Genomic DNA, 57,671 nt, shown 5'->3' with positions numbered 1-57,671 from the left:
GCAGAGCCGCTCTGCTGCCCTCAGGTAACTGGGCTACAGGTGTATACGCGAAAGAGGGCAATGAGAACAAAGAGATAAGAACGAACAGAGACCGTTTGAAAAGCTGCATAGCAAGGCGCCGTGAGATAGAAAAGACAGAAAACAGTATAACCAGTAAAAAAAGCGCCCGCTATAAGCTAGCCTATTACCGCCCAAAAGACACTGGGCTGAAAACCTAACAATCGTTTGATAAGCAGCTTTAAACGGGCTTTATTACCTTTATCTAGCTACTTAAGCTTGAGGGCCTGCAACAACTCCATTGATGGTGCAAAAAAGTACGCCCCAGTCACTGCTTTTGTAAAACGCAGCAGCTGATCAGTTTTGCCATCGGTCTCGCCATACATACTGTCTAGCATGACTTTAAAGTTGTGAAGCTTATTGCAATAAGCAATGAAGAGCAGACCATGCTCGCCCGACACGCTGCCGTAAGGTAAACTATGGCGCACAATCTTCAAGCCTTTACCTTCTTCTTTAATATCTACACGTCCAACATGGGAAGCGGCTGGTACATCGTCAAGTTCAATCGAGTCTGGCTTAGTTCGCCCAATGACCTTCTCTTGTGCAGATACATTGAGTCGGCTCCAAGAAGGTAAATCATGAACAAAGCGCTGCACCATCACATAACTGCCACCTGCTAGCGCACCATCAGGGATGATTGCCACTTGCTCACGCTGGGCCTCTTTCGGGTTTTCTGTGCCATCGACAAAATCTGTCAGATCGCGGGAATCTAGGTAGCGGTAGCCATAGGTTTCATCAACGATAGCGACATTGTCCGATGCTTGAGCCAAAAACTGGCGCAACAAATAAAAATGCAAATCATGGCGATTCGAATGGCAGTGAATCAACACATCCACCTCTGAGCTTGGGGCAACCGTCTTACCTGTTCCAAGTTGAGGAAACTCGATCAGCTCACTTGGCATTGCTGCATCACACCGTGACCAAAAAGATTGAGTGAAAGCGATAGACAATGTTAACCCCACCCCCGGCTGTTGTTGGTTAAGCTCGTCAGCCAGCAGTGGTAGTGCTTGGATCTGTTCTAAAACAGCCGCATGGTTTTGGATAACTTTAAACAAAGTATATTGAGCGAAAGGTCCCGACTCAGGAAGAATAGCAGTTTGAGGGGTGGTCATTTTGATGTCCTCACATTGACGTAGTTGCGCTGTGTATAGTGTTTTCTTTTAGGTGCATTGATAACATTCATCGTCAGATCAATTCGATGGTGGGAGGGAAAAGCAGTCACGTACGCTACGGCTTTTATAGACATACATCGCAAACCACAATAAGAGTAATAAGGTAGCAGCATTAGCCCAATGAAAAGCACCATGTTCAAGATAAACATGATACAGGGTCTGGACAAATTGGCCGCCAATCGCCAATAAGGTGATCCCCTTTCCCCATCCCACCAAATGGCTGACCCATTGCCGCTCAGGGCTACGCAAACTGATCATCCACATTAATAAAATGCTGGGCAGCCCCATCACTAAGCCTAAGTACAGCATCGAATGATCGGGGTAAACAATATTGAGTATTTTGGCGCCGCTTTCTCGGCTCGCACCCGCAACGATAAATACTATCCAAGCTTTAGCCAAAAACATCCAGCCCAGCCAGAGCCATTTAGGTGCGTTGAGAAAACCATGTTTATCATATTGCTCTAAAGCGTATCGCACAAACGAACCACTATGGTTAGAAAAATTACTCTCCACTTTATACCAATTAACGCATTTTTCTATTAGAGATTAACTTTGTGATGTAATGGCAAAAAGTACACACCCTTTAAGCGTTCTTTTGTATCCGCCTTATTGAACTGACCACAAACAGTAAAAGCAGTAATACAGGAGCCAACCAAAGCAGTGCATTAGCAACATTAAACTCAGGTTTGTACAAAACGAATTTACCGTATCGTTCTGTCATGAACGCTTTGACAGCTTGCTCACTCTCACCTTGGTTAATCTTTTTGAATACGATCAGGCGTAAATCCTTGGCAATAGGAGAGTTAGATTCAACTAAGTTTTGGTTTTGACACTGAGGGCAGCGCAGAGACTTGGCCAAACGTAATGCCTTATCCTGAAGCTCCGGTGAATGAAACTCAAACAGTTCCACCTGAGACACTTGCTCGTCTGGCACCCCAATAAAGATGTCTTGGCCCGAGGCTGGTACGTTCAAAGAAATCAGAATCAAAAGCAGCCCAAACAACATTCTCATTGCTGTGTCTCCGATTCAAAAAAATGCGCAAACTTTCTCTGCCAGCTACTCGTACTCAACAGCCCAGAGTGCTTATACACGATCTCACCGGCTCGATTGACCAGATATGTTTCCGGGGTACCGACAACGCCCAAATCAATAGAGAGCACCCCTTTAGGATCATAAATCACACTTCGATAGGGGTTACCTAACTGATGTAAGTACTGCTCTGCTGCGTTTTTCTGATCCCGATAGTTAAGCCCAATAATGGTAATACCCTGTTGGCTCAGTTGATTTAGAAATGCATGTTCTGAGCGACAAATGCTACACCACGAAGCCCAAACATTAACCAGCTGATACTCGGACTGAAACAAGGCTTTTGTTTCTGCTGGTTCACCACCCATCAACCTCTCCACCTTTTGCTCAGGGAACCCTCGAACCACAGCGTAGCTTTCTCGGTTGGAATCTTCGCTTAATGCCGAACCCAATAACGCCATAAAGCCCACCAGCAAGGTGAACAGAAGTAAGTATTTATGTTTTTTGGATAACATCGTACCGATTTTTACTCACCATCTGATTAACACATATCGAGAAAAAAGGGAGCAGTGCCGCAAATATCGCGAGTATGCCACCACCCCATATCCACCAGATATAAGCGTTATACTGAACTTTGACTGCGTAGTTTTCCTTATCCACTTTAGCGGCCAATGTTACATAATAGTCCCCTAGCAAGGTCGATTTAACCGAAGGCTCACTCATATTCATCACCCGGACAGGATAGTAGCGACGTTCAGGCTTGAACTCATACACCTCTCCCTGCGAGTCAGTAAAACGTAACACGGCTTGTTCTGCGGTATAGTTTTTGTCTACGCGCCAGTTCGTTTCTATATACTCTATCTTCCCGCCATGAAACTCAGCAAGCGTTCCTGGCCCTAGCTTGTGAGTCAGTTGAGAAGAATGCTCGGCATTCATCACACACCCTATCGCACTGATGGCTAACCCGATATGGGCAAGCACCATGAAAGCCTGCTTGCGCGAACGAACCAATAACCAGATATGACCAGAAATAACCCAGAGCGCCAACCCCCACACCAGCAAGGCTGGCACAGACAGCCGATCTACTTGGATGAAATACAGACAAGCGCCAAACAACAGAGAAGCAACCGCGAATGTAATAATACGCCGCCGTGAACTGGCTAATCCACACTGCCATTTTAAAAATGGCCCCCAACCCATCGCTGCTAGCGCTAATACTGTGAGCGGCAAGAACAGAGTATTAAAATAGGGAGCTCCAACCGATATTGAACCTCGTTGTATGAATTCATAAATCATCGGGTAGAAAGTACCTAGGAAAACGGTAAAAGTTGCAATCACCAGCAGGCCAATGGCTATCAATACCAGATAAGATCGACTGAGAATAGCTGTCAACTTTTCGCTCTGAATGGCATCGCTACGCTCAATCAGCAGAGACAAAGAGGCAAGCAATGTCACTGCCAACATCGCCAAAAGCGCGATTCCTTTTCTCGGGTCGACAGCAAAAGCATGGACAGACGTCAATACTCCTGAACGCACCACAAAGGTCCCTAAAATGCTAAGGCTAAAGGTCACTAAAGCCAGCGACAGTGTCCAAATAACTAACTGTTGATGACGTCTAGACGCAAGCATACTGTGCAGCAAAGCCGTGCCCGTTAACCATGGAAGCAATGACGCATTTTCAACCGGGTCCCAGAACCACCATCCTCCCCATCCTAACTCATTGTAAGCCCACCATGAGCCAAGCAATATCCCTAAGGTAAGAAAGATCCAAGCAGAAATCGCCCAAGGTTTACATAGTATGACCCATTGGTTGTCATACGGTTTTTTCATCAACGCTGCCAGCGCAAACGCCAGTACAGTGGAGTAACCAATGTAACCGAGGTACAACAATGGTGGATGAAAAATTAATCCGACATCTTGAAGCATTGGATTAAGATCCCTGCCCTGCTCCAATAAGGTATGCGCATAAGTAAAAGGGTTAGAAGTCAGTAATGTAAACCAAGAAAAAGCGGCAACGAATAGAGTCATCACCCACAGCACATGCTCGAAATATTTAACATTAGAATGTCGAATTAATGAAATTAAGCTGGCCCATAGATTAAGTGTAAACACCCAAAATAGCATTGAGCCTTGATGCCCTCCCCAAACAGCGGCCAACTTGAAAAAGGTGGGTAAAGCCGTGTTGGAGTGAGTGGCAACATACTCGAACTCGAATCGATCCGAGACAAATAATATCGCGAGGATCACGAGGCTTAACGAGGCCAATACCCCGTTAAGCCTGACCATTCCGATGAGAGAGAATGGCCGCTCTTGCCCTGAATAGCGACGCCAAGCCCAGCTTGACGCACAAATGGAGCTGGAAACCGCAATCCAGACCAGAGCAAAATGTCCAACCTCACCCAGCATAACTATACAACCGTCATCTGGCCGGCATAGAGAATGAAAGTCCGCAGCATCAGTACCCCAACCAAGCTCAGAGTGGTCACAATAAAGATGTAGCCACCATTATGGCGCACTTCTGTTGGGGTAACCGCATTCAGAGTCAGCGGTAATAGCATTCCTATCAACACCACACCAAACCAGAACCAGTTGGACCAAAAGCCTCCTCCTATCGCATTCCAAGCCGCCACTTCATTCTGACCACCGCTGAATATCAGCCCCGTGAAAAAGGTCACCAAAACAAACAGTTCGAATAACACAACCGGACGTTCAAATCCATGCACCCAACTGACACTCGGACTGTGCGGCGATTCTTTAAATACTAGAATGCCAAACAGTAAGCAAGCCGCAGCACCTGAAGAAAGGCTAGAGAAGAGAAAGAGGATTGGCAAAACCGGATTGTTTAGCATCGGGTATGTTTTAAGGGCTGAGAGTAAAAAACCGGTATAGGCCGCGAGTAATAAAGCAAGCACACCGAGGAACAACTCAACAGGGTTATTCATCTTACCGATTTTGATCAACACGCCATCAACCCAGTCCAATAGCCCACCCGGAAGCTTGCCTTCACAGAACTGTATGATCTGGTGGCGGAAAATCACACCAATCCAAACGAATAAGACCGCCATATAAACTTGGAAGAGAATCACCCCCATCGACATGACTGAAGATGGATTGAAGTAGATCATAATCTTCCAGAACGCCAGAGGTTTGGTGAGATGGAAAATCAATATGGTCAAGCCAACAATAATGCCAAAGGGAGCCAACCAAGCGACGGCTTTAAGAATGCCATTATTGGCGGGGTCGCCTTCTATTACGCGGCGTCTAAGATACAGGCCAATCATCACAGCCCCAGCAGACATACCCGCAAGAAACAAGTAAATGGCGATAATCCAGTCCCAGACCAATGAATCAAAATGGAAAGCTGTTTCAATACCGTTCATCATGAAACCTCCCCTTTGTTGTGTGGTATTTTGTACAACTTAGGTTTGGTGCCTAAGTGTGATTTATCTCGATAGACCACATGGTTACTTAATACTTGATTGATTTTACTTTCTGGATCGTTGAGGTCGCCAAACACTAATGCTTTGGTCGGACAGGATTCAACACAGGCAGGTAACTTGCCCTCGGCAAGATTGGTATCTCGACAGAAATTGCACTTGTCAGCCGAATGATCTTCGGGGTTAAAGAAGCGCACTTGGTATGGACAAGCCGCAAGGCAGTAACCACAACCAACACACTTTTCTTTATGCACATCAACAATGCCAGTTTGCTCATCTTTATATGCGGCCCCCGTAGGGCAAACGTACACACAAGGTGGGTTTTCACAATGCTGGCAGGACTTACGAGTGAAGCGATAATCTACATCAGGAAACTCTCCCTGCGGTTCACTACGAATGATTTCCAGTCTAGAGACCCCTTCTGGAACCTTGTTAACTTCCCGGCAAGCTTCTGTACACGCGGTACAACCTATACATGCAGTCTCGTCGTGCACCATGCCATAGAGTTTGTTATCTACCTGCTCGACATTTGCCAGTGTTTTTCGACTGCCAATCATTGCAGTCCCAGCGACGCCAGTGGTCATAATCAGAGCACTAACACCAGTTAAAAAGCTTCGTCTAGAACAACTCATTATTCTTGCTCCTCTTTCAACTGGTTAAAGTCTGAGTGACAATCAACGCACAACTTGATTATCTGCTTGCGATCCAAGCTAAGCACTTTCGCCTTGTTGGCATGAACATCATGACAGTTAGAACAAGTCAGATTTTTTGCATGCACATCATGCGTCCAGCTATCCTCTCGTAGGTACTTCGGCTTATGACAGTCAGTACACTGACTGCTTGCCTTCAAAATAGCATCAGGATCGAGATACACCTTCTCTGTACCCGGTTGAGATTGGGCTGATGAGAATTTAATCACTTGCGGTGCACCTTCGCGGTGATCAGGACCGATGTTACTGTGACAGTTCGTACAATTCACTTCTCGACCGAGAATCTCATGGGCATTTTCACCATGGGATTGCAGAAGTGATTCCTTGGAATCCTTATGACATTGAATACATTTGTAATCTTTATCACGGATAAGCGTAACTTCATGACGAGTTGAAGCTTCTTCAGCACCGGGGGCAGAAGAATCAGCAGCAATAGCATGAAGAGAATAACCATAGAGGTAGAATGCAAGAAGAGTTTTCAGCATTATGACTATGGCCAACTTTATATTGCCCATTTTATCCTTTCCTTATTCCAGAACAGATTTTAAGCCACACTTAAAATACACAGTCTGGTCAAAACTAATGCCCTTCAGTGGTATTTTTAAAAACCACTAAATGAGATCAATTCTTATTTTGGATAAGCCACAACGCTATCAGTAATAGTCTACTCTCCCTACTCTTTAGTAGTAGCTTTTTTACACTAAAACTCGATCTTTATCACCCTGCTCTAAGTGCGGTTAAGTAGCATAACCCATTGATGAAAATGAATTTCATTACCTAAAACTCAGCACCAAGCTACCCCTTTAGGTTATTAAAAATCAACTTTGACTCAGATCACTGCTCTAAATTGATCTAAGGCAATAAAAAGCGATTCGTGCGTTTTAGAAATATTTCCTTTTATTACAATTTATTTCAGTTCTCCGATTCTTAATTTGGAATTAGCCTGTTCACAACGCTGCTAATAAACAGAATTATGGAGATAACACTGTGAAGAAATTGCACTGGATACCAAAATCTGCTGCAGCAATAATGATATTGGCAGGAACCTTAGCCAGTACTCATGGTTTTGCTGCATCTGATGAAAAAGAACTGATCGATCCACGAAACCAGGCCTATGAGCAACATCACCCTGAGCAGTACCAATCTTGGAAAGAAACCTCTGAAAGCGATCATATTGAAGATGCTCTCGCAGAAGATCCTAATATGGTCATCATGTGGGCAGGCTACGGCTTCGCTAAAGACTACAATAAAGCTCGTGGTCACTTTTATGCCGTGGATGACGTCCGCCAAACTCTAAGAACGGGTGCGCCCAGTGATGAAAAATCTGGCCCAATGCCTATGGCTTGTTGGAGTTGTAAGAGCCCAGATGTCGGGCGGGTCATCGACGAGCGGGGGGAAGACGGCTATTTTGAAGGCAAGTGGGCACGACTTGGCGATCAGATCGTTAACCCAATTGGCTGTGCTGACTGCCATGATACCCGCAGTGAATCATTCAAAAATGGTCAACCTGCTTTGAAATTAACTAAGCCCTATGTTGAGCGCGCTTTCCAAGCTATCGACAAGCCCTTTGAAGAGCAATCTCGCCTCGACCAGCAAGCGTCGGTCTGCGCACAATGTCACGTCGAGTATTACTTCACTGGGCCGAAAAAGTCGGTCAAATTCCCGTGGGATAAAGGCACTAGCGTCACCGCGATGGAAGAATACTATGATGCATTAGGCTTTAAGGACTGGACACATAAAGTGTCGAAAGCTCCGATGCTGAAAGCGCAGCACCCTGGCTACGAAACTTGGCGAGCAGGTATTCATGGTAAGAACAAAGTCGCTTGTGTCGACTGCCACATGCCCAAAGTCACCAAGGAAGATGGTACTGTCTATACCGATCATAAAGTGGGTAACCCATTTGACCGCTTTGAAGACACCTGTGCCAACTGTCACACGCAAAGCAAAGATCAATTGAAGAACATCGTTTCATCTCGCAAAGCTCAGGTACTCAACATGAAGCTGACAGCAGAGAAGCAAATCGTTGCCGCCCATTTTGAAGCTGGTGAAGCATGGAAGACAGGTGCAACCGAAGAAGAGATGAAGGACATACTGCAAGATATTCGCCATGCGCAATGGCGCTGGGACTACGCGATTGCCTCCCATGGTGTTCACATGCATGCACCTGAAGTTGCACTGGAAGTACTAGGTACAGCCGTTGATCGCGCAGCTGATGCACGAACTAAACTGGCTCGTTTACTCGCCACCAAAGGCATCACTGAGCCTGTCGAGTTACCCGACATTTCCACCAAAGCCAAAGCTCAGCAAGCACTTGGTATGGACATGGAAAAAATGAACAGCGACAAACAGCACTTCCTAAAAACAGTCGTCCCTGAATGGGAAGAATCCGCAAAAAAACGTGAAGAGGCGACCTACTAAGATAGAAAAAACGAACAAAAAAACCTCCCGAATTGGGAGGTTTTTTTAATTGAAAGCCTGCCGAAGCAGCTACAACATCGATTTTGCTTGGTTCAACGAATAAATAATCGCCACTCGTTCTAAATCTTGACGCTGTGAATCGAGTAATTGTGTCCATGTGTCAATTGCCTCTTGGTAGCGAAAGCTAATAAAATGATCATTGGCGATCAAGGTCAAAGCCGTCACATTACGGGCATCCAACTCCAGCGCCTTTGCCAGTAAATGCTTCACCTCTTCAGTCATACGCTGGGAGCGTTCGAAGTAAAGCGCGGTCGCCTTTGCGGCAAATTGATTAGCACTACCTTCCGGGCTTAGGCGAATCGCATAATCGAAACAAGTGAGTGCCGAGGAAAAGTCCTGTTCATTCAGATAACCGTGTCCTAGTTGAAACCATAACTCAGCCTGATTGGGATCCTGCTTAAGCTGATTCTGGATATCTTGCATCCACGCATCATGAGTTTGAGTTGAAAGCACAGGTTGTTGAGCTATTGGCGCTTCACCCCGTAGCCATAAAAATACTGGGAGTGATAGAGCTAAGCTGCTCACCAAGATACGTTTCATTTATCCGCTCCCCTACAAAGGAATATCTTCGATGATAGACAGAATTATATCGTGTTAAGATAAGACTATCTTTGATCTCGCGGTAATAACCTTCATGAAAAACAAAGTCGTTCCTTCTCTGGAAACACAACAAGAAGCGATGAAAATCGCCAAAGCGACACAAAAGCCAGGCCAAACTAAAGAACAGACTAAATTGATTGCTCAGGGAATCGAAAAAGGCATCGCTCTGTACAAAAAGCAACACAAAGATAAAGCTCGCCAAGCGGATAAAGCCAAGAAAAAAGCACAAAAAGCCAAGCAAGCTCAACACTCTGAAATCGTCCAGCCAGAAGCCGAAACAGTGACAACAGTAGAAGCGCAACCAAAAACCAATATGCTACCATGGGCATTATTAGCCCTCAGTTGGATTGGTTTTATTATTTATGTCACTCAAGTTTAGCCAGCTGTGCTTCATCGCTCTGCCGATTACTTTACTCGCAGGCTGCACAACCCCAATCTCTCAACTCAATAAGGATGCCAGCAACGTCCAGATTAGAATGGACAGCAGTTTCGATCCAGCGAACTGTCAGTGGCAGGGCGATCTGACTGGCAGTGAAGGACACTGGTACACCTACCTGTTCTACCCTAATGATGTCATGGTTCAGGGAGCGGTTAATCAGATAAAAAATCGCGCCAGACAGTTGGGCGCGAATACCGTTTATGTCGTGTCACCACAGGACTTCACGACATCATTTACTTTACTGAGCAGCGCGTATGACTGCGCTGGCGAAGATTAAGCACTGAATCCTAGGCTGGCAGCAATATCAGCCTCTCTGTCTAATACCCATTGGCTGTCAAAAGGCCCCCAGTCCGATAATTGATAATAACCATCGTTGTGCCGACGACCATCTTGGATGAACATCAGTTCGATACCAATACCAGGCAATGCTTTGATGACATCTTGAATCGTCCGGCGAGGCCAGCCCGTTTTCTCGATCAGTTTGGGCACATTTGGTCGTTCGAGGTTTTGAACCAGTAATGCCAAATATAAGCGTCTTGCAAAAACAGGACTCAATTCCATTGATACCTCCTATAAATTTCTAGAGTCATTATTTCTGTTTTGCTATGCGGTGTGTTGCGTTTGATCAATAACTCATCGATCCTCAACTTTTGAAACACATTTTTTTGTTAGATGAAATATATCTGAGACACTTTTGTCTCTGATTACAGTTCCTGCTAGGATGCCAAAAAGCTTCTAATAACTTTATATAAGTCACTCTCAAAGGTTTAACTATGACAATCACCATGTACGGAATTCCGAACTGCGATACCATCAAAAAGGCTAAAAAATGGCTGGAAGCAGAAGGCGTGGAGTTCCAATTCCATGATTACCGTAAACAAGGCGTTGATAAGCAAATGGTTGAAACATTTTGCCAGCAACTAGGCTGGGAAAATGTGCTTAACAAACGCGGCACGACTTTTCGTCAGCTAACTCAGGAACAGAAAGACAGTCTGAACGAAACCAACGCCATTGATCTGCTGGTAGAGCAACCGGCAATGATCAAACGCCCAATTTTAGTCTCTGGTGATGACTACCATCTTGGCTTTAAAGCCGCTCAATACTCAGCCATTTTCTCTTAAGCAAAAGGAATTCAAGGATGACAGACAGCCCTACTTTGGCGCTTGCAAAAGACTTAATTAGCCGCCAATCGGTAACACCTGTGGATGCAGGTTGTCAGGATGTGATGATTGAACGCCTGAAAGCTTTAGGATTTGAAATTGCAGTGATGGTGTTTGAAGACACCACAAACTTCTGGGCACGTCGTGGCACAGAAGCACCGCTGTTTGCGTTTGCCGGCCACACTGATGTCGTGCCAGCGGGTAATGTCGAGCTATGGGATACGCCTCCATTCGAACCGACTATGGTTGACGGCTACCTACACGGTCGCGGAGCAGCTGATATGAAAGGCTCTCTCGCTAGCATGATCGTAGCTGTTGAGCAGTTCATCGCCGAAAACCCTGACCACAAAGGTTCAATTGGCTTTCTGATTACTTCAGACGAAGAAGGCCCGTTCATCAATGGCACAGTCCGTGTTGTCGAAACCCTAATGGCGCGCGGCGAAAACATCGACATGTGTATCGTCGGTGAGCCCTCCAGTACGGAAATAGTGGGTGATGTGGTCAAAAATGGTCGTCGTGGTTCCATCACCGGAGACTTAACCGTTAAAGGCATCCAAGGACACGTCGCTTACCCGCACTTGGCGAAAAACCCAGTGCATGAATCGCTCCTCGCCATTCATGAACTGACTTCCGCAGAATGGGATAAGGGCAATGACTACTTCCCACCAACCAGTTTCCAGATCCCGAATGTGCATGCAGGAACCGGTGCATCTAACGTGATCCCGGGTGAGTTCAATGTTCAGTTTAACCTGCGTTTCAGCACCGAACTTAACAACGACATGATCGTTAAGCGCGTCACTGACACTCTCGATAAGCACGACTTAGACTACGAGCTTAAATGGACCTTCAACGGCGACCCATTCCTGACAGATACAGGCGCACTTCTCGACGCTGTGGTTGACGCCGTTGATAGCGTCAATCAAACCAAACCTGCTCTACTCACCACTGGAGGTACCTCCGATGGCCGCTTTATCGCCCGTATGGGTGGTCAGGTAGTGGAGTTAGGCCCGGTTAACGCAACCATCCATAAAGTGAACGAGTGCGTGAAAGTGGACGACCTTGAAAAGCTGACCAAGATGTATCAGAAAACACTGGAGAATCTTCTGGCGTGAACATAACCCCTGAGCAGCTGACTGGCAAAGTTTCGACTCACCTGACTGACACTATGTTTGGTCATAAGGTTTTCGCCGTTCACCCTAATGTCGAAAGCGATTTACAGGCTTTGCGACAGGCAGCGGTTCAGGCAGGTTTCAATCTCAATATTGCCAGCGGTTTCCGCGATTTTGAGCGCCAGAAAGCCATCTGGAACAGAAAGATGGCTGGCCAAACAGCCATTCTTGATCAAAACGGCCAACCTCTAGATAGCCAGCAGCTTTCTGACTCAGAAAAGGTTATGGCTATCTTACGTTGGTCTGCACTACCGGGGGCCAGTCGCCATCATTGGGGATGTGACTTCGATGTATTTGATCGCAGCAGTCTACCTCAAGACATCCAGTTACAGCTTGAGCCATGGGAATACCTAACAGGCCATCAGGCAGAGTTTTACCGTTGGCTCAAAGAGTCGCTGACTGAATTTGGATTCTTCTTTCCATATGCAAGATATCAGGGCGGTGTCGCAGTAGAGCCATGGCACATTAGTCATGGCGCAACCGCATCGTCTTGTTTATCTCAGCTTAGTCTGGAGACACTTCAAAAAGAGCTGATAAACAGCGGAATACTGGGTGAGGAAGTGGTGTTGTCGAATCTCGAAACGATCTACAATCAATTTATCACCAATATCTCCAATGAGGTGGATTAATGGAACTACTCACCAACCCTTGGGTGATCATCTTTATCGTCTTGAGTGTCATCATAGGTAATATTGCCGCGCTGAAGTACACAGCCAAAATGAAGTTTGGACAAACGGACAAAAAAACTCGCTCGCAGGACGAAGAGTCCACTGAGCAAGAAGAAAAAAAAGACCCGCAATAATACGGGTCTTGTTTATTTAAGATGCGCTATTTGATGTGATCCCAAGAAATATTGGAGACAATTCGGCATTCATCGCACTTAAAGTGGAAAATGTCATGCAGTGGCTCATCCAATAACCACTCTCCGCCGCACTTAGGGCATTTACGCTGTTTTTCATCTTTCAGACTTTTGCCACCGACTCGGTACTGATAGTAATAGGTCGGAATATCCGTCACATATTCGATCCGACCACGTAAATCCCAGCCACGCTTGAAAAGGACACTGTCGGCATCACAAATCTCATGAAGTGCCGCATGCTCAGCTCGGCAAGCACCAGCCATCTGGATTTCATCGCACGCCTGCCACTCAGTCTGCCATTTGATGACCGCTTTATGGTCGCCATTGAGTGTCGGGCCATTACGATAAAGAGGGATTGGCAGCAAACTTTCCCCACTGCGCAAAGGGGAACAGGTATGCACATAAGTGGTATAGAGCACCTGCCATTCAGGAGTTGTTTCTTCTGCCGCTTGCTCTGAATTCAAATCTCGTCCAAGTAAACGAGCCTTAGGTGCCAGTAAGCACGCCTCTGCCAAACGTTCGATGCAGACGTTAACAAAATCCGAATGGTGTTTAGGGTGCAAGCTTTCCTGCTCAGGACATACTACCCGAACAAAAAATTCCCCTTCCCCCATCACGATAGGGAACTCACGCCCAAGTACCTGACCGTTATAACGCAACGCATCCATCAGGCCATTAATCGCTTTATCGACAGCAGAAATAGTGGTGTTATCAAAACACTCAAACTGTAATTCAACAACGTAAGCCATAAGTCTAATTCACTACATGACCAATTAGAAATAAACGTATTATAGAAGAAATTCTTACTCGCCTTTCCATAAATTCCATATTTGACACCTGTAACATTTACTACTAGTTATATACATATAGTGTAAAGTAGATAGGTTATTTAGTACATGTATAACGTCTTATTAATTGAAAAAACGAAGTGCCTCCTCTTCGATACAGACATCGTTCAACCGCCTCTGCTATCATTTCGTTTTTGCCTTGACCACTTACACAATAAATCACTTAACTACCAAAAATCTCAGCTGGCAAATTTAAAGTATTTTTATGAGTTTTGGCTAGAAAAGTGGGGATGTACTTTAGATTATTCTTTTCATAGACTTGACTACTCTTCGAGCGCTATCTCTGAGCTAACATCGCAGCTACCCGAATATTGGATATATCTAACTAATAATCGTATTTTGGCAGTAAACCTTTATAAGTTGCCATCAGAAATCACTCATTATGAAACTATCACTAAGATGCAAACCTGCGCGCAGCAATATAAAACAGCTTGTCGCTTTATCAAATTTCTCATTCATACTTATATTACCTATCACTACACAGGTAAGACGACCAGTGAACTTGAAAAAATTGAAAGGTTTTTACTTGGAAAGCTGGAAACAGAATCAAAAAAATATTCTCATTATACGGAGACTACAAGTGACAGTAATGACTTGAGAAGTTTAACTAACGAACAACTTGTAAGTTTCTCAGCACTTTTCAAACCTACGCCATTAGTAAACGATGAAATATTTACCAAGCAGAATTACATTGAGTATCGAAATTATATTTTATTTATTCTTATAAATCTGTACGGATTACGGATCGGTGAAGCCTTATTGTTAGAAGAAACCTCATTTAAATCCAATATACATAAAAATAAATTTTACATGTATATCTCAAATCTTGATAATCAGGAAGACCCACGAATACGCAGGCCGAGCATAAAAAACAATTACAGTATTCGAACATTGGAAATAAGTGAACAAGTTTTTTATCTAATTAAGCATTTTTATGAACGCGTAAAGGAACATAGTAACTACGGCTTTCTATTTACGTCATCACAAAAAAATGGAAAACCGCTCTCTTACGATGCTGTGAATAAAATTTTTAAAAAAAAAGCGGATATATTTAAAAAGCAGTACCCAGAGTATTTTGATCCGAAGAATGCGGACGTAATCACTCAGCTTTCTCCACATATATTTCGGCACACATGGGCATACCGAACACTAGGAATTTGTTTTAATTCCGAAGTTGCCTTTTTTACTAAGGCAGGAGCAGTTGACACCAAAGGCGTCATGGAATCAGCTAAGGATAAACTCAGAGCGTTAGGTGGCTGGTCGGCAAAATCCGAGATGCCTAATCATTATGCGAGACGTTTTATCGCAGAAAAAGCAAATACCGCTAACTTGGCACTTAATGATCAATATAGAGACGAGGTAGTAAACCTTCCATCACTCCATTAGAAAAATTTAGTTATAAGCCTAGCAATTTCTGTTCAAAGATAAAAGGAATAAATTAATGGTAGATAAACTCACGATTGAAGAAATTTCTTTATTCAAAATCACAAAGAAACAGAAAGATTTTAATTCTACACTAAAAATTCCTAGAAGACTTCAAGTCACGACAGATAATCCATTTGATGAAATTAATGTTGTTACATCTGAAAATTCATGGATATATCGTTACAGTGGTAAAAAAGTTAATTTGAATTTTACTAAATTCCCTTCTGAAATAACTAACCTACTAAAGTATTACGTTTTTGAAAGCGCACAAAATGGTTCTATTTTCTTTTCCGAAAATCTTTATCGCCTAAAAATAATCAATTCTCTTAAATTGTCTTTTTCATCATATAAAAATTGGCTTAAAGCTAACGTTGATATCGTCCACCCAATGCAATGGAACCAAGTAAGGGGGTTTACACAGTTTCTTTGCCGTATAGAACTGCCAGGCTTTAAAGATGAAGATAGAGAATCACTACTTGATATTCCTCCGCCAAATTCTAGCGGTAGATATCTGGTCTATCAAAATATAGAAAATGCATTTCCCCAATCAACCAAAACTTTAATAGTTAACGGTATAATGGATGCTAGCTCATTTATTAGCTCCCTCAAACCAGAACAATTATACAACCCATTAATTATTTCAGATGAAGAATTACAGGATTGGTGTATTTTTAGCATTTTGTATTTTACAGGACTACGCCCCGTACAATTGTCAAAAATATCGGTAGACGATATTCATCAAGACACCATAGATAGTAACACAGGACTAGTGCGTTATAGTTTATCGATGCCATATGCAAAAAAGCAAAAAGTCACAAAAAAACGTGCTTGTATTGCGCTTCCTACTGAATTTGGTATTTTTTTTGAATCTTACATTAAGCGCTACAAACTATGTACTGAGTCACCATTATTACCAATAAAATCATCAATACATAGATTAATCAAACTCATCATTAAGCGTACCCTATTTCGTATTCAACCCAAAAAAATTCAAAAAAAAATCACAAATGGCGAATTTTTACAGCCCTACCTTACCCCTATAGATTTTCGTCATAACATCGGTCATTCAATGGCTATGAGTGGAGCGAGCGCCGACGAAATAGCCTACATACTCGGACATGCAAAAACTAATGCGGCATCTTATTACATACTTGCTACTCCTCAATTGGCAATTATAAAGAATAATGCTCTCGGAACAAATAATGCATGGGAAAATATGATCAATCTCCTTATGACAGACTACATAATTGATATAAATAACTGGGATGGTAAAAAAGTTAGCGGTATAGTAAATGGAAAACTGCACTTACATATTGGAGGATGCCGGAAAAAATCAAACTGTCACCTGGCAAAAGTTCGCTCATGCTATGGATGTTTTTATTTTCATCCTTCTTCTGATTCAGAAAAACATATCAATGTTATTAAATCACTTGAAAGCGAGATATTGAACACTATCGAGATTTCAGAAAAATCTGGAAATAGCAGAAACCCTATATCTGAAAGCATGCTAAAAACAAGAATACAAATTCAGATTATAATTAATCGCATAAATGGGAGAAAACTGTAATGCAAGAGGCTATTAATAATCTGAAAATATTCATATATGATCAAAAATCTTATTTTAAGCTCACTATACAACCAATTGTTGAATTCAACTGGGATGGGCAAGGTTATAAAGACAAAAGATTAAACCAGAAATGGGTAGCTGAAAGTCAGTATTCCTCAGGGCTTTTTTCTTGTGATAATAGAGTATCCCTAAACTTCACCACTATCTCAACCAAAGCAAGAAAAGGAGTTTACCTTCCGGGTGAAAGCAAAGTCTTACCTAAAAAAATAAATATGAATCAAGAGTTTATTGATTTTTCCAAAGCATTATTGTTGAAGATAAACTATACCCAAAGAACATCAATCAAAACTCTAAAAGAAAGCACACTAGGGCTAATCAAGCTCATCTATATACGAATGTTTATTAACGGAGATAGCAATCCTAAGGTGATGAATATTAGTAGTGAAATAATTCAGCAGGCAATGGATGCTAAAGAATTAGGCGGAAAAGGGGCTGATACTGTCCAATCCTCTATGTGCTCTTTAATTAATCATATCAACCGCCTTGGCGTAACATTAACCCCTCTATTTTATACTCCTACGGTTAAAAAAAAGCACACAAATGAATACACAAAACTTTCTCAAATACACAACAACTCAAACTTTCACGACTGTGAGTTCGCTAATGAGCTAGATGAAGATGAAGATAGAAAACTTCTTACTATTCAGACTTTTTTGAATTTAGTAGCAGCTAGAAAATTAGTTAAAACTGATGGTGAGAAAATCCTGTTAAACCTCACAATGTTATTGCTGGTAACAGGCTTTCGCTTCGGTGAGGCAAGAGCTATACGCAAAGATTCCTTAAAACGTCTTGAGGTTGACGATGATAAGGTTGTTGAAATCCTTCAAGATAAAGGGCTAAGAACTTACTATCTGGGAATTGAGTACATTGGAGAAAAAAAAGCGGGACAACGCGTGCACTGGATTGAGCCCCTAGCTATTCCTCTAGTCGAGACAATTTTTAACGACACTCTAAAATTAACCCAAAACTTAAGACGAATTTATTCTGATTTCAGACGCACTGGAGTTAAAAACCTTTTACCTCTGTCACTTAAAGATAAAGAAAACATTGAGCTTGGTGATCTTATCAAACACGTTACCATCGGAGCTTCACCATATTGTAGACAGCGAGAAAATATACAGCGAAATTTCAGATCATTTGGACTACACCCCTTTCATAGGGGTTACGCTAAAGTCCTTTATCACACACCTGATGTCAATGCATATTTGCAAACGGTCGCGTCAAAATCACCGCACATTAACGCCAAGGACTTTTCCTTCAACTTTAATGACACATCAACAGGAGAAATAATAAACATTCCTTATGAAGAGCTCCTATTTATTGCACCGCTAGGTTCACTAACAACAGGGACAAAGCTTTACTATCCAACGATAGCGACCCCTATAAGCTTTCAAGCTATAAACAATTTTTTGGCTGGGAAAAACACACTGTTTAGAACCTACGGATTGATAGAAGAAAATGGTGAATTCTCACGAATGACAACTCATATACCTCGACACAATATAAATACTTTCCTTGCTATCGCAGGTATTAATGATCACTTGCAAGCAGCAATGATGGGACGCGTAGATATAAATCAAAATGATAAATATCAACATCTTGCAATAGAAGAAAGAGCAAAAGCTAATGATATTATTCCTTATGAGCAAAGAATAGATATTCGAAACGAAATAAATAATAAAACCCAAAATCTTAGCCCAATTGATAAAATAGAAGCGACTGGTGTTATTCACATTAACCCAAAGTTAAAAGCTCATAATGGGCTAAACCAAAACTTTCACACATTCACCACTCACAAAGATACAATTAATTTCTTCGAAGATATGATTAATTCAGATATTGACGACATTACTGCCGGTCTAACCAAAGCCTACAGATTAGAGCCTTCAAAATCCCAAAAAAAAGCATTATTACACTGCCATACCACTCTACATGCTCTCGATTTTGGTAGTTGTATGAGAAAAATAGAACTATGGTCATGTCCATATAATCACAAATGCCAGGATGGCAGGCCATGTCCGTATTTCACTCTTACCGGCCGGGCTGATGAGCCGGAAAAGTTAGAAGCAAAGATTCAGACAAATATGCGCACCATCAAAGAACTGCAGGAATTAGCTCTCCAGAGAGTGATCACTCCTTTGGAGTTAACCGAATTGACTGAAGACTTGAATTTGGTCACTCTAAATCTTGATCGTTTATCCAAGCTTTCGGCTAGTCTTGAATTCCCTAAACAACCGATTAATTTAATCGCCTTTGACGACCATAAGCAACCAAAGACCCTAGCTACAATTTTTGCCTACGAACACCGAAAACTGGAAAAACAAAAATCAAAAGGGGAAAATAAAAATGTCTAAATTAAAGGGGAAAGATCTCGATAAAGCGATCGAAGCAGAACTAAAAAAAATGCTTGAAGAAGGATTCGAACAATCCCCCATCAGTAATAAATATCTTTATGATAGATTGATAAACAAGAAGATTATTACTGGTGCTATTAGTACTCTTACAAATAGAAAACAGTTAATTGAAGAATACAAAACAATACAACAGGCTAACGTAGGTGGTGTATTTGGTGAAAGTTTACGCTCTGGTTCAACCAAGAGCCGTAACGAACTCATAAAAACAAATGCCAAACTTCGCGAAGATATTAAAAAAGCGGAAAAACAGCTAGCAGATAATACAAAGTCACTTATAGCAATGGCAAAACATATCAAATTTAATGGTTTTGCAAAGGATATTGAAAGGTCTATGTCACCATATTTGATTAGAGAGTTAAATAAGAGCAATGAACATATCTGATTCAAGGAAGCAACTGGACTGGCGTATTTTATAATTTTTAATGCGTGCTAAGGAAATTCTATATTGCTTCAAAATCACCGTTTACTGTCTCTATGATCAGAAGAATAAAGATTACCTAACAAGACTTAGCGTCATGTTGGCGTTTATTACAACTCAGCTACTTCAGTTGAGATTTATGAATGAATTATATGAGCTATCTAAGTGAGATATACAGGTGAAGCATTGATGCATAGCTAAAACTAGATAGAAAATGCCGCAGAAATAAACTCCCAATATATCATAACCTTACAGAAGTATTGATTAGGTGGATGGAAGAATACCCAACGAACAGGTCGGATTTCTCAAATGACATTGTGGCAAGGGTGGTTTAGGTTACAAACCAGACTAGCGATTGAGACACAGTCTAAATAGTACCCTTTTAGCACGCCGAAAAATGTCTTAACTTTACATTTTGGGACGTACTAAAGTGTACTCAGCCACCCAAATTTAAGAGATTAAATCCTATCCCGAGAATAAAAAGAATCGCAGATGAATAGGCAAAGGCAGAGCTTATTAGCATAGTCAGGTGCTCTTTACGAGAAGTTAGCTTATGCTCTCTCTTAAGACGCGGATACCTCATTGAATAGGAAATAAAACGAGAGCCTCGACCAAAGGATAGAGAGTCGGCCATTTTTGACTCTTCAAAGCCAAAGGCCCTGTCTAGCTTGGCTATATGCTTTGCATCACCAAGCCCCGAGCGAAGCATTAAGAACATGTACGGGAATACCCAAAGTAGCCACAACGCCACTAGCAAAAAGAATGGTACCCCAGCCAAAACGATGATCCATTTATCCACTAAAACTCCTCAACTAACTCTACTGCGGTCTCGTAAATAAACTCGCCGAATTCGTATACACCTTCAGCAGCTATCTTAGCAGCAGTTGAGTATGTTATACCTCCAACTGCAGCACCAATGCCGCCACCAACAATAACAGCGATGGCAATGACAGGAGCTGAAGCGGCTGCACCAACAATGGCAAGCGCAATAGTAACACCAGCGGCACCGCCTTTAATTCCACCTACATACCCGCCGTAAAGGCCTGCTACCTCTTTAACTGATGTTTTTCCACATTCACCGTTCTCTTGAAGCATACAGGCATCATGAATGTTGTTTACCGCACTAGCAGCACCAAGCCCAACACCAAGCCACCCAGCGGCTTTAGACCCCATTATTGCAAGGGAAACTCGAGCTATTCGTCTCCCAAGATGCGGAACTACTCCTTTGGCAATGATCTCGTCTGCATTATGGATAGTAGAACGAGTAGACAGGCCTAGGTTTTTCTTAATCTGCCTAAATGCCGGGATTTGAACACTTCTTTTGGTCAAGGACGTTAAGCCGTCGTCAAGCTTACTTAATAATTTAGCTCTTTCCGCGAGAAACACTCCGTTATTCATGTTACCCATTCTATTTGCCACTGCGACTTCTCTAATATAGAGATCGTTCATTTCGGCCAGAATAGAGTTGATGTAAGTGAGCCTTGATTCAACTGAAGCGGCAGCTGCACCGACCCCTAAACTAGCAATGGCATAATTGTCAGACAGTTTCGCGTTATCGATTATGTATTTGCTAGTTGGAGGGAATACCTCATCGATTAGGTAATCACCCGCTTGAGATACCTTATGATCTAGGAGTTCAAAGTAACGATATGCCGTAGCTACTTCTTCTTCAGTGAGCTTTATAAGGGCCTCACTTGCTGCTTGGGCATCCTCAATCAAGTAGGAAAGTTTAATCTTGTCTTCTTCCTCTGTAGGTTCCTCGGAAACAATGATTACTATCTCGCCTTGTCTAACAGGGTTATTCAGATGCGCGTTGTACTTACGAATTGCTTCTTTAGCGATTGCTGGTGTTTCGCTTGTGAATAACGAAGTAAAGACCTCTTCTTTCGGTTGGGAATATGTCACTTGACAAAAACCCATTTCGAACCCAGTTTCATTATCCGTTGAAACTCTTAAAACAGGAAGGTTGCCTTTAACGATGTTTTCATGATTGATAGCTCTGAGCTTGCTACTCGGCAGTAGTGTCTCCGTGAACTGATAAAACACATCCAATGGATGATTTACGTCTTTAGGTCCAACTGGAGGATACTCAGAAAACCTAATTGCTTCCGACTTGTTCTGAATAGACTCCTTAACAACGAGGCTGTCGCCCACCTTTAGTGACATTGGGTCGTTATCGTAAACGGGGTTTAACTCCAAGAGTCTCTTGGGTGTTAGATTGTGTTGGTTTGCTATCTCGACCCATGACTCTCTGCTATTGCCAACAGCTTCCACTGTGTGAGTTTCATTTCCACTCTCAATGTTGTCTGTCTCAAGCCTGATATCGTCGGATCTTGTTTCTGGTGCGCTTTTAATAGCGTCAATTAGCTTAACGGGGTCAACTTGAATTCCGTTGCTCTGAAGCCAATTGTGATCAACTGATTCCAATTGTTCTTTGGTTAACTGGGATTCTCTATGCACTATATATTGTTCTGTGACGATTGCGCCGTTCAACTTCCAGTAAACCAGTATTGCAGATTGAAGTTTATTGGCCGCTTGTGATTCATCAATTAAGCCGGCTCTCGTTCTAGTGGCAAAGAAGGCCCACTTACTATCACCCATTATCTTAAATTCTTGGATAATAGCGTTATTGTGGAAGTGGTAGAAATATCCTTCTGTAGGAAGTCCCAGTCTCGCACCAAACTCAATGGATGGAATCAGCGGAATGAATGACTCATTTGCCCTATTGGTACCTATCGGTTTCAGTGAAACCTTATCTTTTGGAGTAATCCCCATTTGGGTATCAGCAACTTTGGCTAATAAGGATTTAGGCTCATCAAATGCACTAAGTACTTTCAGCCGTACACCTTCGTTAGTGGGCTCTTCTATCCAATTTCCAAGACTTATTTCTTGTTTTGTCTTAGCTAATGAGAAGCTGTATCCAATCCTCTCTCTGTATGTTTCGAGCTTGCACGCAATCTCAATGCAATACTCATATTTAAGATCTGGTGCCTTCTCAGGTGAGTCTCTGACAATTGGCTCGGGGGTATAAACGGGTTCTATGACAGGACTATACCCCGCCGATACACTACTGTATCCAACTCCACTTGACCGAGAGTTAGCCATTTTTGCGCGAGCATTTAAGGATGATGCAGCTTGAGGGCTTAAGTTTAGGGATACGTGACTGGATACTACCCATTGTCTCGAATTGGAAGTGCCTTCCATAGAGAAAGCAGGAGTGGCTGGAGTGTCGACCAACAGAGCAATGTGGCCTTGTTCGAGTTGCTCAATAGTTCGATCAAAAGAAGTGCCCTTCCTTGCCGAATCTGGAAGCTTTGCAGGTGTGAGTTTGGATAAGTCTGTCTCAACCTGAGCAAACTCATGAGTCATCAGTTCGGAGGTTCGAACAATTCTGTATGTCGACATCTTGTCTACCATCTCATCAAAAAATAGAATGTTATTGGCTTTACAGAACAAAAACGATAGTGAAAACTAGCACATTGGGATGTTTGTGGCAGAAGCTCACACAAATGCCTCACCTAATTTTTACATCTATTTGTATCTCTATTGCCATTTTACCTGTGACTTACAAACGTAACTTACTTCGGCAAATTTTTGACAACTTAATGAATCTGGCTCATTAAAGCTACGATAAATAGTATCAATTGCTCCAGTAGCTGAATCAAAATAGCGGGCTTTGGCCAAATCCATGCTTAGATCTTGTAAATCTATGTGGGATTGCAAAACACATTTACTACGTAAATTACCTTTATTCTTATTGAATAAAGTTCGCATTTCTTCGTCCGGTTGCTCTTGGCTTGAGCAATACTCCATATTTTTAGATTCATAAAAAAATTCGAGGTTCTTTTTTACATAACCTGATTTGCTTAGATTGTTTGTGCTATAAGAATTTGCAAGAGAACAAGTTAGAATTGCTATCTTCAAACAATGAGAAAAACTACTCTCTTATAACGATTCGATACCGAGTAAAACAGTTCAAACTATCAATCTTGCTGTAAATATCAAGACTAAAGCATCATATCCTGAACCGACAAACGCAATGTATGTGGCATAGATTAATAGTACTACTATGGTGATTGTAATCATTACTATCTTAATCATTTGACACATCTAATGTGTATATAAAAACAGTGTCAAAGTAGCAAGCTTAACAATCACTTCAAGCAGATTAGCAACGTTTAGCATTTTGGTTTGATCCGGATTTAGTGTCTACGTCATAATGGTTTAGGTCAATTGTAGCGTTGCTTACTACTTAATTGGGCGTTCGATTTCATTTGATCCTATGAAAAAGGAGATTGTATATTGTTTAACTTAATTATTTCCCATGAACCTAAAACGTGGGATCTCACTCCTTATCATTGTGACCGTAGTAGAGCGATTGTCGAGTACACTGCTGATGAAATTAGTGAGCGGTATAAGTTCTTCGATCAAAATGCGATTGAAGAGTTAAAAAGTTTCCCCACGCTATTTGTAACTGAAAACGAATCGGTAGAAACTCGGATTGGCTACATTACTGAAATCAGGGTTAGAAAGAATAACGAAAAAGTATGACAAGTTTTAAAATTGAGAGACCGGACTTCCCTCTGTGGGCTCCTAAATCTGTTATCGTTGAATGGGAAGAGCAAGCGGCAGAGGTCGCGTATTGGCAAAAAAAGTTTCCAAGTTTAAAGCCTGACACTGATGAAGCCGATATGTTGGCGCGATTGTTAACCTATGAAGATATGAAGTCGGTTTGGGAACGACTACCAAAATATAAAATTAAGCCAACTCTCTTTGTCTCCATGGTTCAGTGCTCTCAGTCTTTTATCGATATAAAGCCGTACAACCTAACTCCCAAAGAGCATGCAATATGGCTCCAAGATGTAAAAGACACAGCTCTAAAATTGAAGTCTTTAATTCAATTTAGTCCTTACGACCGAATCCTTGAAGAGAAGTACCTCAAGAAACGCCAAAAATTTGTAATGGCAAATATAGTTGAGCACTCTCTACAAATACTCAAACCTGAGGTCAATGTTGAGGAGCACGAAAAAACAAGACCTGCTTATGAATCATGGCCTGACTTTTTGCCACAACCTTTAAGCGAAATACTGTCTGAGTTAGCGTCATTGGAGTCTGAAGATGAAATTAATATTGTTGGTTCACAGCGTCGGAAATCTGTCAGATTAGATAAGCCGAGTCATCCCAATGCCAAACGTAGTTATTTCATAAGAAATTTAACTCAAGAACTTCGAGATTTTACAGGGCAACCTTTGCGTGACATTGTTACAGTCACTACGGCGACAGTATTTGATACGCCATCTTTGACAGAAAGGCAGATCATTCGTATTGCTCCCTGACACAATATCGCCAAAATCTGGATTTTGTGTCATGTCAGATAGGATAAGCAATTAAGTATCTTAGCAACGTAACGAGTGTTAGGAGAAAAATATGCGTTTTGAAGTTAAAGTTAGTCTTTGTATAAGTCCACAGTTTCTATCTTGCTTAGCTCAAGCTATAAAAATGATGGTTATTGTCGGGTTCTTGATTTAATAAAGTCGTGTAAGTTTAATGCTAACAGACAGATCCTCACACTTGTGATATTGGTTTTGAGTCAAGTTCAGTGTCTACGGTGGCCCAGTTATGTGTGGTGTTAGCGTGACTTATACTTTAATTGGGCGTTATGTGATTGTGTTGAAATATAGCCTTAACAAGCTGAAATGATGTGTAATAAATGAAATTTACAGTTGAAAAATCAGGCTCAATAGTTTCGCTGGCTATTGAGCACGAAGGTAAAGCTCGTCGAGTTTACGATATTCCTGTAAAGGGTCGAGTTTTTGTAAAAGGTAAAGCTCCTGAAGTATCAAAGCTAAAGCAAATGATGGAAACCTACTGTACAGAAAATGTAATGAATAGTAGCGAGTTTCTAGATTTCTATCATAAAAGTAGACAGGATACGATTGAGTATGAAACCAAAGAACTTTTGAAATGTTTTATGAGAATTCAAAATTCTATAGATTGCATTAATGTATCAGATGAAATCCGATTTGGTGATACTGAAGAATAAGCATATAACAAACGACTTTGGTCAATATAAAAGTAGCTGGGGTAGATAGGCAATATGGCTTTTCTCTACTGCTACCCAACGATCAGATGCTTAATGTTATGACGACTTATGTAAAGTCAATCCCTTCGATGAAATCCAGCAATCCACCTTGATAGAGAAAATTCTCCATCCACGTTATTTTCATTAGGCCGTAACTATCGTGATGAGCGCGTGAAAAGTTGTAAACACTATACCCTGGGCGACCTGAACCGCCTGCTGCCACATCCCGGGATATAGCTAGCATTTCGCCATCAATGCATTCCTCAGATGTCATCATCTTCGAGTGTGGGCTAGTGCCTGGGGGTTGGCGAAACAAAGCTAGTGTGTTTGGAAGCCAAGTTAACAAGTCACTGGGAAAGTCACTCTGATACAGCGCTAGCATCTCTGTACCATTGGGGAGGGTTCGCTGATCAATCTCAACAATCGATAAAAAACCATTATTTTTGTAAAAAACAAATCGCTGATTAAAGTTAGAGGTATCAACAATTTGTCCAAGTTCTGAAACACCAGAAGGAAGTGCTGCTGGGTCCAAAATTTTAGGTAGTGATGGAGACAAAGGGTATGACTTCATTACAACTTCTCTTTGATGATTTTCAGTGCACCACATGCCTTGTATTCATTCAGGTTGACTGTTCGTCTCTCGAAGTTGAGCAACTCTACTGCGCCAGATTTGTTATCAGTGCCTTCAATTAAGTTTTTCGTCAACCCATCACCTGTAAAGTGCTCGTTGTTACCTATGGCTGCATGCATTCTCATTCTATTTAACATTAAGGACGTCGTTTCTTGGTCAGTATTTTTAATCGCCAAGAAATGTCTAAATGATTCCTCATCTGAAGACCACCTTAATATACCTTGTTGTATAGCCTCTCCCACCGATGAAGCATAACGAGCTTGAAATTCATCATTCATAGTATTCGTCACAAAGTCTTTGTTAAACAATTGAGGAAATTCTCGAACAGCAAAGTTGCCTACATTTGAGAAAGTGGCTGATACACTTTCAATATTAGTGATTGTTGCGGCTTTGTTTACATCAACTGCGATTAACGCATACTCTGCGTTTTGATTTAACTCGAGTCCAAGCTTACCTGCGATGAGCTTGGGGTCAGTGTCAGAGTCTTCGATTTGATCGAATGTCGTGGTCCAGTACTGCGCTCCTTCTCCTGTCTGTCCTGACATTTCACGCCCTAGCATTCCCGCCCCCCCAGTATCATCGTTTCGAAGAAACCTACTCTCCATAAACCTCAGTTGATAACGTTCGTTCGAAACAGAGCCGGACTCTGCCATGCTCTTAAGTTCCAAGTCATTGTATTTAGGCGTATAACCTTCTTCATTGATCGCCTTTTTCATGGCATATAGACGGTAACAGACACCGCGCAATGAAAATGGTTCAAGACCTTGCTTTTGCGTGAGGGTATAAAACTCAGCTTCCCGTCTATCTACTTTGTCACCTAGGACACAGATATCATCCTGAGCAGACTCAAATGATTCAGCGTCCACATAGCTACTCTCATCGTTGACTCTGTACATAGTTTGTCGAAGTAGAGGCAATAACCGCGCTTTCAAACGAGGAGGTAAACTATTCCAGCCAATTCTTTCTACCAACGCTAATAATGAGCTGATGCTTTCAGCGGAAAGAGTGCCTAACATAGTATTTATCCAGCGTTCCAACTGATAAATATCTCTCTCTGCTCTTTGCTCCCCATCAGTGCGAGGATAGGTGATGATACTTGTCACCACTGCGCCTCCATACTGTATTTTATAATGCCTTCTTTTTGTTGTACGACCTTGTCATCTTCGTCATGGTTGTAGAGTTCATCTATATCATGCCACATACCTTGAGTATACATATGAGGCTGTTCGATAACGGTAATAGTTGACAGCAGTTTAGCTAGGGCGTTTTCAATATCTACTTTCCCGCTTTCAATTTGTTGCTGGAGACAGGTCATTAAAACGGATAAATCACCTGAGGCAATTTTTGGATGTGAAGATTTAATTGCCGTAAGTGTGTCTAGACCGCAAGAGGTCAATTTCACTTCATCTGAATGGCTGTCTAGCTCGATCATTCTAAGCTTAACTAGGTCTGATAACACGGAAGGCAAAGATGAAGGACGTCCAATAGTGAAAAGGTCCAGATTCTCTAAAAGGGATGAAAATGACATCCCGGAGAACTCTTGTGGAGAGAAGCTCAGCGAGAACTGTCGCGATGCCAACGCAGAGCAAAGTGCAGAAATTTCATCTTGTGTATTGAATTCACGTTCTTCACTTTCAAATAACTGCAACCATCCAGGGTCTTGCAGTGCATACATATTAAAGGACAGCTTGATTTCGGCTTTGACATTGACCAGCTCGATGGTGATGTTTTGTATCGTAGCCTCTCCGATGCCGTTTGCTTTACCGAGTGAATCAATCAACGACACAAGGTTGATGGCATCATTTTGTTGCCCAAAACGGGTTGTCGCAAGCAATGTAGCAAATTTAGGAATATCGTCACTGGAAATTGTTAAACGAATATCGTCGTGTGCACTATTTTTCACTAGAAATCTCCCATGTAGAGGGCTTGAAGAATACGCATTGTTGTCGCAGGCTCCAGCTTATGATTTTTATGCGCATAACGTATGACTTCCATGGTTGATACGCCGGGAGCTGGTAAGATTATGTCTGAACTTTCGGATGGATGTACAAATCGCCATTTCCCCGGGTCTCCCGCGATGGACATCGTTCCAGTTTTCTCTCTTGCTGACGCAAGCTTGCCTAGTAATGTCGTGATACTATCTTTGCAGGTGCCAGTAAGCTTTCCATTTATTTCGCGCCCTGCGGCTGTTAATACAACTTTTGGCTCGCCTTTGTCGGTGATTTGATGCTTTTGCATCGCATCGCGAAGCAATATATCTAAAATGCCCAGCCGAACACGTCCCATTGCTTCCGGCCGTATTTTGCATTCTTGAGGACTAATGAGTTCATGTTCTAAAAGCCTTTGCTTGAGTTGTTTGTCTTCGTTACTGCCTTTTATGTCACGACAAAGTGCGGTGATAATTGTATCGGCTAACTCTCGGAACAACTCCGCCCTGACTACGTTATGATTGATCTTTTCGCGTGTGGTGCGGTATTCACAGATCGCGGCTTGCCGCTCTCTTTCTCCTAATAATGCTACTTTCTTATCCAATTGAGCGACACTTTGCAGGTCAAACGCTTCCGATATTGTTTCCTTGGTCATTGCGCCCAATCGCACTCTAGTCATCTTGTTCTGAACATCCGGCATATCGCGAAACTGCATGTACAAATGCCACGCGATAGTTTCTCCAACGTAGTCCGCATCTGTGGCGAGAATAATTTCATCCACCATAGGTGCTTGCTCTGTGATACTAGAAAGGAGCAAACCAGCATGTTCACGAAGCTTAAAACGAGGTTTAAACCCTGATTTAAATAAATATTCCAGTGACCTTGATGATTCTTCATATTCAGTGATGGAGCCTTGGGTGTCCAAGACCAGGTATTCTTGTCCTAGATACTCTGATAGCACCTTCTTTTTGCCTGCTGCTTCGATTATAACGAGTCGCTTTGGAAATAGACGTGTACATCTACGTAAACCTCCAGGCTCATGTTCTGCATGTCCAAGGTAGTATCCTAGACTACGTGCTGAACTGCGTTTTTGAATAGGAAGTTGCTTGGATGACCCGACCCCGTATGTTTTCTCACAGATAAAAGCCACAAAACAGTCTTGAGCTCTGGAAACTGCCACGTTGAGTAAAAAAGGCTGTTCGTCAAAATAAGGAGTACCATTTTCGCTCGCACCATGAACGCCACTGAATATGACTATGGGTTTTTCTGCACCTTGGAGGGAGTCGACGGTCCCAATAACCATGTCTTCTACCTCACATTTATCGAGCCCCTCCATTTCAACAGATTTGGCTGTCACATGTTCAATGAGTGTTTTCTTTAACTGCTCGGCTTGCGCCTTAAAAGGGGTGACAATAGCAATCAGTTCTGAAGCAGTTCGCACAGGTTTATTCTTTTTCTGGTCTTTCTCTCGATAGAAATGAAATATTTCTTCCCATTTTTTCAATATAAACTCAGCGATCAGCTTTGCCTCCCCAACACTGTATCTTGATGTACCTTTTCGAGCATTTTTGAAGTCTGAATTGACCCATGAAAAAGAGTGTAAGGGCCCCCGCTCTTTACTGTTATGAGGTAAGAACATGAGCTTGTTGTCATAAACCACCTCATTGCAAAACTGGATGATGTTGGTTTGGCAACGGTAATGTCCCCTTAGCATGAGACCATGTCCTTGATGCGAGAAACGAGACGCTCGGCGCATAATACTTAGCATACTTCCGCGTCCCGTTGTCATATTGTGTGCGTAAGCATGCATGAACTCTTTGTTGGAGTAACCATGCGTGGAATAAGCATATGCTTCATCACCCAATGAAACATCTGTTATTACTGGCTGGAGCTGATCGACATCTCCGACGACAAGTGCATTTTTTGCCAGTGAGAGTAAAGGCATTGCGAGGCGCTGTTGTGCTTGTCCACTTTCATCCATGATTAGTAAGTCGGCCTGGCCGAGGAGGAAATGCTGCTTTGAAGCAGCGCTTGCTTTTTGTAATGCAAATAACCTCGGGGCTGTGTTGAGTGTTGCGACGAGGCAAGGCGTCAACATCGATAATCGTCGTAACCCTTGTTCCACATTGGCTTCTGTACGAGATATCAGGAGTGATGAAGAGCTCTCAGAAAGATATACACCTTCCCAATATCTAGCCGCTAGGTGAAAGGCTTCAGGACGTAAGGTGACATCGAGTAATCGATCAAAGAGTAAAGTGAAAGCGTCATCACATAGGAGGTTAAAGTCCCTATCTGGCAGAGAGGATAGGATAATCGCGTTATCTGAGATTCGTTCACGAAGTACCTCAGATAATACGTCTACCTGTGCTTTTCTATCGTTTCCACATATTGTTAGCAGTTTACCCGCCGTTTGATGAGCTTGCTCCCTGCTGCTGTGGGCCTCTTGAGCCTGAATATCGGGTACAAGATTGTATACTTTACACACTTTATATAACCAGTTGATATCTCTCTTATGACGAGGGAGTGCCTTAAGTAAAGACACAATTGCTTCACAAACTACAGATAGCTTTTTATGGCATGCATCAACGATCTTTTCGTGCATATCATCAAAGTCTTCTTGAAAAAAAGCACATGCATGCTCTTGGTATGTTGACTTCAAGCTTGCTAACTGTTCGTATTCAGAGAGCGGAGCATCTTTACCTTGCCAACAAAAAACGGATGGCTCGTCGTTTTTGCTTATTGCCCCAAGAACGTAATCATTATCACGCCCACTTTCATTTATTTTTTCCCTTTCAGAAGATGAAGGAAAGTAAGTGCCATAACTTTCAGCGTGCGGTATCCAACGTTTAAAGTGCAAAAGGCATGAGTCGGGATTTTCATCCCCTTGATAAAGGACTTTAGGAAACGCGCCAATTACATTTGTCACTGATTGGTTAGTGGCGCCTACGGCTATTGTTATCGGGCAGGGCTTGCGTTGCCAAGCCGCAAGAACCCATTGGTTGGCAACCACCGCCTTCAACATTGCTGTTTTCCCTGACCCGGGAGGGCCATTTACCGCGAGAGCATCACCAGCAAGGCACTGAGACAACTTATGGACAACGAGGCGTTGAGAGTTGTCCAAAGCGAACATTTCTCTATCTGTTCTTGATGCAAGGCTCTCTGAAAGCTGTTCATCCATGTGTCCCAATAGATAGTCAGGGTGGGTCAATATATCTTCTGCTAGCGTATCGTCTTGGGTGGGGGATGTTGGTTTCCCTTGCTCATGAGCGGATATCGCGGCAAGAAGTGGACTCTGTTGATTAGACGCATCTAACGATTCATATAACTCCAAGACGGCTTTTATTGAGCTCGTATCTCCAGCAGAAAATGATGCTATAGCTACGTCAAGGCGACATTCCGTATCAATACGCTTGGCAAGATAAGGCGCTAAATCGTCAATAGAGACTCCAGTTGTCGCTTGGCAGATCCGCTCACCATGATCATGCCATTTTGACCAGCTATCTGTCTCTGGTGGTGGATTTTTTAATCGAAACTGGGTGTATTGCTCGCCATCACCAAGCACTCGATCAGGTGTTGGTTTCTCTTTATGGCGAAGATAAGAGGAGTTAAACAAAATCGGTAGTGTCAGTGCTGGTTTTAGAGAACAAAAACTGGCGTCTGTATCTAGACGATCTATGGTTGTTGGAATTGCTAGAAAAGGAATCGCCTCATTCAGATCTTCCATGAACAGCTGATAGACAATATAGATAGGTGGTTTAGGCGAATATTGGTTCTTTGCTGTTGTTTTTTTTATAAACTCTTCCAGCAGTCTCGGCTCATCTGGTAGGTTGAATACACCGTGAACTTCAATCTCTTTTGCAAGAACACCTTTATGTCTTGTGCCTTTCAATATCTGTAAATCTTCAAACTTGGGAAGCGTACATAGGTTTTTAAGCAGATTAAGGTATCTGTGTTTTTTCATGATTACTGGCCTATGTCTACTCTTGAAAATTGGGCAATATAGTTTTTACCTCGGAACTGTTTTGTTACAACAGTAAATCTCACTTCCTTTTGATTAAGGATTGACTTAAAAGGTATTTTTTCTTTTTCTCTCAGCGTGTAGCTGATCTCACTATTAACAGCAGGACCACTACTTTCTGACTTGGTTACTTTGAACATGAGCGTGTTTTCTTTCTCTTTGTGTTGCCCAATGTACTTAAGTTCAGAATACTGAGTTTGATTGCTCGAAATTCTATTTTCATCTAAGTCAGAGCATGCCAAAACATACTTCCTCGCTTTTCGGTCTAGGCTGATTTGAAACGATGTAGAAAGTTCTTCGTCTTCTTTAAGGTGGAAAATTCCTTTCTTGGAAAGAAGCGACGCGGAGAGGGGCAACAAAAAATAGACGGCAGAGTCAACCGATACAGCTGCTAGAGCACCGCCATGGTAGTAAAAGGAAGAAAGATCACAGAGCTCTACCGATGGACTGGGCTGCATTGCAGACCAGTTCCTTATTACATGAGTACTTTTTGAAGTGATTGTTTCAGCGAGTTTTAATCCACTCACTAAGTTTTCCATGTTATGGATCTCAGCGATTTTCCACTCAAGACCTTTGCCTGAAGGTGGTTTATGGCTGATGAGTGTAAGCTCTATTTGTTTTCGTTTTTGAATGCGTGCAATACCAAATCGATGAAGTTCACTCATATGAATACGGAAGGCAAAGGTGTTTGCCTGTACTTTCTGTGTGAAGAGGGCGTAATCGGGTAAGTCCTTTGAAAAGCCAATTGAATAAAAAGTCCCTTTTATTTCTGTACCTTCATTACGCGAGAGCCCGATTAGTAGGCTTAACTTATCCGGTGAGAATTTGATGGGTACTTCATGCTGAGATGCTGCTGAAGTGAGTTCGATATCTGCAGGGATCTTCAGCTTTGAGAGCATGGTTAATTTGACACCACCTAAACCGAGCACTTCTATTTGGTACATCGATTGGGCTTGCTCTAATGCTCCCTCACTTGATACAGCGGATATTTTTCCTGTTAGTGACAGCTCAGGAGGTACGTCAAAGTTCATAAGATTCAACTGAAGATTGTCGCCATCTTCGAGGATATCCACGTTTAAGAAAATGGGATGTGTGCTAGATCGCTGGAAAGACTCAATTTGTGGAGCGAACTGCGGATAAAAAGCGCTGAATTGGATGCCCGCTAGTTCCTGACAGTCAGAAACTAGCTTTAAAAACTGTCTGCCTGAGTTTGTACTGTAGCTCATAAACTCGAAACGGTGTATTCCAGGCTTTAACAGTGGCTCAATGTGTGAGACCTGATACTGTTTGTATTTTTCTGACCATGATACGGTTGCTGATAGTGTTGTGCTCTCAGGATTGAGGAAGGAATCAATACAATTGGACCAGCACACTTGTTTAGCCAAGGAACAAGGAACACTAATGCTCTTCCCACCCAGATAGCTCTCCATCCATGCTTCATAGCCAAACTTTGTTGCTGTGAATTTACCAAGAGTTCCAGATAGTGACTTTGGAACTTCTGACCCCAGTAATTTCAGACGAAATCGATCTTTTCCTTTAACCAGTTGTACTTGAATTGGGATATCGGTTTCAAGCAGCCAAAGATATTTGCAAAAAGGGTCTGAGGGTTGAATTAAAATTTGCCATTGCTTGTGAGGCGATTTAAGAGTTATAAGTATCTTTTCGGCCTTTTCTTCCATTGACTCGATGCAAAGCGTTTGATCCAATGGCAATGACGCTGGAAGTAGGTCAACCGCTTTATAACCGTCTTGGCTTTTGACTCGAATGGCCATTACAGGCTCTTTTTTACCTTGAAACACTAGCTTTGATTTATTCAAAGTTTCGTTTGTCAGTTTTTCTTCAGCCTTTCTTGTTTGCCCATTTTTTGTGGTAAATCTCCAACAGAGAAAAGTTCCACTACTCCTAGGGTCCAAATAGGCATCATTCCCAATTAACATAATTCAATTTTTAGTCCCAAACTATTGATAGCTAAGAAGATGTATAAACAAGGCCTTTTGAAAGTTACTTCCAAATTGAGCCAAAAAAATAATCGATTCATTTGAACTACTAATATGTATCTAGAGGTATCAACACAAACTCCGACATACGATGATGTATGTTGATAGACTCCAAGTGAAAATCAGTGCTATGAACTTTCTATGGTGCAATATGATATGAGAATTTGAACGAATTGATCACTCTAATACAATGTAAAATAACTCATTTTTTGGCTGTAATCACTAGAGTCTGTTGACCTTTTGAGCTGAGAGTTGCAGTAGATGGTGGTTTCGTGACGCAAGGTTGAGACTTGGGATTATAGTTGCCCACGCGGAAAATGCAGACAAAAGGAACCACAAACTTAGCCCGAAGGGGCACCTAAAAGCATTTTATTCTTTGCAAAAGGTACTCACAGTTTTGTTCCAGATTGATCTGCACTAGTGTTGCTAGGTACACGACGAAGCGACATATTTGCCCCGAAATTTGTTTCAGCGCATTCGCTCTAACGGCAGTCTAGCTGATTTTGCTATACTGCAACTAATCTAAATCTCCTGCCAGGTTGTATGCGATGAGCAAGAAAAAGTTGACCGAAACAAAGCCAGATTGGATATCTTTCGCCGACGAAGTCGAACGGGTTACCGATGATTTCATGGCTGACCGAAATGAGGCTTTTGATGAGGCTGGTTCAAATTTGGTGAATCGACATACCTTCATTTCAGAACTCATGTCAGCTCTAGATAGTCTTCCTGACGGGGATATTGAGCTTTGCGATTTAGCAAATGAAATTGGTCGAGTCATTGCTAATTTGAACTCACCAAATAAGGCACTCTTACGTGAAGTAATTTATGGTGTTGAACATGGTTTTGACATGATTAGCAAAGAAAGGGGAACTTCGAATGAGTAAGCTTGATGAATGGGTCGACAACAATATGACATTAACCAGTATCATCATAATGGTTGTGGGCTTAACACTTGGATACATCCTTTTCTAGTATCAATTACTAAGGTTTCGAGGAAAACCTCAGTTGTTGCATTTTTTGCAATAACTCCAATCTTCTAATTGTGCACAGCCTGTTGCACAAATCAGTCAGAATCAAAGATGCCCCTTTCCTTTCTAGTAACGCTAAACCTCACTAATCACAGTGAGGTGATTCGTCCGACTTTTTCTTATCTGTGTAATGTCTTGGGGGTAGCTATAGCCAATGGAATAACGCAATATATTCCATTGGGTTAATGTTTGGGAAGAATTGATGCTAGTTAAAACCCTCAGTGCTTCGCACTTTGTCGCAGACACTAACCTCGTCGAGTTAGAGCATGGACTTTTAAACTCAATTACGTAGCACTCGAAACTAGATAGAATACAGAAGACTTATTAACACGGATTTAGAAACGATGGGAAGCTACGTATACGACTACTTAAATGATTCATTGCTACTCGATAGAACACTCGTAACTAGGTTTTACAGTGGTTTGTCAGACGCTGTACTAGAACAGGAACTTATCAAGTATCGTGAGTACTGCTTAAAGGTGCTGCCTGAAATACGTGATGCAGTGAAATCTAACGGTGTGGTTAGTTGCTTGGCAACTGATACCCTGTCTCATACTTCTCATCTAAAACAGGCTGCACTGTATCTCGAAGAAGCTGTAGTTGCAGATCCAGTATTTGAACTAACGGACTTTAGAACCCAAGCTACAGAAGCCCTGACATCATTTATGGGTATGGCGTCAACCCCAAAAGTAGACCGCCAAAAACTAGCTAAAGCAGCGGTTCGACTGATTGAATTGCGTCCGTTAGTATCAGGTGGTTACGTCAAACTGTACCCGGTTACTTTTGAACTTGAGAAGGGTGCTGAAGTACCACTGCTCTACTCAGATGTTGGATTTGAAGATTGCTTACCTCCAAACATCTTAGAACAGTACAAAGCTAGTGCAGATGTTCGAAGTGTTCAAAACGATAATGGACGAATGCTCGTAATGCGAGATCTGTATCCATGTAGAAACATCAGCATTCATTTTCAAGGTATGGAAAGTGGCTTCGCTATGGGTTATGTATTAAACCCAACAAAATTTGAACCGACTGATAAAGAAAACGTATTCACCATCATTCAAAAGAAGTCCTCTGTGCCACCCAGTAAACCTGATTTTGATGCTTGGGTAAATCAATCTGTAAATCAAACCGCACGAAATCACTTCATTGAACTAAGTAAACGCATAGCGTTATCTGAATACCTTGGCTGCATGTTTGGTACGGAACATCCATTCGAAAGCAATCTGCTTAACATGAATGTCGGTAGTGCGGATATTCAAGCCAATACATTAAATTGTGCGCTACAGATGGACGTGCCATTCTTGGAGCAAGTGTCCTCTGCTGATTTGATGTCTATCCGAAACAACGATGGTGAAGCATTCCAGTCATTCCGTGCTGAATTAGAAAAAGGGCTGCGTGAAGCAAGGCATGAAGCTAACCTTAGTCGTGTGAAAGCAATTATCGAAGATACTCAGCATGAACTATTCGAAGTACAGATGCGCCAGATCGCACCTCAAATTAAGCACATCCAAAACACCCATCTTGCTGAAGCAGTAATTGCCGTAGCGGGTTTAGGTCTTAGTGTCGTGACTGGCGGGGCAAGTTTGATTGCTACTGGCATAGCAGGGCTTAGTGGAATAAAATCACATAGCGACTACAAATCAAAACTCACTGCTAATCCAAGTCATTTCTTGTGGAATGTAAAACAAAAAGAAAAAAAGTAATTGGATTGGTTCGTTATTCGATAGAAAGCCCGCTGTATGTAGACTATTTGTTATGGGATTGCTTACTTGGCCTTGTAGGGGCGACTTCGCTCTCTCTATTGCTATCGAACCTAACAGTGGCTCTTTTCCTTTTTCCATAGCTGTCGTAATTCATTAATAACTGATTTAGCAAATGTGCTAACAAGCTTTTGTCCAAATATGGCTTATAAAATGCGCCCCCACACACAGAAATTGCCATTAAAGAAGTTCGCTCATTTCTGGCACACTGTCAGCTTGAGCTAGCAAGTTGTCACATTCTGTATGAATGAGTGATACACATAGTTCTATATGTTCACGCTCTCCATCATCGATTCCTTGAGCTTCGGTAAGTCCAATCGTTTCCTTCAAGGCATTCTTTATAGCACCAACGGTTGCTACAATTATAGAAGCCATTTTGGTTCCTGAATAGCCGAGCAAAGCGGCAAACTCAGCTAGATCATAGCTGGTAATAGGGCATTGGAAGTTACCTTTTGGAGGATTTTGAAAGTCTTCGCTTTCCCAATCTCCAATCGACATTGCAAAATATTGAGGGATACTGGCGGCACGACCCTCATCAGGAGACAATTTACCGCTTCGTGAGTTGCGTTTTGCTCCCTCTTGAGCGATTGCTTCTATGTTTACTAAATCATAAAAAGGGGTCAGTTCCAGGCCTTTAGGGGTGACGAAGAAGCTAATATTTTTACCGTGGGCATCGTAGTTTAGCGTTACTAGATTAAAGAGCATCCATTGGGTGAGCTTTAGGCTAGTGATGACCGTGTCTATGGTTTTGACGCACAGTAGGCGTGGGAAAGAAACGCCATCACGCATATATACGCCATCGCCTTCATCCCCATTCTGACGCTCGTATTTGTAACCTGGAGGTAAGTCAGTTGCCTGACAGCCATCAATCACATGTTTTCGTTGAACGACATCACGAGTCGCGATATAGGCACGATCGAACCGCTCTATGACCAGTGCCCTAGTCTTCCCAATACGGGTTAACTCAACATTAGCGACGTCCAAACCTGCTAGCTTAGCTAATGTCATGCAAAAGAACTCATTAACAGCAATACACGGTGCTTTACCGCTTTCAAACTTCAGAATGTAGTTCGAACTTAATTTTCCTTCACCAAACCCCCATTCCTCACGGCGCTTAAGTAAGTTTAACTTGTTTTGCACACCGGCAACCGAAAGGCGAACCTTGCCGTCCCAATAAACTAATGGGGCTAAATTTCGCTCTAGTCGTTCTATTAGTTCATTATCAGGGACAGCTCTAAAGCTGGTTTTCTCAGGTTCTGAGTTTGGGACTCGAAAAGATAATGCGCCAGATGTTTCCGCACCAAGCTTACGAATCAGCCCAAACGTATTGCTTTTGGAGATAGTGGTGTTTTTTATCATCTCCTCAAAGGCTTCTCCTTCAGGAAGTAGATTTCTGAGATAGTTCTCGATACTTCGNGTTTTTTATCATCTCCTCAAAGGCTTCTCCTTCAGGAAGTAGATTTCTGAGATAGTTCTCGATACTTCGTGGCGAAGCCTGATCATCAAAAGTGATGTGTGGAGAAATCGGAAAACCAGTGTGTTTCCATTCATCTTCATAGATGAACGTGAACCCTGTTTCTGTTCCGACAGGAAGAATCAAACGACCAATTTTGGTATTCGTGCCGATAAACACGTCTAACTGTTGCAATTTACTCATACCAACCATCCTCATTGCTTATGACGCTATTTTCATCTTGGGAGGTTATTTGGTTATGTGGACGAACAAATAGGTTTATGTCGATAAGGCGTAACGACAGCCCTAAGATATCCATGAGCACGAGTACATTGGCAAAGGTGACACTGGTATCGCCTTTTTCAATCTTCATGATTGTCCTACGAGATAAATTGGCTGTTGAAGCGAGATCATCAATACGCCAGCCTCTATCGGTGCGTTTAGAGCGAATGGCGCTCCCCAGCGTTTCCATACTGAACTCGGTATTCAAATCAGGCATAGGTTGTGCCTTTACCATCTTACCTTTTTTCATAAGTGCCTTTTAATGTACTTTTGTCACTATTGGGGGCGTCTTAACATATAAGTTCACTATAACTCACTTTTGTGATGCTTGTATAAGAAATTATTTAAAAGTGCAATTTAAGTAACTTATGTTTAGTTTGCTAGTTGCATGTTCGTTCCAATCAGTGGCAATCTGTTTTTGCTAAACTAGAGTAAGCGTGTCATAAAATCACCATGTGAATAGAATAAGGTTCTAAGCAGCAATGAAAGTTAAAATTGAGAAGACCTGTGATGGTGAAGCTTTCTTCAACATTCCAGAAATACTGCAAGAAGNGCAATCTGTTTTTGCTAAACTAGAGTAAGCGTGTCATAAAATCACCATGTGAATAGAATAAGGTTCTAAGCAGCAATGAAAGTTAAAATTGAGAAGACCTGTGATGGTGAAGCTTTCTTCAACATTCCAGAAATACTGCAAGAAGAATTACAATGGGAAGAAGGCGATCAAATCGAATGGCTCGACAATAACGATGGCTCATGGACTTTACGCAAAGTTGAACTTGAGGATGATACCCAGTCGAAGTCTATAGAGTACATTCTTTCACAACATCCTACTTTAAAAGAGCAAATGGAGGATGTGTTTGAGGACTATGGTTTGAGAGCAGAATGGTTAACTTCCGCAATTCCAGCGCTATCTGGTCTAACTCCGCTAGAAGTTGTGCTTAAAGGTGATTTAAAACGCGTTTTAGATGCACTAAATCGTATCAAGTATGGTGATTTTTCTTGAGATGCTTTTATCTCATAAAATCAGGTTGATATGTTGAGTCATTGGCTATCTCTTTCCGGATGAAGCCTACTTTGCGAGGCAGAGATAGGCTACATTGACTGGAACTAACACGCTTGTACCCAATCATAGTGCGTCTAAGGACCGATGTCGCAGAACCAAACAGACCAACTTTCCCTGCTATGTCAGAAAAGTGGCTTTGTGACCATCGGTAGACTTCCATTTAAGCCGTATATCCGTACTTCAACTTATTGATCTCTTCTGTCACCAGAATGATACCGGTTTTTGTGTCACAGAGTGAAAGTAGTGTTTCGTTTTCAAACACCAAACTGGGTTTATTTAACCAGCGTAATGTCGCATCATGATCACCAAAATACTCATCTGCTTCTTTGACCATATCTGCAAGCATAAGAGCATGTTCACTGGCAGTTGGGCTTAGCGTTGCGTTCGGCTCTTTCATTTTTCGCTGGAGAGTACGCAGATTAACGCCAATAATTTTCGCGTAATCTGTCTTAGTCAGATCAAGAGTTAACATTCCTCTATCCAGCATTTCAACAGGAAGCCCTTGACGAATAATTTTTAGACTATCGATTACGCTCTGAGCTTTGCGCTTGTCACCTCCAAGCATTTCATAAGCAGCACTGAACATTAAAATACCTCCGAATCTAACTACACTTACACAATAAGCGTAATTAGATTATTTTAACATGGAAATGTGTCGAGGCTTGCTAGTTGCCTACATACTCTTTCCAATTAGTGGCAAGCTGGTTTTGCTCCACTAGAACTAATCCAAGTATCGTATTGCTGTATATGTTATAAACGAAAATGGTTCATGGATAACAGTTACAACTGATGAATTGATAGGGTTGTTAGCTAGCACGAGCTAGCGCGTCGGCACAACAGATGAGAGAACTAGAATGTTGTTTCTAAGTATAATATTCGCATTGAGTTTAGCTATTGGTGCTTTTACTCTCTATTCGGAAAACGTTCACATTTGGCTCTCGAAACATATGGATGAATATGAAAAAGAGCTAGAGAAAAACAATCCAGAAGAGCTAAAAAAGCTGAAGAAAAAATACCAGCGTTAACCACCAATCACCTGATTCAACCGTAAATTTTATTAAATTTTCGGTTAATCTTACCGCCATTCATGCTAGTTTTCTGGGAAATTCAGATTCAACCGTAAATGAGGTTAAATTTACGGTTATTACTCCTACCTACTAACTCATTTTTTGGGGAATACAAAACTCGGTCAAGGTTTAGTGATTAGCTAAACGTGCTTCTGATTACTTATTTGGGTGCGAATTACTTGGTAATGTAGAGAAGCAGTTCGACTATATACTAATGAATTTATAGAGTTATTTATTAGTTTAGCTGAGTGCGAAATTTACGAATTTTGACATTAGAAAATTTACATCGAAAAGGAGCTTGGCCGGACGCCTCAAAACTGTGTTGGAGTAAGTTCTCTTAGCATTTCTACTGGCTGCCTTTGACTGAACTGAGTTTTGAAGCTACTGAGAACGGTTACAGAATGGCTCTAGAAAATTATATATTCTATGTGCGGCCAAATAATACTCCTGAAGGTAATGTGCTTGAACAATTTGCTTTTTATTGAAGCACATGAAGAAAACACTACCCCGTATAACTTGCCGCTCTATGAACAAATAGGACACCAGCGTAAGAACACTTGTGTAAGTGTGAAACTAAATACTGCGTTGGGCACAGAGCCAAGAATATGTGATTGTGTTGCACAATCAGTTACATATATATTGAATGAAACAGTTCTTTCAAGGTTAAATGATGACAACAGAGCAAGTTTCTGCCAGTACACAGCGTCTTATCAATGCGTTTCCACACGGGACGGTTCCCTCGCTCGATGATACAAACCCCATTTACGAGTTACTTGAAAAGACTTTTTATGAGGCCCGTGTGATTGGTTCTTCCGAAGGTTGCTATATGCCAATGCCTTTTCCTACCGGTGTGGGTAAAACGCACAATACGTTGTCTTTAATTATCAAAGCAACTTTAGATGATATTGAGCAAGAACTGACTTTAAGCGAAGACTACGAACCGAGGACCATCTACTACATTACCAATTCTGTCGATAATGTGTTGGAAGCCTATAACAATCTGGTGACAAGGGTAAAAGAGAGTAACTTTCTCAATGAGATCCAAAAAGCCACCGTTATTGAGCGTTTTCTTTACGCACCTTCAAACTCCCGCTCGTTACTCGATATGTTGGATCATAAAAATGATGCCCTGGACAAAATTTTCACTCTGTTTGAGGTTGAGAAAAATGCAGCGTTAATGAACAGCATTGATCAACTGAGAAGTGAACAGAGCGTGCTTAATGTTAATCTCTCCGCAGCGCAAAAGATGACCCTCACTCAGCGCATTACTGATACTGCTAATGAATGTTATTCAGCACTCATACGGCACATTCAAAAAATACAATTAGGTGATAAACCAGTATCCTTGACCGAAAGAAATGTTGCGCTATTAAGTGCACTTATTCCGGGAGTAAAAGTAGAAACTGGTGTCGCCCGGGTTGTATTCATGACTACCAAAAAGTTTCTATTTGGGCTACAGCAATCCAAAGGCAAGTTTCACCCCGCAAGTCATCTTGGTAACAGCATGTTATTAATTGATGAAGTCGATCGGCAGCATCAGGAAATGTTGACGCATTTAGTGTCATCCAATGATACGGACTTACTTGCGACTCTACGTACCATTCATTCCAATCTAAAAGAGCAGAAACTCTGTACGAAACCACAGTACGATGGCATCGAGGAAATGTTTGAAAAGTACCTTGATAACGTCAAAGAGTTTTTTGAGAAATGGTCGCTTCAGTACTCTTTCGATGTGCATCCTAGTGTCATTAAAGAAAACAAGGAGATCCTATTATTTAGTGACACAATGACGACACACATTACCAGCGTAAAAGGAAGGTTGGCATTCAGTTTTAACAATGCTCATCAACAACATGAGATCTCACATTATGGCCAGTTTGAAGACCGTGCAGAAAATGACTTCCCTAAATTTCTTGGTGGCCTTGAGCGTCTGGTCAATCGAACATTCCACTCTTTGGTTCGTCGAGCAGAAGAGCGGTACAGAGAGAACCGCTCCAAGAACATGTCTGAATATGAGCTTCGTCAGTTAACCTCATCACAGGCGATAGCCAGCATTCTAGATCAGCTCAATCTTCATAGCCTGCGTCAGCAATTGAATCAGCAGTTAAACTATCTAGTTGGTAGGAAATTTAGCCCTCGCAGAAGCGCGGCTAACTACCATACTCGAGGCATACGCATGATCGAAGTGGACCGACTCCCGGAAGCTCAAGATTCGGTCATGTTCAAACATCATGGTTATAGCATGTCTCCAACTGGTATGTTGGCAGCGTGGGTAGAGTCAGGGTGCTGTATTCTGGGAGTTAGTGCGACCGCGGAATGCCCCTCTGTCATCCATAATTTTGACATAAAGTACCTGGAGCGAAGCTTGGGTTCTAATTTTATTCGATTGTCCCGGTCTGAGCGCAGTGCAATTCGTACTTACTATGAGAGTGAGCGCAATTACAGTGGGAGGGGGGTTGAGATTGTGCTTAGTCATGTAGAGCACGATTATGTCTTTATTCGAGATCTTCTTGGGCAGTGGAACCCTAAAGCCAAAAATAGAGAGTTACTTTATTGTTCATTGTTCCAATGTACCGAACTGCAGATTGATTTCAATTTAAGCTGGTTGAGCAAGCTGTGTGAGGCAATGCAAAGGTTCGCACAATGCCCCAATAACCGCTACATGCTTGGTATGCTCAATCGCAGCATTAAAGGTGACTTAAGCAAGTTTTTAACCTGGTATGGAAAACACCTTTCTGAAAACATACAAGCACCCGTAAAGGTAGTCACTGGCATCAATGCACATTTTCTTAAGCAAGGGCGATTTGATAAAGAGGTTATTTCGCACCTTGAGAACCAGCCAGGAAAAGTGATAGCCATTACAGCGTATCAAACCATGTCATCAGGGAAGAATCCGGATTACAAGTTTGACCCCAGATTTGAAAATGATTCATTGAGACATGTGGGACATCGAAGTCGCGAACGAACCGATATCGACTTCATGTATCTTGAAGAACCAACTAATCTAATTTCAGTCGAGGGTAAACCTGAGACTCGCACGAGCGATCGCTTATTGCTTTTAAGTTACGGTATGGCGTTGCAGCAAGCCGGCATACTCCCCCCTAAAAGCAGTAACATATGGGCACATAAAGTTGTGACACACAGCAGTCCCTTTAACTTATGCAGAGAGTTAAAGGGTCAGTTTTACCAAAAAGATTCAACCGATAGTATCAATGCTATTTTTCGGGTGATTGAGCAAGCCGTTGGGCGGGCGGCTCGAACTGAAATGAAACGAGAGTCAGTCTATATCGTTGCGGATTCATTACTGGTTCAGTTGCTATCCAAAGACGAGCGCGATGTATCCCTCTTTTCTCATGAATACCGAGAGCTTGTTGCCTATGCCAAGCAACAATTTGGCATGTTAAACACCCCCGTTGATCGAGAATCTAAACATCGCCAAAACTTAGCGATATTGCATACGGGTCGCTCTCTGGGCGCCATAGAACGAATGTTATATCGAATCAATGAACAACAAAACTCTGATCATATTGAAGGCTGGCAGTTGCTGAGACACAACGTGCTAAAGGTGCCAGCCTCTGTAGAAGCACCTACTTATGAGGAATACTACGTCCAGTCTCCAGAAGACTGTGGTTATTGCTACACACCTGCTTTGAATGAACGGCATTCGGATGACTATCGATTCTTTGAACTGGCTGTTGCCCCTATCAAGCGAGTGAGTGAGCTACGTTCCTTGCTACCAATCTTTATGCGAAATGAAATTGCGAAGGCCCATTTTGAATCGAAGGGGTTTGCAACTCAATGGGCACCAGATGCACGTTATGTGCTAACTCCTCCCATGTTTATCAACATTTATTTGGGAGCGTTAGGGGAGGAAGTCGGTAAAGCTATCTTCAAACATTATGAGTTCAGCTTTGAATCTCTGCCGGTTGAGCACTTTGAGGTGTTTGACGAAATTATTGTTCGCGAAGGAAACAAAGCTCTCATTGATTTTAAACATTGGGATCTTGCCTCTGTACGCTCATTGCCAGATGAGGAACGTAAAAAAACCATGGCTGACTTGAGTAAGAAGCTGTCGGCACTTGAACTAAACAAGCTAGTGGTCTGTAACATGCTTAAGCAAGGAGATGAACCCGTATCGTACTACGATTCAGATTTTAACTCATTGCCCAGCCACGTAGGGTCATCAATTATCGCTATCCCGAGTTTAATCAATAAGCATGATGGTAGTGTCGATATAGACTCAATTACAGCTCTGTCTCGCTGGTTGGACATCTAAAGGAGTAACTAACGTGTCGAAAGAAATTTTGGTAAACCGTATTAATGTTCAATTTAACGATGAGCAAATTGATGGGCGCTTTGATTTTTTTAAAATCAACTGTGATCTGAGAGGCAAGCAAGCTTATGGCAAGGCTGTGACGACAATTTACGAGGAGGTAAAGCCATTGTCTCTTTGTAAGACACAGGATGGGTACGCCGTACTTGTTGAAAAAGGTGCAGCCCACACTCTCAATGACTCTAACTATGCGGTTACCCGTCAAACCTCAGCGGATATGGCGATCAGTTCTAAGGCTAAACTGCTCATCGGTGCATTACCGATACTGCAAAGCGATCACCAAAAGTGCTCCGAAGGGGCTGGGCTTTATTATCTATGTGATGTTGAACCTGTGCGAAAGGTTGATGTACTACGAACCTATGAAGTAAAAATCGAGTATGAGCAAAAACAGCATCTCGTATTGAACATAGTGTCTGCCACATTTACTCCTGTGAGTTATCACACCAATGCTGAAGGCAAATTATATGGTGATTGCACCTACTTACCCAAGTTGAAGTTCGACCAATGGACTCAAGAACTCACTCGTTCTCAAGAGGGGGAATACATTAAGAAAAGACATCGTGACAAAAGGATGAGTGGGGAAATGGTCTCGTTAGATACGAAGAACCCGGGTAAGTACTGGCGATCAAAAATGGGTGTGTTGGCAACGTTTATGGAAGACGTCAAACGCCATCTTTCTGATTATATGCAGATCGAATTTGAAACCTTGTCCCCCCAGTATCGTGCTCGATTCAAAGATCAGGACATCAAGTTGGCTTATCGTGCCATCAATGACCTACTAACAGAATACCCAATTAACATAGTTAATCTAACCGATTGCGATTGTATTGAACTGGAACATGCTTTAGAAAAAGATGGATTTCGAGTCACTCATTCCGCGGATGTCAAACCCAAGACATTGAACCTAGCGATTCACCATGACCCAGACTACTACGAATCGAGAGGCTTGCCTGATCCATATAAGCAATTGCGAGCCGAAACGGATGTGATCATTCAATCTGCTTACCCTCAAACCCTCATTAAAAAAGGAAAACTGTCACAGTCCCAGTATGAAGCGTGTAAGAAAGAGCTTTTCGTGAAACTAGAAGTGATGAATGGTGAACTCTTACTGGTTAGGCCTAAGGGAAACTGGCTATTTGTGTTATGCCATCAAATAGATAGAAACACGAAAGTCTATGACACCCTGCTCGTAAATGGCGGTAAGCTTTCCTTTGAACGAGTTGATGAACGCAGAGCTCAAGATCTATTCCTGCTGGATTTACCACGGCAGCTTAAAAACAATGAGCATGCTGTTGTTGATTTAGCGTCGAGTGATGCCTTTATTTTTGAAGATACCAAGTATGTAGCACTACCTGAGTATCAACAGTTAGCGAAAGTAATGAGTGAGCTTGCGGACGGCTACGCCAGCGGCATTAAGCGCACTTGGGTTGAAGAATTTCTCGAACGACTTAATGCAGGTGATATTGAAGTGGTTAATCCTAAAATGGTAGCAGATCGCTTGCAAACGCTCCTACTTCGAAATCCAGCCTCAACGACCTTGTATAAAGAGGCGATTTTTAATGATAAAGACAACGCCATTGCCTACAAGGGTAGCCTACAAACCTTTTTCGATTGGGTTGCCGAAGAAAAAGGACTTCGTCTAGCGGCGTCATTGAAAGGGCAAGACTCTGGGCTTATAGAGGCGTCACTAGGTTTTTTCTATAACGATGAAGAAAAGCTGTATTTTGTTGGTGATAAAGACAACGTCAAAAGCTTACCTCGATTCTGCCGAATCAGACGAATTTTGACTGACGCTGCAGAAACCCCGGAGGAGTTACTTAAGATGATGAGAGTTTTCCATATTCGTCATAAGCAGGCAACGGTATACCCATTCCCATTTAAACATTTGAGAGAGCTGGCTTTGGCGGCAGGTACACCATCTCAGCTTAAGCATTGATACCTTTGTTTTTATCACCATGGACGTGTGCCCATAGTGGCACACATCATGTTATACTCTAACTTAAGCAGCGTGACTGCCTAAATCTGGTCCAATAAAAGAAGCTAGCTCTTCTACTGTGACAGCTGTTAGTTTCGGTGCTGAAGAACGGTACGAATTCAAAAACTCAATCGCTCGATCATGTTTCAACAACTCACTTCCGCCACAAACAACTAAGTAGTCATCATAAGAAGATCTCGCAGCGTCCATAACGGTATAGCCAAGTTTCTCTATTGCAGTACCACTGGATTCTTGAAACTTGGCAACAACCTGAATTGTACGCATTGGCGTAAGTACAACAAAGTGCGCATAGTCACTTTTCTCCGGGAAAATGCTCGGATATTTGACATTACGCTGGTATGTCATTGGTTGATTAGACATACTTTCAGAAAAGCCGAGCTCCTGAAAAGTACTAGAAATGTCGTTTAGTAGATCTTTTCTACACATTCGTAGTTACCTCAATAAAATTCATTCCCCCGGATACAGGGACGAATCCGGGGAAAACATGTCGCTCCTTCAAATTTTTGTTAAAGAAACGGCTCGTAATATTGAGGTGAACATTGAAGAAAGGTACTATCATCGTTCTCAAAGGTTGATAGTCTGTTCTTCAATGGACAAACACCTAGGTGTTGTGCCTTATTAGTTCTGTTGGCGCAGAAAAAATAAATCACCTCACAAGAAAAGCACTTTTCAGTCAAACTGATAAGTGCTTTTTTATTTTTCCTTTCTAACTCCTTTAAATGGTTTACCGTCACTTTTGACGTCCATGAATCGTCCAGTGTTTGCATCACGTTTAACCCAATAGCCAGAACCAGTTTGAGTTTGTGAACGTTCACGAACAGCACCATTGCGGCGGTTATCACCGACTTTTCCGTTAGTTGCCATAAGCAACCTCCTATCGTTTTATCCGTTGAAGACCCATTCTCCAACTTTGATCGATGGTATGATCAAAAAATAACCACGTCAATGGTGACGTTTGATTTTTATAAGTGAAATAAAATAAGATTAACATTAACAAATGGAACAGACGAAAAATAAGCCCTATAAAGTAGACTCAAAATGAATGCTAGAGTAATATTTATATCACATATATAGAGAGAAACACCGACGATGCTTACCTACAAAGAACTTAAAGATAAACATACAAATAACGCAGATCGTCTAGCATATATAGACTTTATGCTGCGCTTTACCGGTATTGTTAAACGTTCTGACATCGGCGAGATGTTTAACTTATCCGACGCTGCCGCTTCAAAAGTTTTAGCAGATTACAGTAATGTTTGTGACAAGAATATTGAGTACAACAGAAGTGTTAGAGCTAACGCTATTGTTAGGGATACCTATGAGCCTCTTATCAATTTAGATGCGGAAACAGCATTGGGGATGCTTGCTAATGGCTTCAATAAGAACAAGCTATCTCAGCCAGCTAAAGCGACTATCCCATTTGAGAAAATAGGTCGGGTACCAAACAAACTCTCAACCAAATTTATAGCAAGAATAACTAGAGCAATTAATGGTAAATACGCGATTAGTTGCGAATATCGCTCAGAGAACAGTGATAATCATGACAGACGTACGATCATTCCACTTGCGATGATGCACGATGGTGTGAACTGGATGTTTAGAGGCTATCATCGGAGCGATGAAAGCAACGTATTCTTTAAGAACTTCCATTTTTCTAGAGCCCAAGAAGTAATTGAGCATTTTGATGATAAAGAATACAAGGCATTGCCTCATGAAAGCCTAGAATCTGACAAGGAATGGAACTTAGTTCTTCCTCTTCAATTGAGAATCCATCCTGATAGGGACGAAGATCAGAAAAGACGAATCAGAACAGATTTTGGTATCCTTGAAGGCAAAGACGATCTAACCACATCTGTACGTTGTGCATTTCTCTGGATTATGGAAAAAGAATGGTTCATCGATAGCAGAACCGATGAACAGAAATTAGACACAAAAACATCGAGATTCTACAAGTTTGAGCTTTTAAATGCGGAAATGCTGAAGCTTGTGAAGGCTAGTAATCTTTAAGTGGAACGCCTTGATGATAAAAGGAATACAAAATACCGATGCTTGGTGCCTCCGGTTTTAGGCAATTAAGTAATGATTAATACCTGTAAGCTCAAGTCTAAATTAGTACTGTTCAAACCGTGATCACCGTAAACGAAGAACTGATGCTCCGATCGACTAAGTACATGTACCCCTTACAAAGAATACATTTCGACATAAAAACAAACTTAAGTACATGTACTACTACATAAAAAAACGTTAAGTAGAAATTTGATTTTACATTTAAAATCAAATTGTTACTGAAAGAAACCTTAATTGACGATGTTCAGGATTTTATCGTATCAACATTTCCGCGGTACATGGTTATACCGCTGGCTCTAGGTTAGCCAAAAATTCCGCTACATTCTCGGTAAGCACATCGCGTTTATCAGTACCCAATCGCTCGAGAATAACGTTACCTGTTAGATTACAAATGGAAATCACGTCCAATTCTGCATCGGTTGCGGCAATAAAAACCGTTGGCTTCAGTTTAAGCCGACGCTGAGTGACTAGGTGACCAAGAATGTTTTCCTGCAAACGAACAAAATCTTCATCACTCCATACCTGAAGTAACGTCAGTTCATTGCCGTTCCAAGTCGCCTCCATATCCGCACTGTACTGCGAACCATAGAAGGTTTTAATGTCTTGATGGAGTGTCAGTTCGATACCGTTTTCAACATTAGTGAAATCCGCTGGATGCTCACGCTCATCTGCCTGCCATTCAACATAGTCAGTCTGCTTTGCTTCAACGCAAGGTGACACGAGATCCACCAGCTCTTCGCTTCTTGGCAAATGTCCATGGGTGTCAAGACAGCTCTGACGGTACTTTTCACTGAACGAGCGCAGCGCTTGCAAGGCAGTTTCAGCCATTAGATTCTCCAATTGAGTCTTCGAATGTTCGCTTTTAACGACAGGATTGCGTAAAATTCTCGCCATTCTAATCCAAATCTATGCAAAGTATGAGCAAATATTCTGACGCAAAGGAACTGGCGGGATTAACGCTCGGTCAAAAAACCGAATACGCCAACCAATACGACGCTTCATTACTTCAACCTGTACCTCGTAGCTTAAATCGCGATGATCTTAATCTAGGTAATGCTCTACCATTTCAAGGCTGTGATATCTGGACTCTATATGAGCTGTCTTGGCTTAATGAAAAAGGCTTACCACAAGTCGCAATTGGCGAAGTATCGATCCCAGCGACCAGTACCAACTTGATTGAATCTAAGTCTTTTAAGTTGTACCTCAACAGCTTTAACCAAACCCGCTTTAGCTCATGGGATCAAGTTGAACAAACATTAGCGAAGGATCTCTCCCACTTTGCAGGTGAAGAGGTTTTAGTCACTATTCGTTCTGTTGTCGACTATACCGACAGCGTGATCGTGACAATGGCAGGCGACTGCATTGATGATCAGGATATCGAGATTGAGAGCTACGAGTTTGATACCAGCTTGCTACAAGGTGCCACAGAACAAGAATATGTATCAGAGAGCCTGCATAGCCATCTACTAAAATCTAACTGCTTAATCACCAACCAACCAGATTGGGGAAGCGTTGAGATTCAGTATCAGGGTCAAAAAATCAATCGTGAAGCTCTGTTACGCTACTTAGTGTCATTCCGTGAACACAACGAGTTCCATGAACAGTGCGTTGAGCGTATCTTCACTGACATAATGAAATACTGTCAGCCAGAAAAGTTAACCGTCTACGCTCGTTACACACGACGTGGTGGTCTGGATATCAACCCTTACCGCTCAACGGAACAAGCGCAGCCTACTCATAACCAACGTATGGCTCGCCAATAAGGATTACATTTAAGGATGCAGATTTTGCGCTGGGAACGTTTGTTTGGATTATTGGTTTTATTACTGTCATCTCAGGTGATGGCTTCTACTGTCTATTCATCAGCCATGCTTAATGAAGCCAGCTCTCTGGTGGATATCGTACCTAAGCAATCCAAGCAACTTGCAACTAATTATCTCGCCCAGCGCAAGCTGACTAACCAAACCGAGCAGAGCCCGTCCGCCATTTCTCGGGATGATTCCGACAGTCGGGTCAGAACACCTGGTGGTACTATTGACGCACTGAAAATTCTTGCCCGTGCAGAATTCAACTCAGGTAACCCTGATGCTGCACTGAAATACCTCAACGAAGCTCAAGCGCTAACCACCACTTACCTACTCCCCTACTTAAGCCTTGATTTACAATTACTCGAAATCCGCTTGCGCTGGAAGATAGACGGAGATGCGGAAACGGCGAGAAAAAATATCACTGAGGTTGAACAAGCATTTGATGCTATCCAAAATCCAGAACAACTGGCCAAGGGACTCAATTACCAACTCATTATGCTGAAAGCTGATATTGCATCAGCGGAAGGAGAGATAGAACTTGCGAATCAGTTATACAAGGGTGTGATCCCTTATATTGAGCAGTCCAATAACAAGCATACGGTGATCGCTTATCACATTGCTTTGGGTAAACACTTCCTTACCCACAAACTGTACAACAAAGCCCTTTCTGAATTACTAACCAGTTATTGGAGCGCAATTGAAGATACCTCAGGCATACAACTCGCAGAAGTTAACCGCCTTTTAGGGCAATTGTTCTATGAACGACGCGTATTAGATAAAGCCACCGATCATTTCTCACAGGCTGCAGACTTCTACGACAATTATGAAAATTCGCCTATTTTGCCTCCAATTCTCAAACGTATGGGTGACATTTACTATCATCAAGGCAAATATAACCTCGCTTTAGTACACTACTTCAACGCTATCGATCATGAACGTATCCAGAACAACATAGAGAACGTCATCGACATCCGTTTAGCGCTTGCCGCCACCTATTTACAATTAGTGAATTTTCCCCTTGCAGAGCAATACCTTGAGCGTGCCGAGGAGCTGCTGACCTATGTCGACATTCCCAAACTTAAAGCACAAGCTCTATTATTAGAAGCGGGACTGGCTTCCCACCAAAGGCACCCGAAAGAAGTGGTAACAAAAGCCACGAAAGCTTTGAACATTGCGATTGAAATCGAAGACCTTTCGATTCAGAAGCATGCCTATCAGATGCTTAATATTGGTAACGAACTACTTGGCAACTACAAAGCGGCATTAACATACCTCCAGCAATACAACGCGTTGTCCAACATTGAACAACAGGAACTGGCGTTGATCAACGAGGATGATTTTAGACAGCAGAAAGATGTGGTTGAACAAACACTCCACCTCGTGGAGCAGAAAGAAAAACTGGAACAAACTGAAAACGAATATCGTAAGTTCCAAAAAATTTCCTTTACGCTATTTGTCACTTGCGCGCTGTTATTTATCTTTTTACTGCGCCGCGGTCACATCATGAGTGTGCAAAAAGAGGAGATAGATGAACTCAACGACGATCTCTACACACACTCCCGTTCAGGGCTGAAAAACCTTCGCATGCTCAATGCTAAGCTGCCTGCCTCATTGGAGGCCAGTAGCCATAAGTTTGAGAAATGGCATGTCGGAGAACTGATCCATGAACCCCTAAATGATCGACTGCGCTTTGTCATGGTAGATATCCCTTTTCTGCGCAATATGTATTTGCAACATGGCTATGCCGATGGGCTCAAGCTTGAGAAAGCCCTCGGTCAGTTCCTCCAAGAAAAGGTCCAGCGCCCAGCAAGGATATATCATTTCTCCGATGCAAACTTACTTTACATCGAGCCCAATAGTGACAATACTGCCCAGCCAGAACAAGTATTTGAAAAGGTGCAGAACTGGGTGGATGAATTTGCTCAAAAGTATGCCCTCAATAATATTATTCGCATGGGTATGGCTGATTACCCATTTTTGCCGCGTGCTTATACCGCCATCAATGATAAAGAACTACTGGACATTTTACTGATGTCGACCAGTGCCGCCCGCACTTTAAGTATGAAAGAACACTCTAGCCAGTGGGTGTATTTGAAGGCGATAGAGAACGCGCCTGCAGCCAGCCTAGCAACCGGAAATATACGTAAAGCATGTAAGCATTCCATCAGTCAGGGATTGATAAAAGTGCACTCTTCTTACAAGAATGAGGAGAGCATCAAAAAATTATTAAAAGATGAGTAAAAGCTACTCAAACAGCTCGGATTGAGCGTGACGCGGTAATTTTATTTGTTATTATCGTTTGATTAATTAATAAGATTTTTTTGATCTTATCTTCATAAGCATAGATTTTCATGGGCGTCCTCGAGCAAGATATTCAGTCACAGCTGCACAATCTGAAATCTCAATTAGAGCAAGTTCGATTGACACAAAGAGATACCTCGTTCAAATTTAAAAGAGAGCAAAAGGTATTGAAGCGCATCATTGCATCACTCAGTGACGCATGTCGTAGTGAAGATCCAAGACTCAAATCAGGGCTAACAGAACTAAGACAAGCCATAGAGCAACAAAAAGATGTCAGTGCCCTTATCCCGAAGTTGGCAGTGCTTGAGCGTTTACTCAAGCAACAGAGTGTGGCGATGGAAAAACAAACCGAGCATCTGGACTCCCAGATCAAACACAGTGGCGAAACCCTGCTGCGAGTGACAGGCCTACCGGCAAAAGTGAAGCGTGACCTACGCGATTTGCTCAGCTATTCAAATGGCGTCGAGCGACCAAAAGCCGACTCAGCGATGAAGTTACTCGCGATTTACGAACGCTCCCTAAAAATCATCACATCCAACCCTGATACAGCCATCAATCAGATTACGAATAGTGCTGACAAAGAACTGCTATTGCGCCTTTCTGACGAACTGCAACACGTCATTACCGAGTTAGATTTCGAAGGTGAATCTGGCGACTTGCTCTCGGATATCCGCGCTAAATTACTGCTTGGAGTCAATACCCATGTGTTGATTGAATTAACTTTGCAGGTTCTTAAGTTGGTCATTGACGGAACCAAATATGAGCGCAAAACCTCAGAGCAATTTTTAGAACAAGTGAATGCGTCTCTCTCATCAACACTGAAAAGCTCCTCTCAGAATGTCGATCAAAGCCAAACCTATTTTGAACACCGTCAGGAAATGAATAGTGAGCTAGATGATCTCGTTTCAGAAACCAAAGCAAAAGTGGATGACGCCAGCTCTCTAGACTCGCTGCAAACGCAGCTCAACCCTTTGCTTGCTAAACTCAGCTCTCTTTCTGAGCGTCTTCATCACGCCGAACAACGTGAACAAGCGCTGATTGACCGTATGAGTTATGGAAAAAATCAACTGGAAGCCTTGTTCGAAGTCACACAAGACTACCGTCGTCGCCTTGAAGATCAAGCTCAACGAATCCTGCTCGACCCTCTTACCAAAGTATACAACCGTACCGCTTTCAATGATCGCCTAGAACTGGAATATCGACGCTGGATACGGTCACAAAACAACTTACGTATTATCTTGCTCGATATTGATGGTTTTAAAGCGATCAATGATAGCTTTGGCTACACGGCTGGCGACAAAGCACTGAAGATTATTGCCCGTACGATAAAGAAAGAGCTGTCTGATACTGATACTGTCGCGCGCTTTTCAGGTGAAGAGTTTATTGTACTAATGCCAGACGGCTCTGATAATGACTGCTTTAGCACCATCCAGAATATTCAAAACAAAGTTGCCAAGCTGCCGTTCAAATTCCGAGAGCAGAACCTCGTCATCACCATGTCCGCTTCGAGCACAGGCTTTAAAGAATCAGACACTCCTGAAGAAGTGTTAGAACGCCTAAACCGTGTCCTCAACGAAGCCAAGACGATTGGCCCAAGTCAGCTTGTCTGGAAATAACCCTACTCTTCCTTCTTCCAGAAGCCATTCATGTCGTGATTGATGTAGATATATCAATCAGTTAGCCTTTTATATCTGTCAAAGCGTGCTAAGCTTGTTAGTACCTCTCGCTTTTATATTCCCAATTACCCCTAAGGTATATGCAGAGGCACAACAACTATAAGAAAGGTTTTGCAGAGAAGCTTTCTCTCATCAAGGAGGTCACTATGATCACTCATATCAGTCCGGCTGGCAGTATGGATCTGCTTTCTCAACTCGAAGTTGAGCGTCTTAAGAAAACGGCCGCCAGTGATCTGTATCAGCTCTACCGAAATTGTACGCTTGCGGTACTAAATTCTGGTAGCCACACAGATAACTCCAAAGAACTGCTCGATAAATACAAGTCATTTGACGTCAATGTTGTCCGCCGAGAGCGAGGCATTAAACTCGAATTAAGCCATGCCCCAAAACATGCATTTGTTGATGGGCATATTATTAAGAGTATTCAAGAACATCTATTTTCTGTCTTGCGTGACATTGTTTATGTCAACATGCACCTGGCAGACAATCAGCGCTTGAACCTCACCAATCCTAGCCACATTACGAATTTGGTGTTCGGTATTTTGCGTAATGCAGGTGCGCTTACCCCCGGTATAGAGCCTAACCTTGTTGTTTGCTGGGGTGGACACTCAATCAATGCCACTGAGTATCAGTACACCCGAGAAGTGGGTCATGAACTCGGCCTACGTGAACTTAATATCTGCACAGGTTGTGGCCCAGGTGCAATGGAAGGCCCAATGAAGGGGGCGGCGATCGGTCATGCGAAACAACGCTATTACGAGCAACGTTATCTGGGCTTAACAGAGCCTTCGATCATTGCCGCTGAGCCACCAAACCCTATCGTCAATGAATTGGTGATCATGCCCGATATTGAGAAGCGCCTTGAAGCTTTTGTCCGTATGGCGCATGGCATTGTTATCTTTCCGGGTGGGGCAGGAACTGCTGAAGAGCTGCTGTACATTCTCGGCATCATGATGCACCCAGACAACGCTCACCAACCTCTGCCTATCGTTCTCACAGGGCCGAAAGAGAGCGAAGAATATTTCCGATCCATTGATCGTTTCATCGGGGAAACCTTAGGTGAAGATGCACAGCATCACTATGAGATTGTGATTGATGACCCAGAAAAAGTGGCTCAAATAATGAAGCGCGGTATGTCAGATGTTCGCCAACACAGAAAAGACACTGGGGACGCTTACAGCTTCAACTGGTCGCTAAAGATTGAACCCGAGTTTCAACTGCCTTTCGACCCAACACACGACAACATGGCAAGCCTTGACCTGCATCTCAATCAACGACCCGAAAACTTGGCTGCAGCTCTTAGACAGGCCTTCTCTGGCATCGTAGCAGGTAATGTAAAAGCAGAAGGTATTCGTGAAATTGAATGTCACGGCCCATTCGTACTCGACGGCGATGCCACTCTGATGAAGAAGATGGACAAATTGCTACGTGACTTTGTTGAACAGGATCGCATGAAGCTCCCAGGTGGCAGTGCCTACGAACCATGCTATCAGATTAAGACTGCTTGATCGCCGCTGGCAATCTATTTTTCATGCTTTACAATAAGGGCTCTCAGCCCTTATTTTTTTGATTTTTATGTCTATTCATCTTGTTATTATCGATGCATTGAACCTCATTCGGCGCGTCCACTCAGCACAGCCCGATCCTAACGATATAACAAGAACTATCACCACAACCACGCGTACGCTGAACCGTATTATCAGCGAATCACAGCCAACACATATCATCGCGGTTTTTGATCATCATCTACAGGAGAGAGGTTGGCGCGCAGAGGTATTACCTGAATACAAACAAAACCGAAAACCTATGCCAGAACCTTTACTCAATGGATTGGATGCTATTCAGGAAGCGTGGTGGGAACTAGGGATCGATTCATTGTTGTCAGAAGGTGATGAAGCGGATGATCTTGTAGCTACACTCGCAATGAAAGTGGCAAAGCATAACCAAAAAGTGACCATCATTTCGACAGATAAAGGCTACTGCCAGCTACTATCGCCTACCTTACAGATCCGTGATTACTTCCAACATCGCTGGCTTGACGAGCCTTTTATTGAAAAAGAGTTTGGTGTGTCTCCCTCTCAATTGGCCGACTTCTGGGGCTTAACAGGAGTCAGCTCTAGCCAAGTTCCCGGCGTCCCTGGTATTGGACCAAAAGCGGCTAAAGAGATCCTCAATCAATTTGATGACATAGAACAAGCTTATACCTCTGAGCAACTAGCGACCAAATATCGTAAAAAACTAGAGACACATATCGACTCAGCACGTCGATGTAAACAAGTTGCCGCGTTAAAAACGGATATTGAATTGGGTTTCAATCTGCAGGATATTCGCTTCACAG

At 42.3% G+C, this 57,671-nt stretch carries 50 protein-coding genes and 1 pseudogene (2 of these 51 only partly in view); 25 read left to right on the top strand and 26 right to left on the bottom strand.

All coding sequences use genetic code 11. From position 1 onward, the window contains the following. From dacB to nrfB, 9 genes are all read right to left on the bottom strand, one after another. Positions 1-109 carry the beginning of a serine-type D-Ala-D-Ala carboxypeptidase gene (dacB, locus tag L1D31_RS13435; protein ID WP_239837603.1) on the bottom strand. It extends 1,322 nt beyond the left edge of the window, so only the first 109 of its 1,431 coding nucleotides appear in the window; the start codon lies at positions 107-109; the stop codon falls past the left edge of the window. Positions 110-266: 157 nt separating this feature from the next. Next, complete coding sequence (locus L1D31_RS13430) at positions 267-1,169, bottom strand: Dyp-type peroxidase (protein WP_239837602.1); 903 nt, start codon at positions 1,167-1,169, stop codon at positions 267-269. A 78-nt stretch (positions 1,170-1,247) separates the two neighbouring features. Beyond that, the gene (locus tag L1D31_RS13425; protein ID WP_239837601.1) at positions 1,248-1,706 is read right to left on the bottom strand and encodes a DUF2919 domain-containing protein; all 459 of its coding nucleotides are present in this window, start codon (positions 1,704-1,706) and stop codon (positions 1,248-1,250) included. A gap of 106 nt (positions 1,707-1,812) precedes the next feature. Next, complete coding sequence (locus L1D31_RS13420) at positions 1,813-2,241, bottom strand: cytochrome c-type biogenesis protein CcmH (protein ID WP_239837600.1); 429 nt, start codon at positions 2,239-2,241, stop codon at positions 1,813-1,815. Continuing rightward, positions 2,238-2,771 (bottom strand): DsbE family thiol:disulfide interchange protein, encoded by a 534-nt coding sequence (locus L1D31_RS13415; protein WP_239837599.1) that lies wholly within the window; start codon positions 2,769-2,771, stop codon positions 2,238-2,240. Before L1D31_RS13415 ends, L1D31_RS13420 begins: the two co-directional genes overlap by 4 nt. Next, on the bottom strand, positions 2,752-4,662 hold the full coding sequence (locus tag L1D31_RS13410) for a heme lyase CcmF/NrfE family subunit (RefSeq protein ID WP_239837598.1): 1,911 nt from the start codon (positions 4,660-4,662) through the stop codon (positions 2,752-2,754). Before L1D31_RS13410 ends, L1D31_RS13415 begins: the two co-directional genes overlap by 20 nt. Positions 4,663-4,664: 2 nt before the next feature. Continuing rightward, positions 4,665-5,636 carry a cytochrome c nitrite reductase subunit NrfD gene (gene nrfD, locus L1D31_RS13405; RefSeq protein ID WP_239837650.1) on the bottom strand — a complete coding sequence of 324 codons (972 nt, stop codon included), beginning with the start codon at positions 5,634-5,636 and terminating at the stop codon, positions 4,665-4,667. Then, positions 5,636-6,325, bottom strand: a complete 690-nt coding sequence (gene nrfC / locus L1D31_RS13400) for a cytochrome c nitrite reductase Fe-S protein (protein WP_239837597.1) — start codon at positions 6,323-6,325, stop codon at positions 5,636-5,638. The genes nrfD and nrfC overlap by 1 nt, the downstream gene beginning before the upstream one ends. Beyond that, positions 6,325-6,918: a cytochrome c nitrite reductase pentaheme subunit gene (gene nrfB / locus L1D31_RS13395; protein ID WP_239837596.1), complete on the bottom strand. Its 594-nt coding sequence runs from the start codon at positions 6,916-6,918 to the stop codon at positions 6,325-6,327. Before nrfB ends, nrfC begins: the two co-directional genes overlap by 1 nt. Positions 6,919-7,432: 514 nt before the next feature. Between nrfB and nrfA the strand changes: the two genes are divergently transcribed. Next, positions 7,433-8,821, top strand: a complete 1,389-nt coding sequence (gene nrfA / locus L1D31_RS13390; protein ID WP_239837649.1) for an ammonia-forming nitrite reductase cytochrome c552 subunit — start codon at positions 7,433-7,435, stop codon at positions 8,819-8,821. A 69-nt stretch (positions 8,822-8,890) separates the two neighbouring features. On the opposite strand, the gene L1D31_RS13385 is transcribed toward nrfA, so the two are convergent. Further along, positions 8,891-9,421, bottom strand: a complete 531-nt coding sequence (locus L1D31_RS13385; protein ID WP_239837595.1) for a tetratricopeptide repeat protein — start codon at positions 9,419-9,421, stop codon at positions 8,891-8,893. 94 nt (positions 9,422-9,515) lie between these two features. On the opposite strand from L1D31_RS13385, the gene L1D31_RS13380 reads away from it, so the two are divergent. After that, a complete protein-coding gene (locus tag L1D31_RS13380) occupies positions 9,516-9,860 on the top strand; it encodes a DUF2956 domain-containing protein (protein WP_239837594.1) in 345 nt (114 codons plus the stop codon). After that, the gene (locus L1D31_RS13375; RefSeq protein WP_239837593.1) at positions 9,844-10,197 is read left to right on the top strand and encodes a DUF4156 domain-containing protein; all 354 of its coding nucleotides are present in this window, start codon (positions 9,844-9,846) and stop codon (positions 10,195-10,197) included. Before L1D31_RS13380 ends, L1D31_RS13375 begins: the two co-directional genes overlap by 17 nt. Here the strand turns inward: L1D31_RS13375 and L1D31_RS13370 are convergent. After that, on the bottom strand, positions 10,194-10,481 hold the full coding sequence (locus L1D31_RS13370) for a helix-turn-helix domain-containing protein (RefSeq protein ID WP_239837592.1): 288 nt from the start codon (positions 10,479-10,481) through the stop codon (positions 10,194-10,196). The two genes, L1D31_RS13375 and L1D31_RS13370, sit on opposite strands and share 4 nt — an antisense overlap. Before the next feature lie 212 nt (positions 10,482-10,693). Between L1D31_RS13370 and L1D31_RS13365 the strand changes: the two genes are divergently transcribed. Genes L1D31_RS13365 through L1D31_RS13350 form a run of 4 tightly spaced genes read left to right on the top strand, consistent with a single transcriptional unit; the run spans position 10,694 to position 13,051 of the window. Further along, positions 10,694-11,041, top strand: a complete 348-nt coding sequence (locus L1D31_RS13365) for an ArsC family reductase (RefSeq protein WP_239837591.1) — start codon at positions 10,694-10,696, stop codon at positions 11,039-11,041. Between the two features lie 17 nt (positions 11,042-11,058). Then, complete coding sequence (gene dapE / locus L1D31_RS13360; protein ID WP_239837590.1) at positions 11,059-12,192, top strand: succinyl-diaminopimelate desuccinylase; 1,134 nt, start codon at positions 11,059-11,061, stop codon at positions 12,190-12,192. Between the two features lie 2 nt (positions 12,193-12,194). Beyond that, positions 12,195-12,878 (top strand): M15 family metallopeptidase, encoded by a 684-nt coding sequence (locus tag L1D31_RS13355; RefSeq protein ID WP_239837648.1) that lies wholly within the window; start codon positions 12,195-12,197, stop codon positions 12,876-12,878. Then, a complete protein-coding gene (locus L1D31_RS13350) occupies positions 12,878-13,051 on the top strand; it encodes a DUF2897 family protein (protein ID WP_239837589.1) in 174 nt (57 codons plus the stop codon). The genes L1D31_RS13355 and L1D31_RS13350 overlap by 1 nt, the downstream gene beginning before the upstream one ends. Positions 13,052-13,077: 26 nt before the next feature. On the opposite strand, the gene L1D31_RS13345 is transcribed toward L1D31_RS13350, so the two are convergent. Next, entirely contained in the window at positions 13,078-13,857 is a 780-nt protein-coding gene (locus tag L1D31_RS13345; RefSeq protein WP_239837588.1) for a Zn-ribbon-containing protein, read from the bottom strand. Positions 13,858-14,004: 147 nt separating this feature from the next. Between L1D31_RS13345 and L1D31_RS13340 the strand changes: the two genes are divergently transcribed. Genes L1D31_RS13340 through L1D31_RS13325 form a run of 4 tightly spaced genes read left to right on the top strand, consistent with a single transcriptional unit; the run spans position 14,005 to position 19,804 of the window. Beyond that, positions 14,005-15,342 (top strand): tyrosine-type recombinase/integrase, encoded by a 1,338-nt coding sequence (locus L1D31_RS13340; RefSeq protein WP_239837587.1) that lies wholly within the window; start codon positions 14,005-14,007, stop codon positions 15,340-15,342. 55 nt (positions 15,343-15,397) lie between these two features. Further along, positions 15,398-16,948 carry a site-specific integrase gene (locus tag L1D31_RS13335; protein WP_239837586.1) on the top strand — a complete coding sequence of 517 codons (1,551 nt, stop codon included), beginning with the start codon at positions 15,398-15,400 and terminating at the stop codon, positions 16,946-16,948. Continuing rightward, positions 16,948-19,362 (top strand): hypothetical protein, encoded by a 2,415-nt coding sequence (locus tag L1D31_RS13330; RefSeq protein ID WP_239837585.1) that lies wholly within the window; start codon positions 16,948-16,950, stop codon positions 19,360-19,362. The genes L1D31_RS13335 and L1D31_RS13330 overlap by 1 nt, the downstream gene beginning before the upstream one ends. After that, complete coding sequence (locus L1D31_RS13325; RefSeq protein WP_239837584.1) at positions 19,355-19,804, top strand: hypothetical protein; 450 nt, start codon at positions 19,355-19,357, stop codon at positions 19,802-19,804. The genes L1D31_RS13330 and L1D31_RS13325 overlap by 8 nt, the downstream gene beginning before the upstream one ends. A gap of 472 nt (positions 19,805-20,276) precedes the next feature. Here L1D31_RS13325 and L1D31_RS13320 read toward each other — a convergent pair whose 3' ends face one another. The 3 genes from L1D31_RS13320 to L1D31_RS13310 all read right to left on the bottom strand — a co-directional run bounded on the left by L1D31_RS13320 (position 20,277) and on the right by L1D31_RS13310 (position 23,764). Next, on the bottom strand, positions 20,277-20,639 hold the full coding sequence (locus L1D31_RS13320) for a hypothetical protein (protein WP_239837583.1): 363 nt from the start codon (positions 20,637-20,639) through the stop codon (positions 20,277-20,279). Beyond that, positions 20,639-23,245 carry a hypothetical protein gene (locus tag L1D31_RS13315; RefSeq protein ID WP_239837582.1) on the bottom strand — a complete coding sequence of 869 codons (2,607 nt, stop codon included), beginning with the start codon at positions 23,243-23,245 and terminating at the stop codon, positions 20,639-20,641. Before L1D31_RS13315 ends, L1D31_RS13320 begins: the two co-directional genes overlap by 1 nt. Before the next feature lie 138 nt (positions 23,246-23,383). Further along, complete coding sequence (locus tag L1D31_RS13310) at positions 23,384-23,764, bottom strand: hypothetical protein (RefSeq protein WP_239837581.1); 381 nt, start codon at positions 23,762-23,764, stop codon at positions 23,384-23,386. 378 nt (positions 23,765-24,142) lie between these two features. Between L1D31_RS13310 and L1D31_RS13305 the strand changes: the two genes are divergently transcribed. From L1D31_RS13305 to L1D31_RS13295, 3 genes are all read left to right on the top strand, one after another. Next, a complete protein-coding gene (locus L1D31_RS13305; protein ID WP_239837580.1) occupies positions 24,143-24,391 on the top strand; it encodes a hypothetical protein in 249 nt (82 codons plus the stop codon). Continuing rightward, on the top strand, positions 24,388-25,176 hold the full coding sequence (locus L1D31_RS13300) for a hypothetical protein (RefSeq protein WP_239837579.1): 789 nt from the start codon (positions 24,388-24,390) through the stop codon (positions 25,174-25,176). Before L1D31_RS13305 ends, L1D31_RS13300 begins: the two co-directional genes overlap by 4 nt. 374 nt (positions 25,177-25,550) lie before the next feature. Continuing rightward, positions 25,551-25,883: a hypothetical protein gene (locus L1D31_RS13295; RefSeq protein WP_239837578.1), complete on the top strand. Its 333-nt coding sequence runs from the start codon at positions 25,551-25,553 to the stop codon at positions 25,881-25,883. Between the two features lie 106 nt (positions 25,884-25,989). On the opposite strand, the gene L1D31_RS13290 is transcribed toward L1D31_RS13295, so the two are convergent. Genes L1D31_RS13290 through L1D31_RS13270 form a run of 5 tightly spaced genes read right to left on the bottom strand, consistent with a single transcriptional unit; the run spans position 25,990 to position 34,178 of the window. Continuing rightward, a complete protein-coding gene (locus tag L1D31_RS13290) occupies positions 25,990-26,493 on the bottom strand; it encodes a hypothetical protein (RefSeq protein WP_239837577.1) in 504 nt (167 codons plus the stop codon). Continuing rightward, positions 26,493-27,659: a hypothetical protein gene (locus L1D31_RS13285; RefSeq protein WP_239837576.1), complete on the bottom strand. Its 1,167-nt coding sequence runs from the start codon at positions 27,657-27,659 to the stop codon at positions 26,493-26,495. The genes L1D31_RS13290 and L1D31_RS13285 overlap by 1 nt, the downstream gene beginning before the upstream one ends. Beyond that, a complete protein-coding gene (locus L1D31_RS13280) occupies positions 27,653-28,456 on the bottom strand; it encodes a hypothetical protein (RefSeq protein ID WP_038161223.1) in 804 nt (267 codons plus the stop codon). The genes L1D31_RS13285 and L1D31_RS13280 overlap by 7 nt, the downstream gene beginning before the upstream one ends. Continuing rightward, positions 28,456-32,442 (bottom strand): AAA domain-containing protein, encoded by a 3,987-nt coding sequence (locus tag L1D31_RS13275; protein ID WP_239837575.1) that lies wholly within the window; start codon positions 32,440-32,442, stop codon positions 28,456-28,458. The genes L1D31_RS13280 and L1D31_RS13275 overlap by 1 nt, the downstream gene beginning before the upstream one ends. A gap of 2 nt (positions 32,443-32,444) precedes the next feature. Beyond that, positions 32,445-34,178 carry a hypothetical protein gene (locus L1D31_RS13270; protein ID WP_239837574.1) on the bottom strand — a complete coding sequence of 578 codons (1,734 nt, stop codon included), beginning with the start codon at positions 34,176-34,178 and terminating at the stop codon, positions 32,445-32,447. Between the two features lie 866 nt (positions 34,179-35,044). On the opposite strand from L1D31_RS13270, the gene L1D31_RS13265 reads away from it, so the two are divergent. Both L1D31_RS13265 and L1D31_RS13260 read left to right on the top strand, forming a co-directional pair. After that, positions 35,045-35,380 (top strand): hypothetical protein, encoded by a 336-nt coding sequence (locus tag L1D31_RS13265; RefSeq protein WP_239837573.1) that lies wholly within the window; start codon positions 35,045-35,047, stop codon positions 35,378-35,380. A 488-nt stretch (positions 35,381-35,868) separates the two neighbouring features. Further along, on the top strand, positions 35,869-37,227 hold the full coding sequence (locus tag L1D31_RS13260; protein WP_239837572.1) for a hypothetical protein: 1,359 nt from the start codon (positions 35,869-35,871) through the stop codon (positions 37,225-37,227). Positions 37,228-37,464: 237 nt separating this feature from the next. Here L1D31_RS13260 and L1D31_RS13255 read toward each other — a convergent pair. Both L1D31_RS13255 and L1D31_RS13250 read right to left on the bottom strand, forming a co-directional pair. After that, positions 37,465-38,941: pseudogene (locus L1D31_RS13255) on the bottom strand (HipA domain-containing protein). Beyond that, positions 38,934-39,269, bottom strand: a complete 336-nt coding sequence (locus L1D31_RS13250) for a helix-turn-helix domain-containing protein (protein WP_038161240.1) — start codon at positions 39,267-39,269, stop codon at positions 38,934-38,936. The pseudogene L1D31_RS13255 and the gene L1D31_RS13250 overlap by 8 nt, the downstream one beginning before the upstream one ends. A gap of 378 nt (positions 39,270-39,647) precedes the next feature. On the opposite strand from L1D31_RS13250, the gene L1D31_RS13245 reads away from it, so the two are divergent. Further along, complete coding sequence (locus L1D31_RS13245; protein WP_038161244.1) at positions 39,648-40,022, top strand: MbcA/ParS/Xre antitoxin family protein; 375 nt, start codon at positions 39,648-39,650, stop codon at positions 40,020-40,022. 220 nt (positions 40,023-40,242) lie between these two features. Here L1D31_RS13245 and L1D31_RS13240 read toward each other — a convergent pair whose 3' ends face one another. Then, positions 40,243-40,668 (bottom strand): antitoxin Xre-like helix-turn-helix domain-containing protein, encoded by a 426-nt coding sequence (locus L1D31_RS13240; RefSeq protein ID WP_038161246.1) that lies wholly within the window; start codon positions 40,666-40,668, stop codon positions 40,243-40,245. Positions 40,669-41,819: 1,151 nt separating this feature from the next. On the opposite strand from L1D31_RS13240, the gene L1D31_RS13235 reads away from it, so the two are divergent. Further along, entirely contained in the window at positions 41,820-45,425 is a 3,606-nt protein-coding gene (locus tag L1D31_RS13235; RefSeq protein WP_239837571.1) for a hypothetical protein, read from the top strand. A 13-nt stretch (positions 45,426-45,438) separates the two neighbouring features. Then, entirely contained in the window at positions 45,439-47,418 is a 1,980-nt protein-coding gene (locus L1D31_RS13230) for a hypothetical protein (protein WP_239837570.1), read from the top strand. A 63-nt stretch (positions 47,419-47,481) separates the two neighbouring features. Here L1D31_RS13230 and L1D31_RS13225 read toward each other — a convergent pair whose 3' ends face one another. Both L1D31_RS13225 and L1D31_RS13220 read right to left on the bottom strand, forming a co-directional pair. After that, positions 47,482-47,904, bottom strand: a complete 423-nt coding sequence (locus L1D31_RS13225) for a PD-(D/E)XK nuclease superfamily protein (RefSeq protein ID WP_038156627.1) — start codon at positions 47,902-47,904, stop codon at positions 47,482-47,484. Between the two features lie 267 nt (positions 47,905-48,171). Then, positions 48,172-48,342, bottom strand: a complete 171-nt coding sequence (locus L1D31_RS13220; protein WP_200876929.1) for a hypothetical protein — start codon at positions 48,340-48,342, stop codon at positions 48,172-48,174. 225 nt (positions 48,343-48,567) lie between these two features. Between L1D31_RS13220 and L1D31_RS13215 the strand changes: the two genes are divergently transcribed. Further along, positions 48,568-49,488 (top strand): WYL domain-containing protein, encoded by a 921-nt coding sequence (locus tag L1D31_RS13215; protein ID WP_038156625.1) that lies wholly within the window; start codon positions 48,568-48,570, stop codon positions 49,486-49,488. 342 nt (positions 49,489-49,830) lie between these two features. On the opposite strand, the gene syd is transcribed toward L1D31_RS13215, so the two are convergent. Next, positions 49,831-50,376, bottom strand: a complete 546-nt coding sequence (gene syd / locus L1D31_RS13210; RefSeq protein ID WP_239837647.1) for a SecY-interacting protein — start codon at positions 50,374-50,376, stop codon at positions 49,831-49,833. An 89-nt stretch (positions 50,377-50,465) separates the two neighbouring features. Between syd and queF the strand changes: the two genes are divergently transcribed. The 5 genes from queF to xni all read left to right on the top strand — a co-directional run. Next, positions 50,466-51,311 carry an NADPH-dependent 7-cyano-7-deazaguanine reductase QueF gene (gene queF / locus L1D31_RS13205; RefSeq protein ID WP_239837569.1) on the top strand — a complete coding sequence of 282 codons (846 nt, stop codon included), beginning with the start codon at positions 50,466-50,468 and terminating at the stop codon, positions 51,309-51,311. A gap of 15 nt (positions 51,312-51,326) precedes the next feature. Continuing rightward, positions 51,327-53,597, top strand: a complete 2,271-nt coding sequence (locus L1D31_RS13200) for a tetratricopeptide repeat protein (RefSeq protein WP_239837568.1) — start codon at positions 51,327-51,329, stop codon at positions 53,595-53,597. Between the two features lie 110 nt (positions 53,598-53,707). Then, positions 53,708-55,273 carry a GGDEF domain-containing protein gene (locus L1D31_RS13195; protein ID WP_239837567.1) on the top strand — a complete coding sequence of 522 codons (1,566 nt, stop codon included), beginning with the start codon at positions 53,708-53,710 and terminating at the stop codon, positions 55,271-55,273. 206 nt (positions 55,274-55,479) lie between these two features. After that, entirely contained in the window at positions 55,480-56,841 is a 1,362-nt protein-coding gene (gene ppnN, locus L1D31_RS13190; protein WP_239837566.1) for a nucleotide 5'-monophosphate nucleosidase PpnN, read from the top strand. Between the two features lie 67 nt (positions 56,842-56,908). After that, positions 56,909-57,671 carry the 5' portion of a flap endonuclease Xni gene (xni, locus tag L1D31_RS13185; protein ID WP_239837565.1) on the top strand. 23 nt of this gene lie beyond the right edge of the window, so 763 of the gene's 786 nt are visible here — the first part of the coding sequence; its start codon is at positions 56,909-56,911; its stop codon lies off the right edge, out of view.

This window comes from Vibrio sp. Isolate23 (genome assembly GCF_022398095.1).
GTDB classification, from domain to species: domain Bacteria; phylum Pseudomonadota; class Gammaproteobacteria; order Enterobacterales; family Vibrionaceae; genus Vibrio; species Vibrio coralliilyticus_A.
Note: the sequence above shows the minus strand (reverse complement) of the source record. Positions and strands in the feature narration are given on the sequence as shown.

What these genes read in the sequence shown, in the direction of transcription:
- L1D31_RS13430 (WP_239837602.1), bottom strand. Translation starts at nt 1,169, where the DNA reads ATGACCACCCCTCAAACTGCTATTCTTCCTGAGTCGGGACCTTTCGCT.
- L1D31_RS13420 (WP_239837600.1), bottom strand. Translation starts at nt 2,241, where the DNA reads ATGAGAATGTTGTTTGGGCTGCTTTTGATTCTGATTTCTTTGAACGTA.
- L1D31_RS13415 (WP_239837599.1), bottom strand. Translation starts at nt 2,771, where the DNA reads ATGTTATCCAAAAAACATAAATACTTACTTCTGTTCACCTTGCTGGTG.
- L1D31_RS13410 (WP_239837598.1), bottom strand. Translation starts at nt 4,662, where the DNA reads ATGCTGGGTGAGGTTGGACATTTTGCTCTGGTCTGGATTGCGGTTTCC.
- nrfD (WP_239837650.1), bottom strand. Translation starts at nt 5,636, where the DNA reads ATGAACGGTATTGAAACAGCTTTCCATTTTGATTCATTGGTCTGGGAC.
- nrfC (WP_239837597.1), bottom strand. Translation starts at nt 6,325, where the DNA reads ATGAGTTGTTCTAGACGAAGCTTTTTAACTGGTGTTAGTGCTCTGATT.
- nrfB (WP_239837596.1), bottom strand. Translation starts at nt 6,918, where the DNA reads ATGGGCAATATAAAGTTGGCCATAGTCATAATGCTGAAAACTCTTCTT.
- nrfA (WP_239837649.1), top strand. Translation starts at nt 7,433, where the DNA reads ATGATATTGGCAGGAACCTTAGCCAGTACTCATGGTTTTGCTGCATCT.
- L1D31_RS13385 (WP_239837595.1), bottom strand. Translation starts at nt 9,421, where the DNA reads ATGAAACGTATCTTGGTGAGCAGCTTAGCTCTATCACTCCCAGTATTT.
- L1D31_RS13380 (WP_239837594.1), top strand. Translation starts at nt 9,516, where the DNA reads ATGAAAAACAAAGTCGTTCCTTCTCTGGAAACACAACAAGAAGCGATG.
- L1D31_RS13375 (WP_239837593.1), top strand. Translation starts at nt 9,844, where the DNA reads ATGTCACTCAAGTTTAGCCAGCTGTGCTTCATCGCTCTGCCGATTACT.
- L1D31_RS13370 (WP_239837592.1), bottom strand. Translation starts at nt 10,481, where the DNA reads ATGGAATTGAGTCCTGTTTTTGCAAGACGCTTATATTTGGCATTACTG.
- L1D31_RS13365 (WP_239837591.1), top strand. Translation starts at nt 10,694, where the DNA reads ATGACAATCACCATGTACGGAATTCCGAACTGCGATACCATCAAAAAG.
- dapE (WP_239837590.1), top strand. Translation starts at nt 11,059, where the DNA reads ATGACAGACAGCCCTACTTTGGCGCTTGCAAAAGACTTAATTAGCCGC.
- L1D31_RS13350 (WP_239837589.1), top strand. Translation starts at nt 12,878, where the DNA reads ATGGAACTACTCACCAACCCTTGGGTGATCATCTTTATCGTCTTGAGT.
- L1D31_RS13345 (WP_239837588.1), bottom strand. Translation starts at nt 13,857, where the DNA reads ATGGCTTACGTTGTTGAATTACAGTTTGAGTGTTTTGATAACACCACT.
- L1D31_RS13340 (WP_239837587.1), top strand. Translation starts at nt 14,005, where the DNA reads ATGTATAACGTCTTATTAATTGAAAAAACGAAGTGCCTCCTCTTCGAT.
- L1D31_RS13335 (WP_239837586.1), top strand. Translation starts at nt 15,398, where the DNA reads ATGGTAGATAAACTCACGATTGAAGAAATTTCTTTATTCAAAATCACA.
- L1D31_RS13330 (WP_239837585.1), top strand. Translation starts at nt 16,948, where the DNA reads ATGCAAGAGGCTATTAATAATCTGAAAATATTCATATATGATCAAAAA.
- L1D31_RS13325 (WP_239837584.1), top strand. Translation starts at nt 19,355, where the DNA reads ATGTCTAAATTAAAGGGGAAAGATCTCGATAAAGCGATCGAAGCAGAA.
- L1D31_RS13315 (WP_239837582.1), bottom strand. Translation starts at nt 23,245, where the DNA reads ATGTCGACATACAGAATTGTTCGAACCTCCGAACTGATGACTCATGAG.
- L1D31_RS13300 (WP_239837579.1), top strand. Translation starts at nt 24,388, where the DNA reads ATGACAAGTTTTAAAATTGAGAGACCGGACTTCCCTCTGTGGGCTCCT.
- L1D31_RS13295 (WP_239837578.1), top strand. Translation starts at nt 25,551, where the DNA reads ATGAAATTTACAGTTGAAAAATCAGGCTCAATAGTTTCGCTGGCTATT.
- L1D31_RS13290 (WP_239837577.1), bottom strand. Translation starts at nt 26,493, where the DNA reads ATGAAGTCATACCCTTTGTCTCCATCACTACCTAAAATTTTGGACCCA.
- L1D31_RS13275 (WP_239837575.1), bottom strand. Translation starts at nt 32,442, where the DNA reads ATGAAAAAACACAGATACCTTAATCTGCTTAAAAACCTATGTACGCTT.
- L1D31_RS13270 (WP_239837574.1), bottom strand. Translation starts at nt 34,178, where the DNA reads ATGGAAGAAAAGGCCGAAAAGATACTTATAACTCTTAAATCGCCTCAC.
- L1D31_RS13265 (WP_239837573.1), top strand. Translation starts at nt 35,045, where the DNA reads ATGAGCAAGAAAAAGTTGACCGAAACAAAGCCAGATTGGATATCTTTC.
- L1D31_RS13260 (WP_239837572.1), top strand. Translation starts at nt 35,869, where the DNA reads ATGGGAAGCTACGTATACGACTACTTAAATGATTCATTGCTACTCGAT.
- L1D31_RS13250 (WP_038161240.1), bottom strand. Translation starts at nt 39,269, where the DNA reads ATGAAAAAAGGTAAGATGGTAAAGGCACAACCTATGCCTGATTTGAAT.
- L1D31_RS13245 (WP_038161244.1), top strand. Translation starts at nt 39,648, where the DNA reads ATGAAAGTTAAAATTGAGAAGACCTGTGATGGTGAAGCTTTCTTCAAC.
- L1D31_RS13240 (WP_038161246.1), bottom strand. Translation starts at nt 40,668, where the DNA reads ATGTTCAGTGCTGCTTATGAAATGCTTGGAGGTGACAAGCGCAAAGCT.
- L1D31_RS13235 (WP_239837571.1), top strand. Translation starts at nt 41,820, where the DNA reads ATGACAACAGAGCAAGTTTCTGCCAGTACACAGCGTCTTATCAATGCG.
- L1D31_RS13225 (WP_038156627.1), bottom strand. Translation starts at nt 47,904, where the DNA reads ATGTGTAGAAAAGATCTACTAAACGACATTTCTAGTACTTTTCAGGAG.
- L1D31_RS13220 (WP_200876929.1), bottom strand. Translation starts at nt 48,342, where the DNA reads ATGGCAACTAACGGAAAAGTCGGTGATAACCGCCGCAATGGTGCTGTT.
- L1D31_RS13215 (WP_038156625.1), top strand. Translation starts at nt 48,568, where the DNA reads ATGCTTACCTACAAAGAACTTAAAGATAAACATACAAATAACGCAGAT.
- syd (WP_239837647.1), bottom strand. Translation starts at nt 50,376, where the DNA reads ATGGCTGAAACTGCCTTGCAAGCGCTGCGCTCGTTCAGTGAAAAGTAC.
- queF (WP_239837569.1), top strand. Translation starts at nt 50,466, where the DNA reads ATGAGCAAATATTCTGACGCAAAGGAACTGGCGGGATTAACGCTCGGT.
- L1D31_RS13200 (WP_239837568.1), top strand. Translation starts at nt 51,327, where the DNA reads ATGCAGATTTTGCGCTGGGAACGTTTGTTTGGATTATTGGTTTTATTA.
- L1D31_RS13195 (WP_239837567.1), top strand. Translation starts at nt 53,708, where the DNA reads ATGGGCGTCCTCGAGCAAGATATTCAGTCACAGCTGCACAATCTGAAA.
- ppnN (WP_239837566.1), top strand. Translation starts at nt 55,480, where the DNA reads ATGATCACTCATATCAGTCCGGCTGGCAGTATGGATCTGCTTTCTCAA.